Below are 57,453 nucleotides of genomic sequence, written 5' to 3' on the forward strand. Positions count from 1 at the left end.
GGGGTGGATGGTCTCACCATGGCGACCCCCCTCGATACCCTGAAAACCGGCCTGACTCAGGGGCTCACCACCGGCGAGATCCTGAGCGGCCCGCTGTTCGAGGGTTGGGGCGGCATCGGCTGGAGCTGGGTCAACCTCGGCTATCTGCTGGGCGGCCTGTTCCTGCTGCAACAGAAGGTGATCAACTGGCGCATTCCGACCGCCATTCTCGGTGCCCTGCTGGCGGCCTCCACCATCGGCTATCTGGTGAGCCCGGATGCGACTGCCACGCCCATGTTCCATCTCTTTAGCGGCGCGACTATGCTGGGGGCCTTCTTTATCGCCACCGATCCGGTCAGCGCCTGCACCACGCCGCGCGGCCGACTGGTCTATGGCGTGCTGATCGGGGTGCTGGTCTACATCATTCGCCGCTTTGGCGGCTATCCCGATGCGTTTGCCTTCGCCGTGCTGCTGGCCAACCTTTGTGTGCCGTTTATTGACAGCCTGACTCGCCCGAAAGTGTATGGAGCCCGTCGCCAATGATGTTTCTGCCCTTTTCCCCCATCACAGCTGACGGAGCCCGGACATGTTAAAGAGCATGCGCAAGAACGGCCTTATTCTAGCCATGTTCGCGCTCGGCTGTACCGCGCTGGTGGTACTGACCAACGAGCTGACCAAGGATAAAATCGCCCACCAGCAGCAGCTGGAGAAACAGCAGACCCTCTCGGTATTGCTGCCGGAGGGGAGCTATGACAACGATCTGGTGGCCAGCTGCAAGCAAGTCACCAGCAGGAAGTATCTGGGTAGCGATCAGCCGCAGGCCCTCTATACCGCCAGCAAGAATGGCGTGGTGACCGGCTATGCGCTGGAGGCGATCGCGCCGGATGGCTACAGCGGGGCAATCCGCATCGTGGCGGGCTTTGATGCCAAGGGCACCATCACCGCCGTGCGCGTGCTCGCTCACAACGAGACCCCGGGCCTCGGTGACAAGATCGAGCTGAAGAAATCGGACTGGATCAACAGCTTTGCCGGAAAATTCCTGACCCATGACAACGAGCCTCAATGGGCGGTGAAGAAGGATGGCGGCGAGTTCGATGCCTTTACCGGCGCCACCATCACCCCCCGTGCCGTGGTCAAGGCGGTGAAGAACCTGCTGAAACTGCAGCAGGAGCAACCCGAACTGCTCAGCAACGCCCCGGCTTGTCCGGCGGCGCACTAACGGAGTCGAGCCATCATGAACCAGATGGAACAGATTGAAACGGGCGCAGCCCCGATTGCCGAGCTGGAAAGCCGCAAGGGCGAGCTCAAGGAGCTGATGAGTCAGGGGCTGTGGAAGAACAACCCCTCGCTGGTGCAGGTGCTGGGCCTCTGCCCGACCCTCGCCGTCTCCTCCACCTTTACCAATGCGCTGGGGCTGGGCCTTGCCACCATGGCAGTGCTGGTCTGCTCCAACCTCGCCGTCTCGCTGGTGCGCAACTGGGTGCCGAAGGATATTCGCATCCCGGTCTATGTGATGATCATCGCCTCGCTGGTGACAAGCGTACAGCTGCTGATGAACGCCTACACCTATGGCCTCTATCAGGCGCTTGGCATCTTTATCGCCCTGATCGTCACCAACTGCGTCATCATCGGCCGCGCCGAGGCCTATGCATCCAAGAACCCGCCGCTGTTGGCGGCCCTCGACGGCCTGATGATGGGCCTTGGTTTTACCCTGGTGCTGCTGGTACTGGGCGGCATGCGCGAGATCATCGGCATGGGCACCCTGTTTGATGGCGCCGAGCTGCTGCTGGGCGAGTGGGCCAAATCCCTGCGCATCGAGCTGTTCCACGCCGATGCCAGCCTGCTGCTGGCGATTTTGCCGCCGGGCGGCTTTATCGGGCTGGGACTGCTGATCGCCGCCAAGAACGCCATCAACGACTGGCGTGATCGCAAACAGGCCGCTACCGTAGCCCACTGCAACGTTGCCCCGGCCCGCGTCCGGGCGACCGAGCTATGATCGGACGCAAGGCATGAACAATCAGAAACGCAGAGAGATCCTCGAGCGACTGCGGGAAAACAATCCCCACCCCACCACAGAGCTCAACTTCAACTCGCCGTTCGAGCTCTTGATCGCCGTGCTGCTCTCGGCGCAGGCGACCGATGTCAGCGTCAACAAGGCGACCGACAAGCTCTATCCGGTGGCCAACACCCCGCAGGCGATGCTGGATCTCGGGGTGGAGGGGCTCAAGAGCTACATCAAGACCATTGGCCTCTTCAACACCAAGGCCGAGAACGTCATCAAGACCTGCGCCATCCTGCTGGAGCGCCACGGCGGCGAGGTGCCGGAGAACCGCGAAGCGCTGGAAGCCCTCCCCGGCGTCGGCCGCAAGACCGCCAACGTGGTGCTCAACACCGCCTTTGGCTGGCCCACCATCGCCGTCGATACCCATATCTTCCGGGTATCGAACCGCACCGGCTTTGCGGTAGGCAAGAACGTGGATCAGGTGGAGGAGAAGCTGCTCAAAGTGGTACCCGCCGAGTTCAAGCTGGATGTCCACCACTGGCTCATCCTGCACGGGCGTTACACCTGTCTGGCTCGCAAGCCCCGTTGTGGTTCCTGTATCATCGAGGACTTGTGCGAGTACAAAGAGAAGGTCTATCCAGAGAGCTGATGGCCTCGCAACCGAGATTGAAAGCAGTACACATCACCAACCCGGAGAACTGAGCAATGAGAATTCTGCATACCATGCTGCGTGTCGGCGATCTGCAACGCTCCATCGACTTCTACACCCGCGTCCTTGGCATGAAGCTGCTGCGCAAGAGCGAGAACAGCGAGTACAAGTACACCCTGGCCTTCGTTGGCTACGGTGACGAGAAGGATGAAGCGGTGATCGAGCTGACCTACAACTGGGGGGTGAGCGAGTACGAACTGGGCTCCGCCTACGGTCACATCGCGCTGGAAGCGGACGACATCTATGCCACTTGCGATGCCTTGCGCGCCGCCGGTGCCAAGATCACCCGCGAGCCGGGCCCGGTCAAGGGCGGTACCACCGTCATCGCCTTCGTCGAAGATCCGGACGGTTACAAGATTGAACTGATCGCCAAGAAAGATGCCGGTACTGGCCTCGGTGACAGCTTCTAAGCTGCCCTAATCCCGCTGCCGAATGGCAGGATCAAAAAAGAGCGCAGATGCGCTCTTTTTTATGCTTCTCTGACCGGGGACGGCGCTAGATCTCGCCATTGCGCCCCATGCTGATCACCACCCGCCGGTTCTTGGCACGACCCTGTTCGGTTTCGTTGGAGGCGACGTGCTGCTTCTCGCCATGCCCCTCCACCGAGATCTTGCCAGGATCGATCCCCAGATCGACAAACACCTTCTTGATGGCATCGGCCCGCTTCTCGGAGAGTTTCAGGTTCGGCCAGCGGCCGCCATAGCTGTCGCTGTAGGCGTCGATCACCACCACGTCGATGCTCTTGTCCGCCTTGATAAACTCGCTGATCATCGCCAGCCGCCGCTTGGAGGGAATGGAGAGCTGATCACTGTTCTTGTCGTAGGTAAGCACGCTAAAGGCGATGTCATTGAAGCTGTAGGGCAAGAGCCCGCTCAGACAGTCTATAAAGGCCTGATATTTCACCCGAAAGTTGACCGACGAGAGGGACACCCGCACCGCGCGGTTCTGGCGATACCAGTCCCGATACTGGAAGGTCGGCATCCGCCCCCCCTCCAGCTCGTCGAGCATGGTCCAGGCGGTTTGCCCCTCCACCAGCCCATCGAACTGCTGATAGAAGCGCAGTTGACTCACTTCTCGCCCGGCTATCCCCGGGCGCCATACCGGCGGCATGATGCCAAGGCTCACCGTCTGGGTCTGGGCCTGTGGCCGCTTGCCCTTGAGTTCGAAGTCGAGGTTGATCTTGCGACCGGCACGACTGACAAAAGCCCCCGTTCCCCAGTTGGGAATAGGATGCTCGAGGCGACACTCAATCTGGGTATCGGAGGTCAAACGCCAGACGGATTGATCCAGACCGGCACCAAATTCGGTGACCCCAGCCTGTAACTGCATACTCACGGATATGCTGACCAACCCCAACACCCAAGCGTTCAATTGCTTGTCCTCCACACGATCTCACAAGAGATATCGGCGGCAAGAGGCCAAGCTTTAGCGACAAACTGCAAAGGCGTGCCGTTGGTGTGGCAAAGGCTTGCCCCTCAGCGACAACCGACCGCAAGCGGCGCTTATTCCCCCTCTTAGCTCCGTGCCAACCGGCAGGAAGCTCGCTACAGTAAAATCAGGGCAATCAGACGCCGCTTATCGGGAACCACACTCATGCACCGCTCTTGCTCCTCTTTATTGCAGATGTTGTTGCCAATGCTGCTGGCGCTATCCGGCAGCACCGTCAAAGCTGCAACACAGGATCAGGAGTGGGCACAGGAGCGCGCCAATGCGGTGCTCTCGCTGATGACCTTCACCGTGGTGCCCGACATCACCGCCAGCAACCTCGATATCGGCAGCGGCACCAATCAATCTGCCGCCCTCAACATGACCCAGATCGGCGGCGGCGCCACCATGAGTGAAGCCGTGCCCATCTATCTGGAAGGGGCGATCGGCTTTAGCCGCTACGATCCCCAGTTTGTGGTGAGCAACGGCACCGAGAGCCGCACCCTCCCGACCAAATGGAACAGCCTGACAGCTTCAGGCGGGATCGGCTGGGATATCGCCCTCCATGAAGACCCGCGCGGTGGCCACTGGGTGCTGCGCCCCATCGCCAACGTCTCGCTCGGTACCATGGCCAGCGATCTGCGGATCGGCAACTGGCTGCTGGAGCGTACCAAGGGCTATTCGCTGGATTTTCTCGATGGTGGACAGCTCAATATGTACGGACTGGGGGGCTCGCTGATGCTCGACTACGAGCTCTTTTCAAAGACGCAGGATATCGATATCGAAGTGCGCTACTCCTACCAGCACCTGCAGAGCTTTGGCGGTACCTCGACCAGCGTCAGTGGTCACGCCGAGGCGGAGAACCTCGGTCTCTATCTGCGCCGCCGGGCCCCACTGTTTGACTGGACACTGCTCGACAGACCGGTGCGCTATGTACTGGAGGGGGCCCATACCGCATATCTGGGGGAGCAGCGGGGGTTGCTTGGCTTTGACTCCCTCAACTCTATCGGCGCCGGTCTGGAGCTGGACAGCAGCAAATACGACATCATAGTCACCCGTACCCGGCTGGTTGCCCGCTATATGTTCAGCCACAACACCAGCGGTTATTCCATCGGGTTGGCCATGAGTTTCTAAGTCGTTATTTTTGCCTGCCAAGAGTGGGCAATCCTCAGGAAAAGTACATTAACACGCCATATAATCATGCCCTATTGAAGGAGGGTTTATTTATCCTGCCCCTTTCATATGCCTCACCACCCAGTCATATCAGGTAAAAATATCTTCCTGCTGGTAGGCTAATTTCCCCCTCGCACACCGAATATTGGAGTTTTTTGTCTGTGTATTTACGGCGCGCAATGGCTGATTGGTCCTGTGATGTCGCCAGCCTGTGCCCGCTTGCAACAGAGAAAATACTCAACTCCAGATATTGCAGCCCAATGGCCAACTTTATCGATGCCCATAAGGAACCAACTCGGAGGTCCCCCATCTTGTGTCCAGTGACACGAATCATACCTAACTCATTGTTTTAAATGATTTATAGTTTTTCATATTTTATGAATCCAATTAATCCTGTTTTATTTTACTTACATCACCCGACTGCTAAATTTGGCGTCATCCCGGCAGGACGAGGCGCACTGAAACGACTGACTGCGGGCTACTGATAACAGGTGTGCAATGAGCACAGAAATAACGTTCAGGCATAGCAACCGTTATTTTGACGACATCACACTTGCTGATCCTTGTTGATTTGAGGTTATCTGATGAAAAAAACGCTGCTTGCTCTCTCTGTATTGGTCATAACCGGAACCGCATATGCAGGGGTGCCTGATTTATCCGCCAGCTGTCCTGGACATATTAATCTTCGCGTCGAAGATGGCACGGCTTATATCAATAACCAGCAAGTTCCGCTTAAAAAAGTGAATTCAAATTTCTACGAGGCGAGCAAGGGGCGCACCACCCTCTCCATGGTGAAAAATGGCGACTGGGGCATCACCTATTTTGTCAAAAATGGCGACAGCGGCGCCTGCCAGCTCAATGACGATGAGAACGATGACGACGGCGATGATGATGAGAGCGCCAGCAGCAGTGCCTACAACGGCAGCACTGCGCAAACCAAGGTTGCCGAGAACGCCTGCATGAACGCCGTCGCCAGAAAAGCAGGCGTCAGCCGCAGCAAACTGACCCTCGACTATGTGGCCGACTCCCAAGCGGGGATGATGATTGATATCAAAGGGCCCCATGACCGGCTCTGGCACTGCCTCACCGACTCCCGCGGCCACATTTCGGGCATCAATCAGGACTGATTTAGAGCCACGGCTCAGCGGAGCCCACACCGCCCGTGGGGGCTCCCCCCCTTATCCATTGCAATTATTTGATACAGGTAAATGAAGATGAAATCCAAACAGACTCTGCTCAATGTCACCCTCGGTTGCCTGCTGGCGGTCGGTATCTCCGGCTGCGCCGTGGCCAAAACCCATCATGGCCACAAGACCCATGCCCAAGCGCACGCTCAGGAAGGAGCCGTGCAGTATGGCGACGAGAGCCCGTGGGCTGGCAACTATAAGGCGGTCACTGACGATGGCCGCACCGTGGCCGAAATTCACGTCGATACCACAGGGGAGACCTATATCGATGGCAATCAGGTCAAACCGAGCCACAGCGGCAGCGACTACCTGAAATTAAAGCAGGAGACCATCACTTACACCCTGCGCAAAAGCGGCGCCAGCTGGAAAGACAGCGATGCCGGCACCAGCGGCCGCATCCTGTTCGATTGATAACCCCGACACCGGCCTTGCCAGACACCAAGCCCCGCCAAGGGGCTTTTTTGCACCTGCGATTTACCATCAACCACAGCCCGCCCCGAAAAATCCAGCCTTGCCACAGAGTTAGTGCAATCTGTCACATATTCCTTCTGGTGAAATTGTTAGGATGGCTCAATTCGGCACCTCATCGCCCAATTCCAAAGCGAGTTGAAATGGACTTCACACCCGTTATTGCGGTTCTGCTGGGCCAGTTCTGGTATCTGCTGCCCCTGTTGTTGATTGCCACCCTGATCAAAACGCCTTGGTTCAAAGGGATGGTTGGAGAGGCATTTATCAACTTGGGCATCCGGCTTTTTCTCGACCAGCGGGAGTACCACCTGCTCAAGGATGTGACGCTGCCCACCCCGCAGGGCACTACCCAGATCGATCATGTGATCGTCTCGCGCTTCGGGCTGTTTGTCATCGAAACCAAGAACATCAAGGGGTGGATATTTGGCAATCCAGCCCACAAGAGCTGGACCCAGCAACTCTATCGCCGCAAACATACCTTTCAAAATCCCCTGCGCCAAAACTATCTGCACCTGATGACGCTCAAATCCTTGCTGGGTCTTGCTGATCATCAGCTCCATTCGATTATCTACTTTATTGGCGACTGCACCTTTAAAAACCCCATGCCGGATAACGTGATGAACCGTGGGCTTATTCGCTATATCAAGAGTAAAACCACGCAGGTGTTGACCCCTGCCGAAGTCACCAGAGTGATCGACACCATCCAGCAGGGACGACTGGCCGCCAATTGGCAGACCCATAAACAGCATGTGGCGCAGTTGAAAGCACGTCACAGCGAGGTTCCCCGCCCGCCTTTATCCGTAGCTGCAATGCCTGTGGTCAATCAGGTGGTGAACGCCGCGCCAACCATCACCGAATCGCTCACCCAAGCAAATCCACTATGTCCCAGATGCGGCAACCCGATGGTATTGCGTACCGCCAAACGGGGGGATAACCGAGGCAATCGGTTTTGGGGATGCAGTAGCTATCCAACATGTCGGGGAATTACACCACACCAATAAACATGCCGACCTAAAGTACGGCCCAAACCATAAAAGGTTCACCCATATTCACAAACCAAAACACATCTATTCAAAGGGAGTTGATTAATGAACATCAAGAAAATGTCGGTATTAGCAGTAGTGGCCAGCATCAGCATGCTAATGACAGCTTGTGCATCACCACCACAACCGACATGGAAAAAAGAAGGCGTTACAGATGACGATACCCTCACTGCATTATCTCAATGCAGATATGAGATACGTCTTAACGATATTTCTGCCGAAGAAAAAAACGAAGTAATCACGGATTGCATGCAAGCGAAAGGCTTCCGTTGGAGAGTCTATTAAGCATGCGTGCGGGTTGCCATTAACAATGGCAACCCGCTTTGCAACTAGTCTCGAAGCAAACCCAGTCCTACCGAATCGTCGCCATCTGCCGCACGCAGCGTTGCTCCCTGTCATCTACCCGCTTGGCAAACCAGGCGGTGGTGAGGTTGCGGGTGATTTTCGGGCTCTTTAGCTGAATGCCGGGCAGGATGGCGCGGGGCAGTCGCTTGCCCGCTTGCTTGTCGGCCAGGGTAAAGATGCGATGGTAGAGATCGGTCTCGGCAAATTCGGCGGTATCCCCTTTGCGCAGGCTCTGGTGGATTGCCTGTTTGCTCATATTGACCCGGTTGGCGAGGGTGTAAACGGCAAGCTCGGTGTTACCCGGCAGATCCGAGTCATAACGGATCAAATCCCCGTCCAGCGCCAGAGTTTTGCCACTCAAACGGCTGACGGCGGCCTGAAAGGCGGCATTGCGACTGGCGTACCAGCCGGCGTTGAAATCGGCAAAGCGGTAGAGGGTATCCGGGTAGTCGGCGGGATAACCGAAGATATGTTTGGTGCCAAACCAGATGCCGCCGCGACGGGTAAAGACTTCGTGGCGAATGGAGTCCTTGATTGGATAGGGGTAGCCACGGGCGTTGGCCTCGGCAAAGGCGATGCTCACCTGCATCGGGCCACCGGTATGCACCGGGTTGAGGTTGCCAAACAGCGTCTTGCCCATCGGCAGCATGCTGATCATGTCTTCGAAGATTTCACTCATCTCCCGCTCGGTACGCAACTTGTCGATGCGCTCGGCATAGCTCTTGCCGGTGGGCGAGTTGATGGAGAGCGCGGCCCGCACCATAAATTCGGGGATCAGCAGCTTGGCTGCCCGTGAGTTGATCTCTTTCCAGGCGATCTTGCCAAGGCCCGGCACCACGGGGTCGGCCTGATAGGTGGCTTCCTGCTCCGCCACCGCCAGCACGCTACAGACATTGTGATCATTCACCGTCACCCCCTGGGTGGTGAGCGCCGTCACCACGTCGTTGGCCCACCCTTGTTTGTCAGGCACCTGACGGGGCAAGAAGCGCACGATGCGGCTCTTCATATCCGCCGGTTTGCGCGGCTGCATGGCAGGGGGCGTTTTGGGGTTGCTCACGCTCGCCTCTTTGGCAGGCGCGGAGGCGGGATCACTGGCACAACCGGCCAGCAACAAGGCAGAGCAGAAGGCAAGAAGACGACAGGAAGGCAAAGCGGTCATAAGCATGTCCATTTTTTGTTGGCCCTACAGGCAGCGCCGCTGGCTCTGCACTGACAAGCAAAGTGGGGCCATTGTAGAGGATTGCCTGCTGCAGTTGAAACTTGTGCTCGCAGCATCCCCTCCCCTTGCCAGCTTTTGCCGCCCCACGCGCCATCCGTTGTCTGCGATGCGGAAGACATGACCTTCCTCCATGACTCACCCGAGCCGAACGGTGAGCGCCAGATAAAAAGAAACCCCCGCCATCGCTGGCGGGGGTTGGTCGTCTGGCAAGTCGGGCTGATACCCGCTGCAAACTCTTAGCGGTTTTTCACCTTCTGGTGCAGCTCCTGCACCGAGTTGACATTGGCGGTGGCATCCACGCTGATGGCCATGCAGGTGGCAAACGCCTCGTTCATGGTGGTGGTATACGCCACCTTGTTCTGCAAGGCGGCGCGACGCAGCTGCTTGGAGTCCTGGATCGCCACCCGTCCTTCGGCGGTGTTGACGATGTAGGTGTACTCGCCATTCTTGATGCGGTCGAGAATGTGCGGGCGACCTTCGTGCACCTTGTTGACCAGACGCGGGTTGATGCTCGCCTCACCCAGCGCGACGGCGGTGCCGTGAGTGGCATCCAGCTCGTAGCCCAGCTCCAGCAGCTTGGCGGCCAAGTCGACCACCTGCGCCTTGTCGCTGTGACGCACTGACAAGAGGGCACGACCCTCTTTCGGTACGGCGTGGTTGGCACCCAGCTGCGCCTTGGCATAGGCCTCGGCAAAGCTGCTGCCCACACCCATTACCTCACCGGTAGAGCGCATCTCTGGCCCCAGCAGCGGGTCAACCCCCGGGAACTTGGCGAACGGCAGTACCACCTCTTTCACCGAGTAGTAGGGTGGGATGATCTCTTTGGTGAAGCCCTGTTCTTGCAGCGACTGACCGGCCATAACACGGGCGGCAATCTTGGCCAGCGGAGCACCGGTCGCCTTGGAGACAAACGGCACGGTACGGGCGGCACGCGGGTTCACCTCGATGAGGTAGATGTCATCGCCCTTGACCGCGAACTGCACGTTCATCAGGCCGATAACGCCGAGCTCCAGCGCCAGCTTGCGCACCTGCTCGCGGATCTCGTCCTGAATTTTCTTGGACAAGGTATAAGGAGGCAGGGAGCAACCGGAGTCACCGGAGTGAATACCGGCCTGCTCGATGTGCTCCATGATGCCGCCGATGACTACATCGGTGCCGTCGCAGATGGCATCCACGTCCAGCTCGGTCGCATCGTCCAGGAAGCGGTCCAGCAGTACCGGCGATTCGTTGGAGACGCTCACCGCCTCGGCGAAGTAGCGACGCAGATCCTGCTCGTCATAGACGATTTCCATGGCGCGGCCACCCAGCACGTAGGAGGGGCGAACCACCAGCGGGTAGGTGATACGCTCGGCCAGCAGCACGGCCTGCTCCAGTGCGGTGACGGTGCCGTTTTCCGGCTGCTTGAGGCCGAGGCGCTCGACAGCAGACTGGAAGCGCTCGCGGTCTTCGGCGCGGTCGATGGCATCCGGGCTGGTACCGATGATCGGCACGCCGTTGGCTTCCAGTGCACGGGCCAGTTTCAGCGGGGTCTGGCCACCGTACTGAACGATGACGCCCTTGGGTTTTTCGATGCGCACGATTTCCAGCACATCTTCCAGGGTCACCGGCTCGAAGTAGAGACGATCCGAGGTGTCGTAATCGGTGGAGACGGTCTCCGGGTTGCAGTTGACCATGATGGTCTCGTAACCGTCTTCGCGCAGGGCCAGCGCCGCGTGCACACAGCAGTAGTCGAACTCGATACCCTGACCGATACGGTTCGGGCCGCCGCCGATGATCATGATCTTGTCGCGGTTGCTCGGGGCCGCTTCGCACTCCTCGTCATAGCTGGAGTACATGTAGGCGGTGTTGGTGGCGAACTCGGCGGCGCAGGTATCAACCCGCTTGTAAACCGGGAAGATGTTGTGGCGGGCGCGCAGTTTGCGCACTTCCCCTTCGGCCACACCGAGGATCTTGGCCAGACGGGCATCGGCAAAGCCTTTGCGCTTGAGGGCGCGCAGGAAGTCGGCATCGAGACCGGCCATGCCGCGCTCTTTCACCTCTTCCTCCAGCTTCACCAGGTCTTCAATCTGCACCAGGAACCAGGGGTCAATCTTGGTCAGCTTGAAGATGCCATCCATGGAGAGACCGGCGCGGAACGCATCGGCGATGTAGAAGATACGGTCGCTACCTGCATCCTGCAGCTCGTGACGGATGCGGGTCAGGGAGTCCGGGGCGTTCAGATCCACCATGGGGTCGAAGCCGGTCTTGCCGGTTTCGAGGCTGCGCAGCGCCTTGTGCAAGGACTCCTGGAAGTTGCGGCCGATGGCCATCACTTCGCCGACCGACTTCATCTGGGTCGTCAGACGGTCGTTGGCACCGGCGAATTTCTCGAAGTTGAAGCGCGGCACCTTGGTGACCACGTAGTCGATGGCTGGCTCGAAGGAGGCCGGAGTGCGACCGCCGGTGATGTCGTTCATCAGCTCGTCGAGGGTGTAACCGATGGCGAGCTTGGCAGCGATCTTGGCGATGGGGAAACCGGTCGCCTTGGAAGCCAGCGCAGAGGAGCGCGACACCCGCGGGTTCATCTCGATGATGACCATGCGGCCATCTTTCGGGTTGATACCGAACTGGACGTTGGAGCCGCCGGTCTCGACGCCGATCTCGCGCAGCACCGCCATGGAGGCGTTACGCATCAGCTGGTACTCCTTGTCGGTCAGCGTCTGGGCTGGCGCGACCGTGATGGAGTCACCGGTGTGGATACCCATGGGGTCGAAGTTTTCGATGGCGCAGACGATGATGCAGTTGTCGTTGCGATCCCGCACCACTTCCATCTCGTACTCTTTCCAGCCGATCAGCGACTCGTCGATGAGCAGCTCTTTGGTCGGCGACAAGTCCAGACCGCGCTCGCAGATCTCGACGAACTCTTCGGTGTTGTAGGCGATGCCGCCACCGGAGCCGCCCATGGTAAAGGAGGGACGGATGATGCAGGGGAAACCGACCATCTGCTGCACGCCCCACGCCTCTTCCATGTTGTGGGCGATGCCGGCACGCGGGCACTCGAGGCCAATGCTGCGCATCGCCTTGTCAAAGCGGGAGCGGTCTTCGGCCTTGTCGATGGCGTCGGCGGTGGCACCGATCATCTCGACACCGAACTCGGCCAGCACGCCATGCTTCTCCAGCGCCAGTGCGCAGTTAAGCGCAGTCTGGCCGCCCATGGTGGGCAGGATGGCGTCCGGGCGCTCTTTCTTGATGATTTCGCGCACCACTTCCCAGGTGATGGGCTCGATGTAGGTGGCGTCTGCCATCTCCGGGTCGGTCATGATGGTGGCCGGGTTGGAGTTGACCAGAATGACGCGGTAGCCCTCCTCGCGCAGGGCTTTGCACGCCTGAGCGCCGGAGTAGTCAAATTCGCAGGCTTGGCCGATGACGATGGGGCCGGCGCCGAGGATCAGGATGCTCTGAAGGTCATTACGTTTTGGCATGAAACTCTTTCCTCTATTTCTTAGGCGCGATACTGCTTAATCAATTCAATAAAGTGGTCAAAAAGACCGGCACAGTCGTGCGGGCCCGGGCTCGCTTCGGGGTGCCCCTGGAAGCTGAAGGCCGGACGGTCGGTGCGATGGATACCTTGCAGGGAACCATCGAACAGGGAGACGTGGGTGGCGCGCAGGCAATCCGGCAGGCTGTTCTCGTCTACCGCAAAGCCGTGGTTCTGAGCGGTGATCATGACGGTGTTGTCATCGAGGCTCTTCACCGGATGGTTGGCGCCGTGGTGGCCAAACTTCATCTTGACGGTCTTGGCGCCGGAGGCCAGACCCAGCAGCTGGTGACCCAGACAGATGCCGAATACCGGCGTGTTGGTATTGAGGAAAGCCTTGATGGCCTCGATGGCGTAGTCGCACGGCTCGGGGTCGCCGGGGCCGTTGGAGAGGAAGATGCCATCCGGGTTCATTGCCAGTACCTCGGCGGCCGGGGTCTTGGCAGGCACCACGGTCAGGCGGCAGCCACGGTCAACCAGCATCCGCAGGATGTTGCGCTTGACGCCAAAGTCATAGGCTACCACGTGGTATTTCAGCTGGTCGGCATCCGGGGTGACGTGCCCCTTGCCAAGCTGCCAGCTCCCTTCGGTCCAGTTGTACGCCTCACCAACCGTCACCTCTTTGGCCAGATCCATTCCCTTCAAACCGGGGAAGGCGCGGGCCTGTTCGAGGGCATAGGCTTCATCGACCTGTTTCCCGGCCAGAATGCAGCCAGCCTGAGCGCCTTTCTCGCGCAGGATGCGGGTCAGTTTACGGGTGTCGATGTCGGCGATGCCAACGATGTTGTGAGACTTGAGGTATTCGGAGAGGGATTGCTGATTGCGGAAATTGGAGGCAAGTATCGGAAGGTCCCGGATGATCAATCCCTGAGCATGGATCTGACTGGACTCTTCATCTTCGCTGTTGGTGCCGGTGTTGCCTATATGGGGGTAAGTGAGGGTGACGATCTGACGGGAATAAGAGGGATCGGTGAGGATTTCCTGATAGCCCGTCATCGACGTATTGAAAACCACTTCACCAACGGAACATCCCTCGGCGCCTATCGACACGCCTTTGAACACAGTTCCATCTTCCAGCACTAGCAATGCAGTGTGATTCAAGACAACCTCCAGTTATTTAGCTTTAAATTCAGCAATTTACCTGGGTGTTGCGGGCTCGGTTCCGGTCTTGGACAGGACTCGAACCCGGCAGATTTCTGGCAAATTGGGCGCATTCTACTTAAAAAAAGTGGCATTTCAACGTCTTTTCTCAGATGAAACGCATCTAAATTCAATAAAAAAGCAACATTACCCATTATCTATGCACTTGGTCGCTTTGCAACCCCCTCCCACGAAAGAAAAGTAAAAACCACCACCAAAAGATGCCACCAAGCCAGAGATAACGACAAAAACAAACAAAAAACCCAATTAAAACAATGGCGTTTATTTTTACAAAAAAAACATTAATGACAAATTTAACGTTTTTATGATGACAAGAGTGAGCATGAAAAATGGAAAACGTTTTTCCGCGTTTGAATTTTTAGTCTTTTCTTGTCGGTGTAAAAAAATGGCTTAATCAGCCATAAAGATGCTCAAATCTGTTACCTGGTGATGACATTCAGGAAGGGGAAATCTGGCGGATAACGCAATATTGTGATTTATAAGGCATTCAATTAAAAATTGCAGGCAGCGTGTCTTTTTACACAAACTCTGGCTGACTGACAGCAAAAACCCCGGCAAGCCGGGGTTTTTCACTGGGGTAGCAGTAGTACGAAAGTGCCGCTCAGAGGCATCACTTGAGATTGAGCACATCCTGCATGTCATAAAGACCGGCCCCCTGCTGACCAAGCCACTTGCCCGCCCTCACAGCACCGTTGGCGAAGGTCAGACGGCTGGAGGCCTTGTGGCTGATCTCCACCCGCTCGCCGATATCGGCAAACATGACGGTATGCTCCCCCACCAGATCGCCGGCGCGAATGGTGGCAAAGCCGATAGTGTTGCGATCCCGCTCGCCAGTGATCCCCTCGCGACCATAGACGGCGCACTCCTTGAGATCCCGGCCCAGCGTTTTGGCGACCACTTCCCCCATGGAGAGCGCAGTACCGGATGGCGCATCCACCTTGTGGCGATGGTGGCCCTCGATGATCTCGATGTCGGTGTAATCCCCCATCACCTTGGCGGCCTGCTCCAGCAGCTTGAACACCAGGTTGACCCCGACCGAGTAGTTGGAGGCGAACACGATACCGATCTGCTTGCCCGCCTCTTTCAGGGCGGCCTTGCCTGCATCGTCAAAACCGGTGGTGCCGATCACCATCTGCTTGTGGTGGGCCAGCGCAAAAGCCAGATTGGCCAGGGTCACCTCCGGACGAGTGAAGTCGATGATGAGATCAAACTCGTCACGCACCTTGTCCAGACTGTCGCTGATGGCCACGCCCAGATGGCCCAGCCCGCCCAGCTCACCGGCATCGAGGCCGATCACCGCCGAGCCCGGCCGCTCCAGTGCAGCCCCGACCACCACGCCATCGGTGTTGGTGATGGCCTCCAGCAGCACCTTGCCCATACGACCATTACAGCCCATCACGGCCACACGGATCGGATTGTCCATCTCCACCCTCTCATCTCTTTTAATTATGGAAAGAGACCGTTTTACCAGCCCGCGCCGGGTTTGAAAAGCCATGATGCCACCACTCCTTGCTGCACTCGCCAACGGCAGCGCCCACTGGCTGGCCAAGAACTTCCTTTTGGTCACAGGCCGTTTTTCATCGTCTCACTCCATCATTTGGCAGACCGGGTGCCATCTGATAGGTTCGAACGAGTGAAATGCCAGCATAAGCAAAATCAGGGCAACGCCCGTGTCGATATCAAATGAGGTGCAAGGATGAGCGCAGGATTGCTGTTTGCTGTGGGGTTGATATCACTGACCCTGGTCATGCTGGCCGCGGCTCTGCTGTTTGGCGGGCCGAGCCCGGCACCGGCGATGGCCAGCATCAACGACCCTTTCAAGGGGAGTGGCTGGAGCAACATGCCACCCCTCTCAAGATACCCAGCGCGTGACGGCACGCAGCTGGCCTATCGGCACTATGGCGCAGAGGGCAATACGAAGAACAACAAGGTCAAGGGCAGCGTGGTACTGGTTCACGGCTCTTCTGCCAGCAGTCAGAGCATGCACAAGATGGCGAGCGCCTTTTCGCAAGCGGGATACGACGCCTACGCCCTCGATATTCGCGGCCATGGCGCATCGGGCAACAAAGGCACCATTGCCTACATCGGCCAGCTTGAGGACGATCTGGAAGATTTCATCAAGTCGGTAGCCCCCGACAAGCCTGCAACACTCGTCGGCTTCTCGTCAGGGGGTGGCTTTGTCCTGCGTGTTGCTGGCAGTGCGCGACAAACTCTGTTCGAGAGCTATCTGCTGCTCTCCCCCTATCTCGGCCCCACCGCCGCCAACTACCGGCCCAACAGCGGTGGCTGGGTGCGTGTCGGCTTGCCTCGCCTCATCGCCCTGAGCATCCTCAACGGTTTCCATATTTCCGCACTCAACCATCTGACCGTGCTGAACTTTGCCCTTAATGATGAGGCGAAATCCCTGCTGACCCCCTCCTACTCCTTCAACCTTGCCTCGAACTTTCAGCCAGAGCGCGACTATCAGCAGAATTTACGCAATGTGCAACGCCCCTGCGCCGTGATCGCGGGTGCAAATGACGAAGCCTTCCAAACAGATCAACTTGAACCTGAGTTAAGACGTCTCGGCATCTCCTGGCCTGTCACCCTGCTGCCCGGAATTGGCCACATTCCCCTGACGCTGGAACAGGATGCTCTCGCGACAGCCGTTCAGGCGGTGGAGAAACTGACACAGTAACCACACAGCCTAGGTCTTGTGTCCACACGTTCTGGAAATATCCGCACCATGCTCACGTAGAGATAGAAAGAGGTGCGGCTGACGTTTGGCAGCGGGAGAAATCCCCAAGATGGCATGCAGAGATCTTATCGTTTCCCTCTTTCCTTATTAAAGGCACGCGATACCCCCAGATACCCGCTGACTGAGCCAGAACAGCAATGAACAATAAACAGCACCAACTTCTTTTTCCGAATATTCTTTGGATATCTCAATAACACCAGAATCATCAAACAAAAACACCTATCCATCTGGACGTCTATCTTGACCAGGCGAGGTTGACTCACTACTGTGGGCACCCCAATGCGGCAGGATGCCCGCCCTGTTTTCCCCCTATCCCTATCCGATACAGGTACAAAGCAGTTTATGACAGGAGGTCATTGTTCAATTTCAGAGGAACACATGATCCAGACTCAACCCAGTGCCAGGGCCTTGTTGCCACTTCTGGTTTTTCTCGCACTCTTTATCGGTACCGGTACCTGGCTGACCCTGCAGGGGGTCGAATTCGCCTTCTATCAGCTGCCCGCTCCGGTTGCAGCCCTGCCTGCGGTGATGCTCGCCCTGCTGCTTGGCAAAGAGAGCTTCAACAGCAATCTGGAGACCTTCTTCAAGGGGGTCGGCCACAGCAATATCATGGCGATGTGCCTTATCTATCTGCTGGCGGGCGCCTTTGCCAGCGTGGCCAAGGCCACCGGCGGGGTTGATGCTACTGTGGCGCTGGGCCTGTCGCTCATCCCCGGCTGGGCGCTGTTGCCCGGGCTGTTCCTCATCTCTGCCTTTATTGCTACCGCCATGGGCACCTCCATGGGCACCATAGGTGCCGTGGCCCCCGTGGCGCTGGGCGTGGCGCAGGCGGCCGGTATCGATCCGGTACTGATGGCAGGTACCATTCTCTCCGGCGCAATGTTTGGCGATAACCTCTCCATCATCTCCGACACCACCATAGCAGCAACCCGCAGTCAGGGGTGCGAGATGAAGGACAAGTTCCGCGAGAACTTCAAGATTGCGGCCCCTGCTGCCATCGCGGTGATCCTGCTCTATCTGACCCTGGGCTCAGTGGGTGAATCCCCTGCCAACGGCAGTGCCATCGAGCTGTTCAAGGTGATGCCTTATCTGCTGATCCTGGGGCTGGCGCTCGCCGGAGTGAATGTATTTGTGGTGCTGGGGATCGGTATTCTGGCCGCCGGTGCGGTGGGCATGATCAACGGCTACGCCATCGGTCAGTTCAGCAAGGATATCTATCAGGGCTTTACCGGCATGCAGGAGATCTTCCTGCTCTCCATGCTGATCGGCGGCCTCGGCGCCCTGATGGAACGTCAGGGTGGACTGGCATGGATCAGCGAGCGCATCAGCGCCCTGATTGCCCGTTTCACTCGCGAGCACAATGGTGAACAGAACGAGAAAGCCGCCGAGCTCGGCATCGCCGGGGTGGTGAGCCTCACCAACCTGTGCACCGCCAACAACACGGTGGCTATTATCGTCGCCAGCAAGGTAGCCCGGGATCTGGCCGAACACCACGGTGTCACCCCGCGCCGCGCCGCCTCCATGCTCGATATCTTCTCCTGCGTGGTACAGGGTCTGATCCCCTGGGGCGCACAGGCGCTGCTGCTGGGATCCATCTTCGCCCTGTCGCCGTTGGCGGTAGTAAGCATGAGTTTCTACCCGATGGCACTCGCGGTAGCGGCACTCATTGCCGTGCTCGTGAAGCACCAGATGCGCGGCAAGGCTGAGAAGTAACTGACCAGACGCTGGCGCGCCGACATGCCATCAACAGGGGCCACACCCTGGCCCTTGTTGACTCACTATCGGATCCGCCAGCATTTATCCCACCGTTCCGGGCATCAGCCGTCCTGCCCCCCTTAACGTCAAGAGTGAATGTGCTAAGGTAGAGCGCGTTCAAGCCATCGATGCGCAGCTATACCAGAGGTTCCCCATGCATGAGTCCCAACCCGAACGTCAATCCCTGCGCCAACTGGTTCGTCAACGCCGCAAAAATCTGAGTCCGGCCGAGCAGCAATTGGCGGCCCAACAGCTGCTGGCCCAGTTCAAGCAACACCCCGAGATCCTCGCCGCCAAACGCATTGCCCTCTATCTGGCCAATGACGGGGAGATCAATCCATTGCCCACCATCCATTGGCTGTGGGCCCAGCACAAAGAGGTCTACCTGCCGGTGCTCCACCCCTTTACCCCGGGTCACCTGCTCTTTTTGCGCTATACCGCCACCAGCCCCATGGTACGCAACCGCTACGGCATCGAAGAGCCGGAGCTGGATATCCTGCAGGTGGTGCCCCACAGCACGCTCGATCTTATCTGCACCCCGCTGGTCGCCTTCGATGCCCAGGGCAATCGTCTTGGCATGGGTGGCGGCTACTACGATCGCACTCTCGCCATCTGGCATGAGCACAAGCTGGGCCCCAAGCCGCTCGGCATTGCCCACGACTGCCAGCAGGTGGATGCGGTCCCGCAAGAGGAGTGGGATGTGCCGCTGCCCCAGATCATCACCCCAAGCCACTGCTGGCGCTTTGAATAAGCTGTTTTTGGCAGGCAGCCCCTGCTTTGTGCGCGCAAACGCAGAATAAACAGGCAAACGATTTACAAAGTCCCTCTTTTTGCCCAGGAACGTGAGCAACAAGGTCGCGACGGGGTACCGGGTTGGATATAATGCGCCCGCTTTTTTCTTAAGGAACGATCATGACTCAAGATGAAATGAAGAAGGCGGCCGGTTGGGCTGCGCTCAAGTATGTGGTTCCCGGCACCATCGTCGGGGTGGGCACCGGCTCTACCGTCAACCACTTTATCGACGCGCTGGCGACCATGAAGGACGAGATCAAGGGCGCGGTATCCAGCTCCGTGGCCTCTACCGAGCGCCTCAAGGGCTTCGGCATCACCGTATATGATCTCAACGAGATCGACGCCCTCTCCGTCTATGTGGATGGCGCCGACGAGATCAACGCAACCCGCGACATGATCAAGGGCGGTGGCGCAGCCCTGACCCGCGAGAAGATCGTTGCCGCCGTCGCTGACAAGTTCATCTGCATCATCGACAACACCAAAACCGTCGACGTGCTGGGCCAGTTCCCGCTGCCGGTGGAAGTGATCCCGATGGCCCGCGAATACGTGGCCCGTGAAATCCGCAAACTGGGTGGCAACCCGGTGTGGCGTGAAGGCGTGGTCACCGACAACGGCAACCACATTCTGGATGTAAAAGGCATGGCCATTACCGACGCCAAGGCGCTGGAAGTGCGACTGAACGCCATTGTTGGCGTGGTCACCAACGGCCTGTTCGCCGCCCGCGGCGCCGATGTTGTCCTGATCGGTACGCCGGACGGCGTGATTACCCAGTAATCCCGACACCGGCAGCACAGTGCAGCGGCATCCTCCCTCGCCCGCCAGCGCCACACTGCCAGCCCTGACGCAATAGCGGCGTTGATTGAGCCCCGGGATGGGATATGACCCAAACATTGCACTGTGAATAAATAACGGCGCCTGATGGCGCCGTTTTTATTTATCCCTCAACAAGTTGCATACGGATGTTTACAACATTCGTTGATAACTTCAAAGAATTTGACTTTCGTCACAAATATTCCCTCTCCCAAACGTTTTTGCTACTTTACGGTTTTCTTCGCACACCAAATCTGCACTTACGTTTGCACATACAGAGGGATCGTCATGACTGCCAAGTTTTCGTTGGACAAGGATAAAATCAAGGTTCTGCTGCTGGAGGGGGTTCACCCCAACACCGTAGAGACCTTTCGTGCCGCAGGTTACACCAGTGTGGAGTATCTCAAGACCTCGCTCTCCGAAGAGGAGCTGATCGAGCAGATCCGCGACGTCCATTTCATCGGGCTGCGCTCCCGCACCCAGATCACCGAGAAGGTACTCGACGCCGCCAACAAACTGGTCGCCATCGGCTGCTTCTGCATCGGTACCAACCAGGTCGAGCTGGAAGCGGCCCAGATCCGCGGTATTCCGGTCTTCAACGCCCCCTTCTCCAACACCCGCTCGGTTGCCGAACTGGTGCTGGGCGAGATCCTGCTGCTGCTGCGCGGCATTCCCGAGAAGAACGCCAAGTGCCATCGCGGGGTGTGGGAAAAGCTGGCCAACCGCTCGGTGGAAGCGCGCGGCAAGAAGCTCGGCATCATCGGCTACGGCCACATCGGTACCCAGCTTGGCATCATCGCCGAAAGCATCGGCATGAAGGTTTATTACTACGATATCGAGAACAAGCTCTCGCTGGGCAACGCCATCCAAGTGCCAAGCATGGTCGAGCTGCTGAATATGTCTGACGTCATCAGCCTGCACGTACCGGAGACCGCCTCCACCAAGAACATGATCGGTGCCGAGCAGTTGCGGATGATGAAACCGGGCGCCATCTTCATCAACGCCGCCCGCGGTACCGTGGTGGATATCGATGCGCTGGCTGACGTCATCAAGAGCGGCCATATTGCCGGCGCCGCCATCGACGTCTTCCCGGTCGAGCCCAAGTCCAATGACGAGGAGTTCCAAAGCCCGCTGCGTGGGCTGGAGAACGTCATCCTGACCCCGCACATCGGTGGCACCACCCATGAGGCGCAGGAGAACATCGGGCTGGAAGTGGCCAACAAGCTGGTCAAATACTCCGACAACGGCTCCACCCTCTCTGCCGTCAACTTCCCGGAAGTGTCGCTGCCGGGCCATAAGGGCTCCAGCCGCCTGCTGCACATTCACCGCAACCAGCCGGGCGTGATGAACCAGATCAACCAGATCTTCGCCGAAGAGGGGATCAACATCGCCGGTCAATACCTGCAGACCAGCAGCCATATCGGTTACGTGGTGATCGACGTGGAGACCGAGCACAGCGAGAAGGCGCTCGCCAAGCTCAAGGAGATCAACGGCACCATCCGCGCCCGCATCCTCCACTGATAGACCCTTATCTGCGCAGCAAAAAGCCCGTCATGATGACGGGCTTTTTTACGTTGTGGAGCCTGATAGCTGCGTGATGGCTTACCACCACCCCAACAGGTTGCGGCCCACCAGCGCGCCCCATACCAAGACGTTCAGGGCTAGCGCGATAAAGACGGCGGCAGAGCCCAAATCCTTGGCGCGACCGGAGAGCTCATGATGCTCGGAGCCAACCCTGTCTACCACAGCTTCAATGGCGGAGTTGAGGATCTCGACAATCACCACCAGCCAGCTGATGACGATAAGCAGCAGGATCTGGTTGAGGGAATCCCCCAGCCAGAAGGCCAGTGGCATCAGCAACAGGATCAGCATCAGCTCCTGCCGAAAAGCCGCCTCATTAATCCAGGCTGACTTGAGCCCCTTCATGCTGTAACCGGTTGCGTTGATGATGCGGGTGACCCCGGTTGCCCCTGGCTTTGCCACGCTATCTACCTCATTTGGAATCGATTTTGGCCTCACATCCTATCAGAGCCCCCCAAGGTTTCAATCAGGGGACTTTTGCTTTATTTTATCTCTTTGCTTTTTCGCCCCTTGCGGCTGACACCACCCACTCGAGACTTGAGTTGTATGTCCATTCACACAGATGAATTGCGCACCCGTCGCCTGGAGTCACTGATCACTCCGAGCGAGCTTGCACACGCGTTTCCGATCACCGATACCATTGCCCAGAATCTGCTGGATGCCCGTCGCGAAGTGGAAGCCATTCTGGCCGGAGACGATCAGCGCCTGCTGGTCATTGTCGGCCCCTGCTCTATCCATGATCCCGCTGCTGCTCGCGAGTATGCCCAGCGCCTCAACGCCCTGCGCGAGCAGTATAAAGAGAGCCTCTGCATCGTGATGCGCACCTACTTCGAGAAGCCGCGCACCATCGTCGGCTGGAAAGGGCTCATCAACGATCCGCGCCTCGATGGCAGCTTCGACGTCAACGAAGGGCTGAAACTGGCGCGCAAACTGCTGGTCGACATCAACGAGATCGGCATGCCCACCGCCACCGAGTTCCTCGATATGGTGACCGGCCAGTATATTGCCGACCTCATCACCTGGGGCGCCATCGGCGCACGCACCACCGAATCCCAGGTACACCGCGAGATGGCTTCGGCCCTCTCCTGCCCGGTTGGCTTCAAGAACGGCACCGACGGCAATACCCGCATCGCCATCGATGCGGTGCGCGCCGCCCGTCACAGCCACATCTTCTATTCGCCGGACAAGGACGGCAAGATGACCATCTACCGCACCGCCGGTAACCCCTTTGGTCATGTGATCCTGCGTGGTGGCCACCGGCCAAACTACGACACCGCCAGTGTCGATGAAGCGTGTGAAGCGCTGGCCGATGTGGGTCTGCCGGAGCGGCTGGTGGTCGATTTCAGCCACGGCAACAGCATGAAGGATCACCGTCGTCAGCTGCTGGTGGCGCAAGATATCTGCGATCAGCTGCGCCGCGGCCGTACCGGCATCGCCGGCATCATGGCCGAGAGCTTCCTGGTGGAAGGGCGTCAGGATGTGGAGAACGGCTGCGCCGCCACCTTTGGCCAGAGCATCACCGATGCCTGCCTGTCATGGAACGATACCGAAACCCTGCTGGCGATGCTGGCAGAGGCTGCACTGGTACGCCTTGCCAAGCGGCAAGCCTGAGCCCCGATGACGAATATCGGCTGGCAGATAGTCCCCCTCGATGAGACGCTGCTGGCGCAGTGGGCAACCCTTCGCCAGCAGCTGTGGCCGCACCACGCACTTTCGGCGCACCTGCAGGAAGGGGTTGAGATGTTGGCCAATGCACATCTCAACGCCTTTCTGGCGCTGGATGAGCAGAGTCAGGCGGTAGGCTTTGCCGATGCAGCCCTGCGCCACGATTACGTGAATGGCTGCAACAGCAGCCCTGTGATGTATCTGGAAGGGGTCTATGTGCAACCGGCCTCGCGCCAGCGTGGGGTGGCCCAAGCCTTGATCGCTCAGGTGGCGCAGTGGGGCCGCGAGCTGGGTTGCCGGGAACTGGCCTCCGATGCCGCCATCGACAATCTTGCCTCGCAGCAGATGCACCAACAACTCGGCTTTGCCGAAACGGAGCGAGTCGTATTCTTCAAAAAGGCCCTCGGCTGACGCCAAGGGCCTTTCTTGTTTCTCACAAACTGGGCATAAACCACACCCGGCCAGCCGCTTCGATGCGGTCGGTGCGGATCTGGAATACCTGCGCCAGCAGCGCCTCATCCACCAGCTCGATACCCCCTTCGCGCACTACCGCGCCCCCTTGCAGGCAGAGAATGCGGTCGGCCCAGTCGATGGCCAGATTGATATCGTGGATGGCGAGCACCACCAGCAATCCCTGCCCGGCCAGGGTTTTCAGCAACCGCAACAGCGCCAGCTGGTGATGCAGATCGAGCCCCGCCAGCGGCTCATCCAGCAGCAGCACCTTGCCGGTCGGATTGAGGCTCGGCCACAGCTGCAACAGGGTGCGGGCAATCAGCACCCGCTGCTGCTCGCCCCCCGACAACCGGCTGAAGTCACGAGCCAGCAAAGCTTCCAGCTCCAATGCCTCGCACAATGCATTTATCGCCTCATTCTGTCTGGCGGGCGCAACCGCCTCATCGAACCCCAGGCTCAACACCTGAAACACCGGAATATGAAACAGCTGGGGCTGACGCTGGGGTAGCATGGCACGCTGCTTGGCAAGCTCGGGCCAACTCAGGTCAGTAAGCACCTCCCCCCCCAGCAGCACTGTGCCATCGGCGGGTAAAATCCCCGCCAGCGCCCCGAGCAGGGTCGACTTGCCACTGCCATTGGGGCCAAGCAGCGCCACCAACTGGCCGCCATGCCAGCGGATATCGAGGGGAGAGAGCCGTCCAGCAATGGCGAGTGCGCTCGCCTCCAGCAGCGGCGCAGCAGCACGAGAAGAAACCGGCATGGGATCAGCGGGCGACATCGGCATCTTGCCTCAACAACGGGTAAATAGGGAGACTGCGCGCCCCGACCAAATCATGCGGATATTCATGCAGCACCATCGGCAGTTTGCCTCAATAGCAGGTAGATAAAGAGCGGCGCCCCCACCGAGGCGGTGATGACGCCGATAGGCAACTCCCCCGCGCTCAGGGTGGATCGAGCAACCAGATCGGCCGCCAGCAGCAGGGCCCCTCCGCCAAGCGCCGAGGCAGGCAGCAGAAAGCGCTGATCGCTGCCACCGCAGAGCCGCAGCAGATGGGGCACCACCAACCCGACAAAACCGATGACGCCACACAACGACACCGCCACACCGGTCAGCAGACAGACCGCCAGCACCAGCCGCACCCGCATCTTGTCGACATCCATCCCCATCAGGCGGGCCTGAGTCTCCCCCAACAACAACTGTTGCAGCGCCTTGCCCTGCCAGCAGAGCCAGCCCAGGGTGAGCGGCAGCACCAGCCACCACCAGCCGAACTGCTGGCTGCCGTAAGAGAGGCTGCCCATCATCCAGAACATGAATTCACGCAAGGAGCCGTCGTCGGCAAAGTACATCAACCAGGTCATGGCGGCATTGGTGAGAATACCGATGGCGACGCCAAACAACAGCAAGCGAGCATGACCGAGACGCGCCCGGCGAGCCAGCCGAATGAGCAACATGGTCACCAGCAAGGCGCCACCGAAGGCCGCCAGCGACAGCCCCCAGCCGGGCAGATAGAGGCCGAGGGACTTGGCCACTGCCATCGCCACCATGGCAGCCAGTCCTGCTCCGCTCGAGACACCAAGCAGCCCGGGCTCCGCCACCGGATTGTGCAGCATCACCTGCAACACGGCACCGCCACAAGCAAGGGCTGCGCCAGCCAAGAGGGCCAGCAAGGCGCGCGGCAGGCGCAGCTCCAGCAGGATGCGCTGTTCGAGCTCGCCAAGAGGCCGCCAGGGCAGCAGCACAAACTCGCCCCAGACGAGGGAGAAGAGAAACAGCAGCAGGGTCAGCAGCGTCAGGCCACAGAGCCAGCGCCGCTGCCAGCGCTGCTGGCGGGCGATAAGGGAGAGGTACAAGGAGGATCCCCGAATAACAAGGCTTCCCCCCGGCCCAGTCGCAGCGTCGGGGGGGAAGCAGGAAAAGGGCATAATAACAGTGGCTTGCCACCCAAGGTCAAGGCTGGTAACGCTTGGCCATCACGCTTATCTCGCCGCTGGCCACCAGATTTTGCAGCGCCACCAGCAAGGGCTGACGCAGCGACTGGTGAGGTGAGTGCTTGCTCATCCCCAGATAGAGGGTCACCGGCGTGGCGGGGCGGTAGTCCGCCTTGCCTATCCGGCTGGCATTTCCCTGACTCAGGGCATAGTCCACCTGACAGTCGGTGCCAATCATCAGCGGCAGGTGACCGCGCTGCACCATGCGCAGCAGCTGATCTTCGGTGGGTACTCCGTGCTTGTCGAGGCGGCTGTCACTGTTGAAGGGCTCAAAATAGGCGGAGTTGAGCACATAGCCCACCTTCACCCCCTGCAGATCGCGGTATTGGTGGATCCGGGCCACATTGACCGGCTGACCATAAAACGCGGGCCAGCACTGATAGTAGGCTGGCTGCAGATAGTCGATAAACTGCGCCCGCTCGGCGGTATAGGCGAGACCAATCATCAGATCGACCTGACCGGTCTGCATCTGCTTGAGCGCCCTGCCCCACGGCATCCGCCGTACCTGCAACTCAATGCCGCTCGCCTGTTGCAACCGGCGCAGGATGTCCATGTCGAGCCCCTGCAACCGGCCATCCGCTTGCAGGATGCGAAATGGCGGCCACAGATCGGTGGCCACCGTCAGCGTCGGGGTCGCTCGCACCGGCATGGCCAATAACAGTAACAACACTATCCCGCATAACTTGCCCATCCCGTCGCATACCTCGCACGGCTTATCCTGTTGGTTAAAAATACCCTCCCGCACCACGTATGAAAACCCGTGGTTCAGGGATAAAATGCGCCGGATTTTCAAGGAGAACCCTATGAACCCGATTTTCGCCAGTATCGGTCTGCTGCTCTGCAGCAACGTCTTTATGACCTTCGCCTGGTACGCTCACCTCAAGAGCATGAACCACAAACCCTGGATCATTGCCGCCCTGGTGAGCTGGGGTATCGCCCTGTTCGAATACCTGCTGCAAGTGCCCGCCAACCGCATCGGCCATACGGTGATGAGCGTGGGCCAACTTAAAATCCTGCAAGAAGTGATCACACTCACCGTATTCGTCCCCTTCTCTATCTTCTATCTCAAGGAAGATCTGAAATGGGACTATCTCTGGGCAGGGCTCTGCATTCTCGGTGCGGTCTTTTTTGTCTTTCGCGAGAAACTGACCGGCGCCTGAGGCTGTACACTCAATATCATCCCGCTCATGGCATCTCATTGATCGACGAGGCAAAAAATGGAATTGCGAGACATGTTACAGATCCTGGCCAAGCAGGATGGCTCAGACCTCTATCTGTCGACCGGCGCGCCCCCCTGCGCCAAATTTAACGGCGGCCTGCGCCCCCTCAACGAAACGCCGCTGGAACCGGGTGAAGTGGCGCGGATCGCCGCCGAGATCATGGATAGCGAGCAGAAGCAGCAGTTCGAGAAGGATCTGGAAATGAACCTCGCCATCTCCCTGCCCCAGATCGGCCGCTTTCGGGTCAACATCTTCAAGCAGCGCAACGAAGTCTCTCTGGTGGCCCGCAACATCAAGACCGAAATCCCCCGCTTTGAAGACCTCAAACTCCCGCCTGTGCTGCTCGACACCATCATGGAGAAACGCGGTCTGGTGCTGTTTGTCGGCGGTACCGGCTCGGGTAAATCCACTTCGCTGGCGGCGCTTATCGACCATCGCAACCGCAACAGCGGCGGCCACATCATCACCATCGAAGATCCGGTGGAGTTCGTTCATCGCCACCGCAAGAGCATCATCAACCAGCGGGAGGTTGGCGTGGATACCCGTAGCTTCCACGCCGCCCTGAAAAACACCCTGCGTCAGGCGCCGGATGTCATTCTTATCGGCGAGATCCGCGATCGCGAGACCATGGAACATGCGCTGGCCTTCTCCGAAACCGGCCACCTTGCCATCTCCACCCTGCACGCCAACAACGCCAACCAGGCGCTGGATCGCATCATCAACTTCTTCCCCGAGGAGCGCCGCCCCCAGCTGCTCAACGATCTGGGCAACAACCTCAAGGCTTTTGTCTCCCAACGGCTGGTGAAAACCACCGATGGCGGCCGCCGGGCCGCAGTGGAGATCATGCTCGGCACCCACACCATCCGCGACATGATCAAGCGCGGCGAATTTGGCGGCCTCAAAGAGGTGATGGAGAAATCCAAGGCCCTCGGCATGGTCACCTTCGACAGTGCCCTGTTTGATCTGGTGGTGGAAGGGGTAATTGAGGAAGAAGAGGCGGTGAAGAACGCCGACTCGGCCAACAACCTGCGCCTCAAGATCAAGCTGTGGAAGGAGAAGGGGCAGATTGCCAGCAGCAGCGATGCCACCGGCTGGAGCCTCGAACCCACCAAGGACGAGAAGGGCGATTTTTTCTAACCTATCCCTCGAGAACCCCGGGCCAGCCCGGGGTTCTCTTTATCCAGCATGGCTGGCCCGACTTATCCGCTCAGCCCACGCAGATCACAGCCAGTCAGCACCAACGGCGAACGCGCTGGCAATACGCCACATACTCGTCGCCAAAACGGGCGCGCAGCAACCGCTCCTCCGGCATGATCTGAAAGCGGGTCAGCCAGGCCACCAGCACGATTGGCCCAACCCAGACCCAACTTCCACCGAGATAGCAGCCCCAGGCGGCCAGCCAGCAGAGCAAGCCCAGATACATGGGATTGCGGCTGACACGATAGACGCCACAGGTCACCAGACGGCTGGTGTGCTGGGGTTTGGTGGGGCTGACCGTGGTCTGGTGGTGACGAAACCGTTGCAGGGCCCCAAAGCCCATGATGGCCCCCGCCACGACCAGCACAGTCATCAGCGTCATTGCCCAGATACCGGGCTGGCTCTCCCCTCTTAGCCACCACATGGCCCCGGCACAGAGCAGGAAGATCAGCGGTGGTGGCAAACGTAACTCAAGATTGACCATTTTCTTCCCCTGACGAGTGTCAGCCGACCCCGTGTTGCGGTAGACTCCCAACCAGTCAGCGCCTGTTGAGAGTGACAAAGATCATAATAATAACAACAAGTTGTGGTTAAACCACCACCAATGTGGCCGACCCCGTCCAAACTATCCAACGCGAACAACAAAAAGGAATCACCATGCACAAGAAAACTCTGCTGGCTACCCTGATCTTCGGCCTGCTCGCGGGCCAAGCCGTTGCGGCTCCCTATCTGCCCCTTGCGACGGATCATCGCAACGGCCAGGAGCAAACCGCCAGCAACGCCTGGTTGGAAGTGGATCTGGGCGCCTTTGAACACAATATCCAGACCCTCAAGGATCGCCTCGGCGACAAGGGCCCACAGATCTGCGCCATCATGAAGGCCGACGCTTATGGTCATGGCATCGATCTGCTGGTCCCCTCCGTGGTCAAGGCCAATATCCCCTGCATCGGCATCGCCAGCAACGAAGAGGCGCGCGTCGCCCGCGAGAAGGGCTTTACCGGCCGTCTGATGCGGGTGCGTGCCGCCACACCGGATGAAGTAGAGCAGGCCCTGCCCTACAAGATGGAGGAGCTGATCGGCAGTCTGGTGAGTGCACAGGGTATCGCCGATATCGCCCAGCGCCACCACACCACCATTCCGGTGCATATCGCGCTCAACTCCGCCGGCATGAGCCGCAACGGCATCGACCTGCGTCTGGCCGATGCCAAACAGGATGCGCTGGCCATGCTCAAGCTAAAGGGGATCACCCCGGTCGGCATCATGACCCACTTCCCGGTTGAGGAGAAAGAGGACGTCAAGATGGGGCTGGCCCAGTTCAAACTGGACTCCCAGTGGCTGCTGGAAGCGGGCAAGCTGGATCGCAGCAAAATCACCATCCACGCAGCCAACTCCTTCGCCACCCTGGCCGTGCCGGACGCCTACTTCGACATGGTGCGCCCGGGTGGCCTGCTCTACGGTGACTCCATCCCCTCCCACACCGAGTACAAGCGGGTGATGGCATTCAAGACCCAGGTCGCCTCGGTCAACCACTATGCAGCGGGTAACACCGTCGGTTATGACCGCACCTTTACTCTCAAGCGTGACTCCTGGCTCGCCAACCTGCCGCTGGGCTACTCCGATGGCTATCGCCGCGCCCTCAGCAACAAAGCCTATGTGCTGATCCAGGGTCAGAAGGTGCCGGTGGTCGGCAAGACTTCCATGAACACCATCATGGTGGATGTGACTGATCTGAAAGGGGTGAAACCCGGCGACGAGGTGGTGCTGTTTGGCCGTCAGGGTGACGCCGAAGTGAAACAGGCGGATCTGGAGGAGTACAACGGCGCCCTGCTGGCGGATATGTACACCATCTGGGGCTACACCAACCCCAAGAAGATCAAACGCTGATAACACGATATGAAAAAGGGCTCCCGCGGGAGCCCTTGTTGTTATTGCTTAATTGTCTGCCGCGCTCAAGCGGCCTTTTTACGGGTCACAAACAGACTCAGCCCCATGGATGCCAGCAGGATCAACGCGACTACGCCCAGTGCTATGCCGGTCGGGATCTTGAAGATATCCAGCAGCAGCATCTTGACCCCGATAAACATCAGGATCAACGCCAGACCGTACTTGAGCAGGGCGAAGCGATCAGCCACACCAGCCAGCAGGAAGTACATGGCACGCAGACCCATGATGGCAAAGATGTTGGAGGTCAGCACGATGAAGGGATCCGTGGTCACCGCGAAGATGGCCGGGATACTGTCCACCGCGAAGATGAGGTCGCTCACCTCCACCAGCACCAGAATGAGCAGCAGCGGAGTGGCATAGCGCACACCGTCACGCCAGACGAAGAACTTCTCCCCTTCCAGGGTCTCGGTCACCTTGAAGCGACGGCGCATCCAGCCCAGCAGCGGGTTGTTGGCGAGATCAGGCTCCTTGTCGGCCGCCCACAGCATCTTGGCACCGGTCAGCAGCAAGAAAGCGCCAAACAGATAGAGGATCCAGTGGAACTGCTCGATGAGCCAGCTGCCCGCGAACACCATACCGGCACGCATCACGATGGCACCCAATACTCCATAGAGCAGCACCCGGCGCTGCAGCTCGGCCGGAATGGCAAAGTAACCGAACAGCATCAGCCAGACGAAGACGTTGTCCACTGCCAGCGCTTTCTCGATGAGGTAGCCGGTGAGGAACTCCAACCCCTTCTGGTTGGCGATTTCACGGCCCGCGCTGTGATCCAGCCAGAGCCAGATAGCCAGGTTGAAGAGCAGGGCCACGCTGACCCAGATGAGGGACCAGACACCCGCCTCTTTGAGGGACACCTTGTGTGACTTGCCGCCACCGACAAAGCGTATGTCTATCCATAACAGGACCAGCACTATGCTGAAGAAACCGGTCCACATCCACCATTCACCCATGTTCACTTCTCCCAAAAACGACAAAACCCACGACCGAGAGGCGTGGGTTTGCGTTTGGAGCAGATACACCTTGCCTCTCGGCAAGGTCTCACTTACAGCTGATTTTCATCGACTGCCCGGCTGCCGGGTGCACTGCAGGATATGGGTGCACCGTAATGACGACAAACCGGCGAGAAGTTACTCCCCTTGTTGCGCGGATAGTAGCAGCGGTAAAAGATAACGCCAAGAGGCATCTTCACTGCCGTCAAAAATAAATCGGGGCCCCATCAAGGAGCCCCGCAAGCAGGTTCAACACATGCCCATCAGAGCGGATCGACCTTGAGGCAGGAGACTGCGTGATCGAAGTTCCCCTCCAGCACAGGGCGGGTCTTGGCACACTCGGGGCCAGCCACCGGGCAGCGGGTGCGGAACACGCAGCCTGACGGCGGATTCATCGGTGAGGGCAAGTCCCCTTCCAGGATCTGGATCACCTTGTTGCGCTCCAGCTCAGGATCCGGGATCGGCACCGCTGACATCAGCGCCTTGGTGTAGGGGTGCAGCGGATTGGCAAAGATCTCCTTGCGGGTCCCCAGCTCGACGGCGTTGCCCAGATACATCACCAGCACCCGATCGGAGATATGTTTGACCACAGACAGATCGTGGGCGATGAAGATGAGCGACAGCCCCATCTCCTTTTGCAGGGATTTGAGCAGGTTGACCACCTGCGCCTGAATGGAGACGTCAAGCGCCGAGACCGGCTCGTCGCAGATGATCATCTTGGGCTCGAGGATCAGCGCCCGGGCAATCCCGATCCGCTGGCACTGGCCGCCAGAAAACTCGTGCGGGTAGCGGTTGACCAGGTTGGGCAACAACCCCACCTTGCTCATCATGGCGCGCACCTTCTCCTTCACCTCTTCCCGTGGCAGGTTGGGATAGAAGGTGATGAGCGGCTCGGCAATGATGTCGCCGATGGTCATGCGCGGGTTCAGAGAGGCCAGCGGATCCTGGAAAATCATCTGGATCTCTTTGCGCTTCTCGCGCAGGGCATTCTGGTCGAGCTTGGTAAGATCATCCCCCAGCCACACCACCTTGCCCGCTGTCGCCGGCACCAGACCGATGATGGCGCGGGCAAAGGTAGATTTGCCGCAACCGGACTCACCCACCACGCCGAGGGTTTCCCCTTCGTAGAGGCGCAGAGTAACACCATCGACCGCCTTGAGATCGGACGGTTTGGCCCAAGGCCACGCCTTGCCACTCTTGATACTGAAGTGGACCTTGAGGTCAGACACTTCCAACAGCAATTTTTTGTCGGCACCCATTTAGTTGGCTCCCTTGTTCATGGCATCCGAAACCCAGTGACAAGCACGCTCCCGACCGTCGTTGAACGGGGTCAGGATCGGTGACTGCTGGCCGCAAATCTCGCTGACCCGGTGGCAACGCTCCTGGAAGGGGCAACCGGTGGGCAGACGCAGCAAGTTGGGCGGATTGCCCGGGATGGTTGGCAGCACCTCCCCTTCGGTATCGAGGCGGGGAATGGCGCGCAGCAAACCTTCGGTGTAGGGGTGGCTCGGGCGATAGAAGATATCGTCTACCTTGCCGTACTCCATGGTACGACCGGCATACATCACCAGCACCTTGTTGCAGATACCGGCGACCACGCCAAGGTCATGGGTGATCATGATGATGGCGGTGTTGAACTCGCGCTTGAGCTCGTTCATCAGAGTCATGATCTGGGCCTGTACGGTCACGTCGAGTGCGGTGGTCGGTTCGTCGGCGATCAGCAGTTGCGGCCGGCAGAGCAGTGCCATGGCGATCATCACCCGCTGACGCATGCCGCCGGAGAACTCGTGGGGATACATCCCCATCCGCTTGCGTGCTTCGGGGATCTTCACCGCATCGAGCATCCGTACCGACTCTTCGAACGCTTCCGCCTTGCTCACCCCTTTGTGCAGCATCAGCACTTCCATCAGCTGATCCTGCACCTTCATGTAGGGGTTGAGCGAGGTCATGGGGTCCTGGAAGATCATGGCGATCTTCTCGGAACGGATCTTGTTGAGCTTGGACTCCGGCAGGTTGAGGATCTCCTCACCCTGAAACTTGGCGGAACCGGTAATAATGCCGTTTTTGGCCAGCAGCCCCATGATGGCAAAGGCCGTCTGGGATTTGCCGGAGCCGGACTCGCCGACGATCCCCAGGGTTTCGCCCGCAGAGAGAGAAAAGTTGAGGTCGTTGACCGCCACCACATTGCCGTCCGGGGTCTTGAACTCGACCCGCAGATCTTTCACATCCAGTAACTTCATATAAAAACTCCTTATCGATCTTTCGTGATGCTTTCCTGTCGACCCGATGCTCGATTAACGATCTTTCGGATCGAGGGCGTCACGCAGACCATCCCCGAGGAAGTTGAAGCAAAACAGGGTCACCACCATAAAGCTGGCGGGGAACAGCAGTTGCCAGATGGCCACTTCCATCGACTTGGAGCCTTCATCCAGCAGGGCACCCCAGCTGGTCATCGGTTCCTGAACACCAAGGCCCAGGAAACTCAGGAAGGATTCAAACATGATCATCCCCGGCACCAGCAAGGTGGCGTAGACGGCCACGATACCGAGTACGTTCGGAACGATGTGACGGGTGATGATCTTCCACTTGGAGACGCCACAGACGTGGGCCGCCTCGATAAACTCCTTGCTCTTGAGGCTGAGAGTCTGGCCGCGCACGATCCGCGCCATGTCGAGCCAGCTCACCGCCCCGATGGCGATAAAGATGAGCGCCAGATTGCGGCCAAAGAAGGTGACCAGCATGATGACAAAGAACATGAAGGGGAAGGCGTTGAGGATCTCCAGTACCCGCATCATCAGACTGTCGACCCGCCCGCCGATAAAACCGGAGGCCGCGCCATACAAAGTACCGATGATGACCGCCACCATGGCGCCCATGATGCCGACCATCAGGGAGATACGGCCGCCCAGCAGGGTGCGCACGAACAGATCGCGCCCCAGGCTGTCGGTACCAAAGTAGTGACCCGCTTCCATATCGGGCGGCGACTGCATGGCGCCCCAGTCCGGATCGTCAAAGGTGTATTGGGACAAATGGGGGCCAAAGATGACCGCAAGACCGATGATGGTCAGAATGATCAGGCTGGTCAGGGCCGCCTTGTTGCGCAGGAAACGGCGACGGGCATCCTTCCACAGGGAGCGCCCCTCCACCACTTCCACTTTTTGCGCGAACGCCTCGACGGCATCGCGTTTTTCAGTTGAAACAACCATGATGAACTCCCGAATTAGTAACGGATCTTGGGATCGATAAAGGCGTAGAGAATATCGACCACAGCGTTAAAGGTGATGGTGAGGGCGCCGACCAGAATGGTCAGACCGAGCACCATGGAGTAATCACGGTTAAGGGCACCGTTGACGAACAGCTGACCGATCCCCGGCAGGCCGAAGATGGTCTCGATCACCACGGAACCTGTGATGATGCCGACAAAGGCCGGGCCCAGATAGGAGACCACTGGCAGCATGGCCGGACGCAGCGCGTGTTTCAGGATGATGTGGCGCAGCGGCAAGCCCTTGGCACGGGCGGTACGGATGAAGTTGGAGTTCATGGTCTCGATCATGCTGCCCCGCATGATCCGCGAGATGGCAGAGATGTAGTACATCATCATGCCGAACACCGGCAGCACCATAAACTGGATGCCACCACCCTGCCATCCACCGGCAGGGAACCAACCCAGATGAATACTGAAAAACAGCACCAGCAAGGGCGCCAGCACAAAGCCCGGGATCACCACCCCGGCCATGGCCGACGACATCAGTAGATAGTCGATGATGGTGTTCTGTTTCAGTGCCGCTATGGTGCCGAAGGTGACCCCCAGCAGCACGGCGAAGAAGAAGGCCGTGGTCCCGATCTTGGCGGAAACAGGCAGCGCCTGGCTCACCAGATCATTGACGGTGAAATCCTTGTATTTGAAAGAGGGGCCCAAATCACCCTGCACCAGGTTGCCCAGGTAAGTGAGATATTGCATGCCAATGGGTTTGTCGAGCCCGTATTTGGCCTCGATATTGGCGATGACTTCGGGGGGCAGTGAACGCTCGCTGGTAAAAGGGTTACCCGGGGCGAAACGCATCATGAAGAAAGAGACGGTGATCAAGACCAGCAGAGTCGGGATCGCTTCCAATAGCCGTTTAAAGATGAATTTCAACATAGACATTTCCTGTCCTGTACTGCTTCCAAATGGTCGCGGTTGTAATAAAGGCCCGCCGTCCGGCGGGCCCTGCTTGTTATGCGACTTGTTGCTTTAAATCAGTGAGCAATGATGTACATATCTTTGCTGTAGAGGTTATCCAGCGGGTTGGCCGGGTAGCCGCCTACATAGGGTTTGACCATACGGGCAGTCACGTACTGGTAGATGGGGGCGATCGGCATGTCTTTGGCCAGGATCTCTTCAGCCTGGACGTAGAGCTTGTTACGGGCAGCCACATCGACCTGATCACGGGATGAATCCATCAGCTTGTCGAACTCCGGATTGGAGTACTTGCCGTCGTTGTTACCGTGGGTGGTCTGCATCAGATCCAGCATGGAGGAGGCTTCGTTGTAGTCGGCGATCCAGCCGGCACGACCTACGTCAAACTGACCCTGTTTCTTGGTTTCCAGGTAAGTTTTCCACTCCTGGTTGACCAGGCTCACCTGCACGCCCAGCTTCTTCCACATGGAGGCCACGGCCACAGCCACTTTCTTGTGGTTGTCGTCGGTGTTGTAGAGCAGCTCGAACTTCAGCGGCTTGCTGGCATCGAAACCGGCCTCTTGCAGCAGCGCCTTGGCCTTGGCATCACGCTCGGCCTGGGTCATCTTCGACCACTCGGGCGCTACCGGCTTGAAGCCATCGACGAAGTCCGGCACCAGGGTGTAACCGGGCGTCTGACCCTGACCCATCACCTTGTCGGCGATCACGTCGCGATCGATGGCGTAGGAGAGCGCAGTACGGACACGCACATCGTCAAACGGCTTCTTCTTGACGTTGTACTGGTAGTAGTAAGTACCAACATAACCGGTCACTTTCAGCTCGTCCGGCTTCTCTTTCTTCATCTGCTTGAAGCGCTCGATGGGCATCTGATAGGTGATGTCCACTTCGCCCGCCAGATAGCGGCTCAAGTCGGCGTTGGTAGACTGGATGGGCAGATAGACCACCTTGTTGATGACGGTCTTGCCATCGTTCCAGTAGTGCTTGTTGCGCTCTACTTCGACGCGCTCGTTCACCACCCAGTTCTTCAGGGTATAGGCACCGTTGGATACCATATTTTCCGGCTGGGTCCACTTGTCACCAAACGTCTCGATCACCTTCTTCGGTACCGGATAGGTGGTGGTGTGGGAGAGCATGCTGACGAAGTAAGGGATCGCTTTCTCGAGCTGCACTTCGAAGGTGTAGTCGTCGGTCGCCTTCACGCCCAGCGTATCAGCCGGCTTTTTACCTGCGATGATCTCGGAGGCATTGGCAATGGTCGGGATCTCCAGATACCAGGAGTAAGGAGAGGCGGTTTTCGGATCAACGGCACGCTGGAAAGCAAAAACGAAATCGTGGGCAGTGACCGGGTCACCGTTGGACCACTTGGCATCTTTGCGCAGGTGGAAGACGTAGTGCTTGTTATCCTTGGTTTCCCAGGATTCAGCCACCGCCGGGAGAATTTCCCCTTTCGGGCCGGATGCAACGAGACCTTCGAACAGGTCGCGCAGGATATTGGATTCGACCGTTCCTTCGGTCTTGTGCGGGTCAAGGGTCGCAGGCTCGGAGCCGTTGCCTTTTACCAGTTGCTGGACTTCAGCCAACTTGGTTCCCGCCGGGACATCGGCAGCCTGAGCCACATTGACGCCACCAAACAGTGCAGCCACCAGCAATGTGTTAATCATTGTTTTTTTATGAGTCATTTCCCTACTCCAACAAGAACATTCCATGCGTTTTTTAAAGTGACGGGGTTAAAACCCGCTCCCAGCATAATTCCCTGCCAATTCCGATAATGCAACAGATATTGTCAGGGTAATCGTCATTTTCTGGTCAAAAAATCAGCTGGCATGCGCTTTTTCAGTATTAAAACACCAGCAAAGCGCTCATTTTTCACACAAACGACCGATTCTAGAAAAGACCGGGCAAAAAGCAACCAATAAAAAGCCGGTCACGAGGACCGGCTTTCATAAAGCGGAGCTGGCTCACATCAGGCTGGGGAAAACCCCCTTGATACCGGCCACCATGATCTCGATACCCAGCGACATCATGATAAGACCCATGATACGGGTCACCACGTTGATGCCGGTGTTGCCCATGATCTTGAACAGCAGCGGCGCGGCGCGGAAGATGAGCCAGGAGCAGAAAGAGAAGACCACGACAACCACTGACATGCCGAGCAGCTGCTGCCAGTGGCTCTGGCTGGCATAGACAATCACCGAGGAGATGGCACCGGGGCCCGCCATCAGCGGCAGCGCCAGCGGTACCACGGCGATAGACTCGCGCACCGCCAGTTCGCCCTTCTCCTGTTTGTTGTGCTTCACCTCGCCCAGCTTGCCCTGCAGCATCGACCAGGCAATCAGGGTAATCAGCGACCCACCGGCGATCCGGAACGATGCCAGCGAGATGCCAAACCCATCGAGGATCAGCTGCCCCATATACATGGAGACCAGCAGGATCACCATCACCGCGATATTGGCGGTGGTATTGGTCTTCATCCGCTCGGCCTGGGTATGGTGGCTGGTCAGGCTGACAAACACCGGCAACAAACCAAGCGGGTTGATAATTGCGAACAAACCGACAAAAAACTTCAGATACAACGAGACGTCAATTGCTGCCATAGGCGCCTTCCAATAGAGTTTCGGGCCCAGCGGGCCAGTCCATTAATTTCGTGCGTAAATTTACATCATAGCCAGAGCGGGCACCAATCAAATAATCTCACCATTTTGAGGGTTTTTTAGTTAGTTCATCTAATGCATCCGCGCTAACTGGCATAAACCGATGCCAAAAGCCCTTTCTACCGCCCGACACGCGCCAGAAAAGTGAGCGCAAGCCTGCTTAATCATGACCAGAGAGTCCGACGATGACTGACCGAATGACCAAGCGACTCGAGAGAATCCAAGCTTTGCCTTCCTACTATTTCAGGCCAGACATCACTTCATTGACTCGGTAATAGAGCCACAATGCAAAAACCGGGAAAGGGGGCAGAAATGGCCCCCTTGGGGAATAACGCGGATTAGTCATGGATTAAAACAACAATCATTTTTGCAACAAACGCTGGAATAAAGTGCATTTGTCGGTGATTTTGAAACCAATTCACTCATATTTGCTAACCTATACCGCCAAAATAGCTCTGTAACACTATGGCTGAGTGCAATTAACCACTTGATAAATGTGGTTTATTGCCCTGCATTAACAAGTCTCTCACCTTTCCCTTTGATGCACATTCCGATAACATCAGTCAAACAAGGATTGTGAAATAAAATTTCTTTTGTTCTTTTGTTACACATGATCCAGATCAAGTTTTTCTGAGTCAGCCCCGCTCTATAATCGACTCAGAAAGCGATTTAGTAAGGCATGTGAAAAAGCTGTTGCAACGATACCGTCTTGACAGGGCGACTATAATTGCCGGGCATTGCCAACGTCTTACTAAACAGTTTTCAAATAATCAGGAGATAAACATGGCAGTAACCAATTTGGCTGAACTGGATGCACTGGTCGCCCGCGTTAAGGAAGCCCAGCGTGAATTCGCCAGCTTCTCTCAAGAGCAGGTAGACAAGATCTTCCGTGCCGCCGCCCTGGCCGCCAACAACGCCCGTATCCCCCTGGCCCAGATGGCCGTGGAAGAATCCGGTATGGGTATCATCGAAGACAAGGTTATCAAGAACCACTTCGCCTCCGAATACATCTACAACAAGTACAAAGACGAGAAGACCTGCGGCATTCTGAGCGAAGATGATCAGATGGGTACCATCACCATCGCCGAGCCGGTAGGTATCATCTGTGGTATCGTTCCGACCACCAACCCGACCTCCACTGCGATCTTCAAATCCATGATCGCGCTCAAGACCCGCAACGCCATCATCTTCTCCCCGCACCCCCGTGCCAAGAACTCCACCAATACTGCTGCCAAGCTGGTACTGGATGCCGCTGTTGCCGCCGGTGCGCCAAAAGACATCATCGGCTGGATCGACCAACCGTCTGTTGAGCTCTCCAACGCCCTGATGAAGCACGAAGACATCAACCTGATCCTGGCCACCGGTGGCCCGGGCATGGTGAAAGCAGCCTACTCCTCCGGTAAGCCTGCTATCGGTGTGGGTGCCGGTAACGTACCTATCGTTATCGACGAAACCGCCGACGTGAAGCGTGCCGTTGCCTCCATTCTGATGTCCAAGACTTTCGATAACGGCGTGGTCTGTGCTTCCGAGCAGGCAGTCATCGTTGTTGATGCCATCTACAACCAGGTTAAAGAGCGCTTTGCATCCCACAAGGGCCACGTGCTCTCCAAAGAAGATGCTGACAAGGTACGTAAAGTCATCCTGATCAACGGTGCCCTGAACGCCAACATCGTTGGCCAGCCAGCCACCAAGATTGCCGAGATGGCAGGCGTGACTGTGCCGGCTGATACCAAGATCCTGATCGGTGAAGGCGTCAAGCTGTGTGCAGAAGATGAGTTTGCTCACGAGAAATTGTCCCCGCTGCTCGGTATGTTCCGTGCAAGCAGCTTCGAAAACGCCGTTGATATGGCCTGTGACATGGTCAACATCGGTGGTATCGGCCACACCTCCGGTCTGTACACCGACCAGGACCGCAACGCTGACCGCATCAAGTACTTCGGCGACAAGATGAAGACCGCGCGTATCCTGATCAACACTCCGTCTACCCAAGGCGGTATCGGTGACCTGTACAACTTCGCAATGGCACCGTCCCTGACCCTGGGTTGCGGCTCCTGGAGCGGTAACTCCATCTCCGAAAACGTGGGTCCGAAGCACCTGATCAACAAGAAGACAGTCGCAAAACGGGCAGAAAACATGCTGTGGCACAAACTTCCGAAATCCATCTACTTCCGTCGTGGTTCCCTGCCGATCGCTCTGAGCGACCTGGAAGGTAAAAAGCGTGCCATGGTCGTAACTGACCGCTTCCTGTTCAACAACGGCTACGCCGATGAACTGGTCAGCCTGCTGAAAGCACAGAATATGGAAGTGGAAGTGTTCTACGAAGTAGAAGCTGACCCGACCCTGGCTGTGGTTCGCAAGGGTGCCGAGATGGCCAACTCCTTCAAACCGGACGTTATCCTGGCGCTGGGCGGTGGTTCACCGATGGATGCCGCCAAGATCATGTGGGTGATGTACGAACACCCGAACACTGCGTTCGAAGATCTGGCCATGCGCTTCATGGATATCCGCAAGCGTATCTACAAGTTCCCGAAAATGGGCGTGAAGGCCGAACTGGTCTGTATCACCACCACTTCCGGTACCGGCTCTGAAGTCACTCCGTTTGCAGTAGTAACCGATGAAGTGTCTGGTCAGAAGTATCCGCTGGCTGACTACGAGCTGACCCCGAACATGGCCATCGTTGATGCCAACCTGGTTATGGGTATGCCGAAGTCCCTGTGTGCCTTCGGTGGTATCGATGCCGTGACTCACGCCATGGAAGCCTATGTTTCCGTACTGGCTAACGAGTACTCCGACGGCCAGGCGCTGCAAGCCCTGAAAATGCTGAAAGAGTACCTGCCGTCCAGCTACCAGAACGGTGCCAACGACCCGATCGCTCGTGAGAAGGTGCACAATGCTGCCACCATCGCCGGTATCGCGTTCGCCAACGCCTTCCTGGGTGTGTGCCACTCCATGGCTCACAAACTGGGTGCCGAGTTCCACATTCCGCACGGTCTGGCTAACGCCCTGCTGATCAGCAACGTCATCCGCTACAACGCGAACGACAACCCGACCAAGCAGACTGCGTTCTCCCAGTACGACCGTCCGCAGGCTCGTCGTCGTTACGCCGAAGTCGCTGACCACCTGGGTCTGACTGCTGCCGGTGACCGCACCGCTGCCAAGATCGAGAAGCTGCTGACCTGGCTGGATGAGCTGAAGGCTACCCTGGGTATCCCGGCCTCTATCCGCGAAGCTGGTGTGACTGAAGCTGACTTCCTGGCCAAGGTTGACCAGCTGGCTATCGAAGCTTTCGATGACCAGTGCACCGGCGCCAACCCGCGCTACCCGCTGATCAGCGAGCTGAAGCAGGTTCTGCTGGACTCCTACTACGGTCGTCCGTTCACCGAAGCCGCTCCGGTAACTGCTGCCCCGGTTGAAGCCAAGGTTGAAGGCAAGAAGAAATCCAAGGCCTGATAACCAGTCCTGAGATAACAAGCCCGCGCACTGCGCGGGCTTTTTTTATCTGCCACTTATCACAGAGCTCCTCTCTCCAGCCGATTGCGGTAGTGCAGCCCCTAACTTCCCAACCAACCAACCAACCAACCAACCAACCAACCAGCCAACCAACTCGCCCCAGCTAATCCGTTATCGACATCCCAACCTGTGACTCTGTATTGATGGGCACCTGTGATAACAAGAGCACGCCCCATCACCTCCTCTCCCCTACCCGCAACGAATTACCCTGACGGGCAGATGTGAGCAGTCAACGCCATCTCAAGAGCTAAAGGTGTGATAAACAGGATAAGCGGAGCCTCGCTAACGCAACGCAGCAGAACTGCCGACTGGCATACGAGCAGGGCCACCCGACTGACAGATACAGAGCAATGATAATGCGCAGAGAAAGCGGGAAAGATTGTCAGTGAATAGAGTTATTGCGCCGGTTGCTCAACCGACACATCAGCAGTTGCCACGATGCAAAGATAAAAAAATGGCAGCCATCAGGCTGCCATCGGGAGAGCACGATTCAGCGATCAGAGGGTCGCAGCGACTTCATCGGAGATGGAGCCGTTGTGGTAAACCTCTTGCACGTCGTCCAGATCTTCCAGCATGTCGATGAGGCGCATCAGTTTGGGTGCAGTTTCTGCATCCAGCTCAGCTTCGGTGGAGGGGATCATGGTCACTTCGGCGCTCTGGGCCTTGAAGCCGGCAGCTTCCAGACCATCCAGCACAGTACCGAAGTCGTTCGGGGTGGTGTACACCTCGATGGTGCCATCCTCTTCGGTGACCACGTCATCGGCGCCCGCTTCCAGCGCGGCATCCATCAGGGCATCTTCGTCCACGCCCACGAAGGTCAGCAGACCTTTCTTGCTGAACAGATAGGCGACGGAGCCGTCGGTCCCCAGGTTGCCACCGCACTTGCTGAAGGCGTGACGCACTTCGGCTACGGTACGGTTACGGTTGTCGGTCAGGCACTCTACCATCACGGCAGAGCCAGCCGGGCCGTAACCTTCGTACACGATGGTCTCGAGCTGTTCGCCATCGCCACCACCGGCGCCACGCTGAATGGCACGGTTGATGGTGTCGCGGGTCATGTTGTTGGTCAGGGCGGCAGTCACCGCAGCACGCAGACGCGGGTTGTTGGCCGGATCGGCATCACCCAGACGCGCGGAGGTAGTGATTTCGCGGATCAGCTTGGTGAAGATCTTGCCACGCTTGGCGTCCTGAGCGGCCTTGCGGTGTTTGATGTTGGCCCATTTACTGTGACCTGCCATAGAGACTCTCCGTTATTTTTTAAATGTCAGTAACACTGATCATGACTAACCCAAGGGAAACACAGAGGCCGCACGGCGGCGGTCTCCGGTGCCGGTATCGGCTTACTCGTCGCCCTTGACGGTGGTTGCAATCGCCAGCTCACCCAGTTGGGCGGCATTGGCAAGGCTGGGGGCGTCTGTCATCAGACAGGCGGCCGCGGTCGTTTTCGGGAAGGCGATGACGTCCCGAATGTTTTCGGTGCCGGTCAGCAGCATGCTGAGACGGTCCAGACCGAAGGCCAGACCGGCGTGCGGCGGGGTGCCGTACTTCAGGGCATCCAGCAGGAAGCCGAACTTCAGGCGCTGCTCGGCCGGGGTGATACCCAGGATATCGAACACGGTGGATTGCATCTCGCTGTTGTGGATACGGACAGAGCCGCCACCCACTTCGTAGCCGTTGATCACCATGTCGTAGGCGTTGGCGTAAGCACCCACCGGATTGGCTTTCAGCTCGGCCGGGCTCATGTTGCTCGGCGCGGTGAACGGGTGGTGCATGGCGGCCAGACCACCTTCACCATCTTCCTCGAACATCGGGAAGTCGATAACCCACAGCGGTTTCCAGCTGTTCTCCAGCAGGCCCAGATCGCGACCCACTTTCAGACGCAGGGCGCCCATGGCATCGCAGACCACTTTCTTGCTGTCAGCGCCAAAGAAGATGATGTCGCCGTCGGCTGCGCCGGTACGGGCCAGGATCTCGCGCACGATGGCGTCAGAGAGGAACTTGGCAACCGGAGACTGCACGCCTTCGATACCATTGGCGGCTTCGTTGACCTTCATCCAGGCCAGGCCCTTGGCACCGTAGATGCCGACAAACTTGGTGTATTCGTCGATCTGCTTGCGAGAGAGCTCGGCACCGCCCGGGACTTTCAGGGCAGCCACACGGCCTTTCGGATCGTTGGCGGGGCCCGCGAACACGGCGAACTCGACAGCAGTCAGCAGGTCAGCCACATCAACCAGCTCCATCGGCAGACGCAGGTCCGGCTTGTCGGAGCCGTATCGACGCATGGCTTCGTCGAAGGTCATGATCGGGAAGTCGCCCAGATCCACGTTCAGGATGTGCAGCCACAGTTTGCGGATCATCTCTTCCATCACTTTACGCACCTGCGGTGCGGTCATGAAGGAGGTCTCCACGTCGATCTGGGTGAATTCCGGCTGGCGGTCGGCACGCAGGTCTTCGTCACGGAAGCACTTGACGATCTGGTAGTAGCGATCGAAGCCGGACATCATCAGCAACTGCTTGAACAGCTGGGGAGATTGCGGCAGGGCGTAAAACTTGCCCTTGTGCACGCGGCTCGGCACCAGATAGTCACGGGCACCTTCCGGGGTGGCCTTGGTCAGCATCGGGGTCTCGATATCGAGGAAGCCGTGCTCGTCCATGAAGCGGCGTACGAAGGCGCTGGCCTTGGCACGGGTCTTCAGGTACTTGGCCATCTCGGGACGACGCAGATCCAGGTAACGATACTTGAGGCTGATCTCTTCGCTGTTGACCTGATTGAAGTCCAGCGGCAGCGGCTCGGCACGGTTGATGATGTTGAGTTCGTGGGCGAACACTTCGATGGCGCCAGTGGCCATGTCGCTGTTGCGCTGGGACTCGGGACGGGTACGCACCACGCCGGTCACCTGGATGCAGAACTCGCCGCGCAGCTCGGAGGCCAGGGCGAACGCGTCCGGCTTGTCCGGATCGAAGAACACCTGAACGATCCCTTCCCGGTCGCGCATATCGATAAAGATCAGACCGCCGAGATCACGACGACGATGAACCCAACCGCACAATGTAATGGTCTGCCCTGCATGGGCCTCATTGACCTGTCCGCAATAGATAGAGCGCATGGACTTCTTCCTTCGAAATTGTAGAGAGACGGTTAACCTTGGGCCGCCGGGCACGACTGGCAAGCACCGTCTGTCTCACAGCTGGCCAGATTCTTTTTCTTACCCGGTTTGAAATCAGTCTCGTACCATCCGGTTCCCTTGAGCCGGAAGCCTGCCGCCGATATCAGCTTGACCAGATTCGGCTTGCTACAGGCCGGACAGTCGGTCAGGGGGGCATCGGAAAGCTTTTGCAGTTTTGCCAATTCATGGCCACAGACGTCGCAACGATATTCGTAGATGGGCATGGGTCACAAGAAATTGAAAAACAAAAGGGCTGGCATTATAGAGGAAAACCCCCTTTTGGGTAAAATGGCCAGCAGCCTCCTTTCGCCAGTTTTTTGCACTCGATGGCAAAAAGCGGGCAAAAAATCGGCACGAATGCACCAAGAGCGAAGAGAATAGCCATCATGAGCCTCTATTTGGGCCTGCCACAGTGGTCCCACCCCAGCTGGCCCGGCCAGTTGCTGGGCCTTGGCGCCAAGCCTGCCGAACACCTCGCCCACTACGCGGCCGTCTTCAACTCGGTGGAGGGTAACACCACCTTCTACGCCCTGCCGACACCGGACACGGTACAGCGCTGGGCCGATGCGGTGCCCGATCACTTTCGTTTCAACTTCAAATTTCCGCAAACCATCAGCCACCAGAGCGATCTGGTGAGCGCAGACAAACAAGTCGCCGACTTTATTCGCCTGCTGGCCCCGCTGCACGACAAGCTGGGGCTGCTCACCCTGCAGTTGCCCGCCCGTTTCGGGCCACAGGGGCTGGCCAGACTGGCGGCCTTCATCGATCGGCTGCCGCGGGCGTTTCGCTACGCCCTCGAGGTGCGCCACCCCGACTTCTTCGCCAAGGGGGAGGCCGAGCGGGCATTGAACCGACTGCTGATGGAACAGGGTGTGAACCGGGTGATGCTCGACAGTCGGCCACTCTTCTCGGTGCAAGCAACCACGCCAGCCCTTGTCGATGCCCAGGGCAAGAAACCGCGCCTGCCGGTGCATCTGCTGGCCACCGCCAACGCCCCCATGGTGCGCTTTATCGGCCTGCCGGATCCGGCGGCCAATCACCCCTTCCTGCCCAGCTGGCTCCCCCATTGGCGCCAATGGCTTTCCGAGGGCAAGGATCTCTACCTCTATATACATACTGCCGACAACGCCCAGGCACCTGAGCTGGCCCGTCAGATCACCCGCTTGCTGGAGCAGGAGATGGCCCCCTGGCCGGGGAAAACGATCGCGCACGGCAGGGAGTGCTGCGCTTTTAGCCAACCCATTCTGCGGCCATCGTTTCGCTGCAAAAAAAGTGCTTTTTTGTGGCGTGGCAAGCCCTGGCGTCAAGACAAACGGCCATCAATCCTCTACACTACCGCCCCAAGTAAGGGTCCGGAACATGGCCCGTACGAACAGGAACGGTCCAAAGGATTTCATGACCAGCTACCCCGTTCGTAAACAGGTGATAAATCTACTCTGATGGGTGTCACCCAACGACTCAATTGAACAATACAGCCGGGTGATGTCCCGACTGTCAGGTTGCGCCAGCATGCATACCAAAGATCAAATTTTTGCCGCCCCGATCGCCCGATTGGGAGACTTCTGTTTTGACGAACAGGTCGTCGACGTATTTCCCGATATGATCCAGCGCTCGGTGCCGGGTTACAGCAACATCATCTCCGCCATCGGCATGATGGCCGCCCGCTACGCCCAACCCGAGAGCCGACTCTATGATCTCGGCTGCTCACTGGGCGCCGCGACCCAAGCGATGCGTCGCCATGTCAGCCAGCCCGGCTGCCGCATCACTGCGGTGGATCTCTCCCATCCGATGATCGAGCGCGCCCGCGCCCACCTCTCCGGTTTCAAATCCGAGGTGCCGGTGGAGCTGGTGGAGGCGGATATCTGCGACATCGAGATTGAGAATGCCTCCGTGGTGGTACTCAACTTCACTCTGCAATTTGTCGAGCCAGAGAAACGGGCCGCCCTGATCCAGCGCATTCACGATGGGCTGCGCCCGGGCGGGATCCTGATCCTGAGCGAAAAGTTCCGCTTCGAAGATGAACCGGTCAACGAGCTGCTGATCGATCTGCATCTCGACTTCAAGCGGGCCAATGGCTACAGCGAGCTGGAGATCAGCCAGAAACGCACCGCCCTTGAGAACGTGATGCGCACCGACAGCCTGCCGGTGCATCAGGCACGCCTACGGGACGCCGGTTTCGTCCATCAGGATCTCTGGTTCCAGTGCTTTAACTTCGGCTCCATGATTGCCATCAAATCCAGCGACGCCCAGCCATGATCGACTTTGCCAATTTCTATCAACTGATTGCCAAAAACCGGCTGAGCCACTGGCTGCATACCCTGCCCGCCCAGCTGCACGCCTGGCAACATGACAACCAGCATGGCGACCTGCCGCGCTGGAATCGTGCCCTCAACAAGCTGCCGGTGGTCTCCCCCGGCAACATCGAGCTGAAAAGCCGGGTCGAGATTGGCTCAGCCGAGAGCTTTGGCGAAGGGGAGCGCAAGAAGGTCGAGAGCCTGCTGCGCCACTTCATGCCCTGGCGCAAGGGGCCGTTCACCGTGCACGGCATCCACATCGATACCGAGTGGCGCTCTGACTGGAAGTGGGATCGGGTGCTGCCCCATATCAGCCCGCTCGAAGGCCGTTACGTGCTGGATGTGGGCTGCGGCAGCGGCTACCACCTCTGGCGCATGGTGGGTGAAGGGGCCAAGCTCGCGGTCGGCATCGATCCGAGCCCGCTGTTTCTCTGCCAGTTCGAGGCCATTCGCCACTTCGCGGGCAATGATCAGCGCGCCCACCTGTTGCCGCTCGGTATTCAGGAGCTGCCGGAGCTGCGTGCCTTTGACACCGTCTTCTCCATGGGGGTGCTCTATCACCGCAAATCCCCCATCGAGCACATCGAGCAGCTGCGCAATCAATTGAAAGATGATGGCGAGCTGGTGCTGGAGACGCTGGTGATTGATGGCGGGGTCAACGACGTGCTGATGCCCACTGACCGTTACGGCAAGATGCGCAACGTCTGGTTTATTCCCTCAAGCCGCGCCCTCAAGCTGTGGGTCGAGCGCTGCGGCTTCACCGACGTGCGGATAGTAGACGAGAATATGACCAGCACCGACGAACAGCGTCGTACCGACTGGATGATTAATGAATCCCTGAGTGACTATCTGGATCCAGACAATCCGGCACTCACGGTAGAAGGACACCCGGCGCCGAAACGTGCCGTACTGATTGCCCGCAAGGCCAAAGACTAGCCGGTGGCGCTTGTGGAAGTTACACTGACCCAATTCCAGGAAGCACAGTTAAATGAATGACATGAAAAGCAAATTAAAAGGAATGACCCTGCTCTCCCTGCTTAGTCTCGGCGGGTGTGTCAATATGGAAAAAGCGCCTCAGGTCCCTGCTCTGACGCTGGCCGAGCTTCGTAGCGAGCTGAGCCAGAGCGAGCAGCGCCTGCAAACATCCATGGAACAGCAACAGAAGCAGTATGTGCAGCAACAGCACCTGCTGGTTCAGCTCAACACAGATGTCACCAATATGAAAGAGTCCGTCAAGCAAGTAGACCACAAGCTCGCCACCCTCCCCTCCGAGCCGCCCAAGCCGATGGCCATCCCCACCGAGAAGTGCCCGGCCCCCAATCAGGGTCACACCATCGATGGCAAGCTGATGGTCGGTGAAGCCGAGTGGATCTGGGTTGATGCGGCCAACGACGCCTTCCAGGCGCGGGTCGATACCGGTGCGACCACCTCCTCCATCAGTGCGCAGGAGATCACCATTTTCGAGCGCAACGGCAAAAACTGGGTGCGCTTCTTCCTGAGTCATCAGGAAGTGGACGACAAGATCCAGATCGAAGCGCCGCTGGTGCGCCATGTACGGGTGCGTCAGGCCTCTGCCGACGATCTGGACCGCCGTCCGGTAGTGCGTCTGGCCGTGCGCATTGGCGACATGACCGAGAAAGCCGAATTTACCCTGAAAGACCGTAGCGACATGACCTTCCCTGTGCTGCTGGGTCGCGAATTTTTGAAAGACATCGCAGTGGTTGATGTGGCCCGCGAATATATCCAACCCAAACCCAAGCTCAAGGATGTGAAATAATCCATGGTTTCCCGTAAGCCGTTCTATTTGCTGGTAGCCCTGCTGTACATTGTCGGCCTGGGGATGACGATCTATCACCATATCGCGTTGGATGTGCCGCTGACGCCCGGTGAAAAGCGCCAGATCTGGTCCATCGAAGCCAAGCTGGAGTTTGAGGCGACCGGTGAGCCGGTGATCGCCTCCCTGGCCATTCCGGGCACCCAGCCCGGTTTCACCCTGATGAACGAGAACGCCGCCAGCCCCGGCTACGGCCTCTCCTTCGTCGAGAAAGATGGCGATGCCCGCGCCGAGTGGTCCATCCGCACCGCCTCTGGCCGTCAGGAGCTCTATTACCGCGTCGACATGATGGCGGATGCCCATGCCAAACCGGCCGCCAATCCGCAGCCGCCTGCCATCGAGAAGCAGATCGAGAGTGAGCCTTACGCCACCGCGATGAAGCAGATCCTCGAGCGGGCCCAGGAGCGCTCTGCCGACGGCTACACCCTGACTCGCGAGATCATCAAAGAGATCGAGAAGCAGGAGCAGAACGCCGAGCTGCTGAAAAAGCACAAGAGCCGCGCCAACCTGATCGCCGAGCTGCTCAACAATGCTGACGTCCCCACCCGCGTGGTGCATGCCCTGAATCTGGAAGATGGCCGCCGTCGTCAGGAGCTGGTGGATTACCTGCAGGTATTCAACAGCCCGACCGACTACAAGCTGTTCAACCCGCAAACCGGTGAACAGGGCCGTCCGGCCAACCTGCTGCTGTGGGAATATAACTCTGGCGCCCTGCTGGACGTGACCGGTGGTCACAACTCCCGTGTCAGCTTCTCGATGATCGAGCAGGAGCAGCCGGTCAGCGTTGCTCTGGCCCAGAAGTTCGAAAAATCAGAGATGATGAACTTCTCCATCCACAGCCTACCACTGGAAGAGCAGACCCTGTTCAAGGGCTTGCTGCTGATCCCGATCGGCGTGCTGATGGTGGTGTTCCTGCGGGTTCTGGTGGGGATCAAGACCTCCGGTACCTTTATGCCGGTGCTGATCGCGGTCGCCTTTATCCAGACCTCGCTGGTCACCGGTCTCATCGGCTTCCTGCTGATCGTCGGCACCGGTCTCATCATCCGCTCCTATCTGTCGCGGCTTAACCTGCTGCTGGTCGCCCGAATATCGGCCATCATCATCATGGTTATCTCGATGATCGGTATCTTCTCCGCGTTCGCCTTCAAGCTGGGGCTGACCGACGGTATGAAGATCACCTTCTTCCCGATGATCATCCTCTCCTGGACCATCGAACGGATGTCCATCCTGTGGGAAGAAGAGGGCCCGAAAGAGGTGTTCCGCCAGGGCGGTGGCTCTCTGCTGGTGGCTGTCATCGCCTATCTGGCCATGGATAACGAGCTTATTCGTCACCTCACCTTCAACTTCCTCGGCCTGCAGCTGGTGCTGATGGCGACCGTGCTGTTGATGGGTAACTACACCGGCTACAAGCTGAGCGAACTGAAGCGCTTCAAGCCGCTGGTGGACGAGATGAAATCTGGCGTCACCCCGGGTAAGGACAAGTAACCGATGTGGTTCTGGGAAAAATACACCACCCCGTGGAGCCTGTCCCAATCAGGCATCCTCGGCATGAACAAACGCAACCACTCCTACATCAGCCGCTACAATCCGCGCAGCCTCTATCCGCTGGTGGATGACAAGCTGCAGACCAAGCAAATTGCGCTGGATGCAGGGGTTACCGTGCCTGAGCTGATCGGTACCATCCGTGCCCAGCACGATGTGGGTCGCATCACCGAGCTGGTAAAAGATTGGCCGGGCTTCTGCATCAAGCCGGCTCGTGGCTCGGGCGGCAAGGGGATCCTGGTGATCCTGCGTCAGGAAGATGGCCTCTTCTATAAACCTAACGGCAGCGCCTCCAACGGTCAGGATCTGGAGCGCCATGTCTCCAACATTCTGGCGGGGCTCTATTCGCTTGGCGGCAAGCCCGACGTGGCACTGGTGGAAGGCCTCATCAACTTTGATGATGTGTTCGACGGCTACTCCTTCGAAGGGGTACCCGATGCCCGGGTCATCATCTTCAAGGGGTTCCCGGTTATGGCGATGATGCGCCTCTCCACCGCCGCCTCCGACGGCAAGGCGAATCTGCACCAGGGCGCCGTGGGGGTGGGTCTGTGCCTGCGTACCGGTCGTGCCCTGCGGGCGGTGCAGTTTGGCAATCCGCTGCGCCACCATCCGGATACCGGCCTCGATCTCTATGAGCTCAAGGTCCCACACTGGGATACCCTGCTCACCCTCGCCGCCTCCTGCTACGAGATGTCGGGTCTGGGCTATATCGGCACCGACATGGTGCTGGACAAGTTCCGCGGCCCCATGCTGCTGGAGCTCAACGCCCGTCCGGGTCTTGCCATCCAGATCGCCAACGGTCGCGGCCTGGTGCCCAACCTCAAGACCATCGAGAAGCTGGGGCAGGTGAAGATGAACGTGGAGCAGCGAGTCAATTTTGCCAAGGATCACTTCGGGATCTTTGAGGAATAACTTCTTCGCTTGTGAACTGAGCGCGCCTATGGCGCGCTTTTTTTATGGCGATTATCTGTCGGCATATCCCCCCACCCAGCCATTCGGATCAGCACCTCATTTCGTAACGACGAGTACTCCAGCGAACGGCAGCTTGGAATAGCGAGGAGAGCGATGGAACGACGGAACGACGGAACGACGGAACGACGGAACGAGAAGAGTGTGACCGCAATGTCAGGGGATGGATAAATCTCAGGTATAAAAAAACCGGCGCCAAAACGCCGGTTCTTCAAGGAGAGTGCAGCTCGATTACAGAGAGTCAGCATTCTCGGACAGGTACTTGGCAACGCCGTCCGGAGAGGCTTGCATACCTTTTTTGCCTTTTTCCCACTGAGCGGGGCACACTTCGCCGTGCTCTTCGTGGAATTGCAGGGCATCGACCATGCGCAGCATCTCGTCGATGTTGCGGCCCAGCGGCAGATCGTTGACAACCTGGTGACGAACGACACCGTTCTTGTCGATCAGGAAGGAGCCACGGAACGCCACGCCGGCTTCCGGATGCTCAACGTCATAGGCTTTGCAGATTTCGTGTTTCACGTCGGCGATCAGTGGGTACTTGACCTGACCGATACCGCCATCTTCCACTTTGGTGTTGCGCCATGCGTTGTGGGAGAACTGGGAATCGATGGAAACACCGATCACTTCCACGCCACGCTTCTGGAACTCTTCATAACGGTGATCGAAGGCAATCAGCTCGGACGGGCAGACGAAGGTGAAATCGAGCGGATAAAAGAAGACAACGGCAGCTTTGCCTTTGATGTGGGATGACAGGTTGAATGAATCAACGATCTCGCCATTACCCAGAACAGCTGCGGCGGTAAAATCGGGTGCGGGACGGCCTACCAATACCATATTCAATTCCTCTTTATGTGAAGTGAACAATCCGGTGAGGATTGGGCTACCTAGAGCCAAGTCCATCTAATTCAAGCGACAAACTATAGACCCGGTGGTAGATTAGTTAAATCAAATTAAATAGATAGCATTAATCGGGTTTTTCTATGCAACGTTGGCCCAGCCTCAAACAGCTGCAATATCTGGTCGCTCTCGATGAGCACAAGAACTTCAACCGCGCCGCCAAGGCCTGTCATGTCAGCCAGTCGACCCTGAGTACCGGGATCCAGACGCTGGAGGACATGATGAACCTGCAACTGGTGGAGCGGGACCACAAGAGCTTCATTATGACCCCGGTCGGCATGGAAATCGTCGAGCGCGCTCGCAATTTGCTCTCCGATGCACGGGATCTGATGGAGCTCGGGCAACATCAGGGCGGCGTGATGCAGGGGACGGTACGTCTGGGCTGCATTCCCACCATCGCCCCCTTCCTGCTGAGCAAGCTGCTGAAAGAGTGCAGCAAAACCTATCCTGACCTCGAATTGTTGCTGCGTGAAGACACCACCAGCAATCTGCTCAAGCAGCTGGAACAGGGTCAGCTCGATTTGCTGATCCTCGCCCTGCCCATCGAGATAGGTGGATTTCACTGCAAGACCGTCGGTCAGGATCCGTTCCACATGGTGATGCCAGCCAGCATGGCGGCCGGTCTGCATACCCCGTTCGACTACAAGGAGCTGCCCAACCAGAGCATCTTCCTGCTGGAGCGGGAGCACTGCCTCACCGAGCACGCAGTGAGCGCTTGCCGCCTGCGGGACAAGAGCAAGATCAACCCGTTTGCTGCAACCAGCCTGCACACCCTGGTACAGATGGTGGAAGCGGGTCTTGGAACCACCTTCCTGCCGCAGATGGCCATCGATGCCGGCATTCTTGCCAACTCCGATCTGGTGGCCATCCCGCTGCCGGGAGAGACCTCCTATCGCGAGATCGGGCTGGTCTGGCGCCCCAGCACCACCCGGGTGCAGACCTTCTACAAGCTGGCCGAGCTGCTTAAACCGCTGATCAGCCACAACGAGTGACAACAAACGCCAGCCCTCGGGTTGGCGTTTTTCAGTTCCCCGCCACATTTTTCCTCTCGGAGACTAGGTCTGGAGCCAGATCCCTGTTTATGATGGAAAAGTTGTCGCGTGCCCTCCTGCCGCCAGAACGATTTGGCAGGATATGGCGTTCGATAAATGTCTCGTTTGGTAGACCCGTCCGTGGAGAGAGCCCGATGTATCGCAAGCTGCTGCTATCCCTGCTGACTCTGCTGCTGGCCGCCTGTTCCAGCACGCCGGAGCCTCCTCCGGCCCCCCGGCAGAGCAGTGCCTTCGATGGCTTCTACCAACAATGGCGTGGTGTTCCCTACCGCATGGGCGGCGCCAGCCGCGCCGGGCTAGACTGCTCCGCCTTCACCCAGCTCGCCTACAGTCAGGTGCTGGGCTTCAACCTGCCAAGAACCACCGAATCTCAGGCCAGCATTGGCAAACCGGTGGATCGCTACCGGCTGCAACACGGGGATCTGGTCTTCTTCAAAACCGGCTGGCAACAGTACCATGTGGGGGTCTACACAGGTGCCGGCGAGTTTATTCACGCCTCCACCAGCAAGGGAGTGATCCGCTCCCGCCTCGACAACGTCTACTGGAACAGTCGCTACTGGCAGGCACGTCGGGTGACCCAGTAACCGCTCAAACGCCTGCTTGCGGCACAAGTTGCGTGCCGATACTCTCCGTCAATCCCTGTCGCGATGTCGGGACACGCAACCCACGCTTATAACTCAATTGGCCCCAAAGCCTGCATATCACACCATTTTGTGATAAGGTGGTGGCCAATTTTTAACACTTTCGCCTTTTTCTCATACTCTTTCTGTCCTGATTGACAACAAGCGAGGCAATAACAAGCTGCGCGCGGCGAAAGTGGAGTGTGGCGCAACACTGCCGGACGGGTGGCCCACAGCTGCAGTATCAAGGGTTAAATAGATAAGGAGATCGTGCAATGAAACAGTATCAAAGCTGGCTGGGGCAATACCTGATGAGTCGCCGTGACGGTGACCACGCCATGGCATGCGAGATGGCGAGTTCCATCTGCGAGTTCTGGCAGCAGCAGGGTGATGAAAACGAACTGGACAAGTGGCAGCAGATTTACCAGAACCATCTGGAAAAGACCACCTGATCCCGACCGTTGCCTTGCTGCCAGCTACCCGGTGTTGGCAGCAAGGCCACTCGCGACCAACCACCATCAGCCAACCCCTCTCCCCCAATTTTCCCGCTACGTTAAACCGCTACCTTCGTTCACTAGCGCTGTACCATCTTCATTTTGCTCTTGCGCACCGGCCTCTGTTCATTCCATCTCGGCAGCCATTTCCTGCGCCCAGTCGATAAAGGCCTGGATCTTGGGACACGCCCGATTGGGCAGGGTCGCCATGTAATAACGCTGCTCGCACTTGATCTCCAGCCCGGCAAAAGGGGCCACCAGCTCGTTGCGTGCCAGTCGCTTGCTCACCAGATTCTTGCGCCCCATGGCGATCCCGGCGTGATTCATGGCGGCGATGATGGCGAGATCCGAGCGATCAAAACCCATGCTCAGCTGGCATGCCTCGAGGCTGACCCCGGCGTGGCGAGCCCAACTGCTCCATTCATCGGTATCCGAGTCAAATCCCCATGCCTGCCGATCATGAAGTAGACGGCACAAGGACAAGTTGGCGGGATTGCCGACAAGCCCGTGCTGCTCGGCATATTCCGGGCTGCAGACCGGCAGCATGAACTCATCCATCAGCGGGTGGATGGCAAGCCGCTCTGGGCTCTTCTCATCGAAATAGAGGGTCAAATCGATGCCATAACCATGCAGGTTGATGTTCTCGTTGCCGGTGATGATATTGAGCTCGATCTGCGGATGCAGGCGGGAGAAATCCGCCAACCTGGGCACCAGCCAGCACTGGGCGATGGAGGGACGCGAATAGATGGTCAGGGTACCGGAGAGCTCCTGATTCTTGATCTCCAGGATCTCCTGATTGATGAACTCCAGTGAGGATTTGAGCGCCCAAAACACCCGCTGCCCATCCGCCGTCAGTACCACCTTGCGGTGAAAACGCTCAAAGAGCTTGAACCCCAGCTCCTCTTCCAACGCGCTGATCCGGTGACTCACGGCACTGGGACTCAGCGACAATTCATCAGCCGCCATGGCAAAGGATCCGTGGCGGGCGGCCGCCTCGAAGGTGTGCAACTTGGCCAACTGGTAGCCGCTCAACAGCTTGTTGCGCGATATGTAATTATCCCCGTTATACATTCATCCCCCTCTTCGCAATGGCTGCCGATGATACACCCGCAGGCCATCTTCAGGATGAAACCAAAAGACCCAAAGAATGTGATTTCGATAAATTGTGACCAATGCAGCGCTCTTGCATCACCTCAGCTCACCCAAGTGGTCGATTTCATCATTTGTCAGCCCCGCCTCATTTTCATTCAATAAGCGCATAAACAATCACACACAACAGATGTCGAGGCGCAGTATGAGTTCAGAGGTATGGGTCATCGCTACCTTGCTAAGTAGCATCGTTCTTATCGTGGTCACCATAGTGAAGAGCAAGATCCACCCCTTTCTTGCCCTGCTGTTGGCCAGCTTCTATGTGGGCACCCTGATGGGGATGGAGCCCCTCAAGATGGTCAGCGCCATGGAAGAGGGCATTGGCGGCACGCTAGGCTTTCTCGCCGCCGTCATCGGCCTTGGCACCATACTTGGCAAGATGATGGAGGTGTCTGGCGCGGCTGAGCGCATCGGCCTCGCCCTGCAGAGATGCCGCTGGCTCTCGCCGGATGTCATCATGGTACTGGTGGGTCTGGTATGTGGCATCACCCTGTTTGTCGAAGTCGGCGTGGTGCTGCTGATCCCGCTCGCCTTCTCCATCGCCCGCAAGACCAACACCTCGCTGCTCAAGCTGGCCATTCCGCTCTGCACCGCCCTGATGGCCGTGCACTGCATAGTGCCGCCGCACCCTGCTGCCCTCTATGTCACCAATCAGCCTATGTCACCAATCAGCTGGGCGCCGATGTGGGATCCGTCATCGTCTATGGTCTGGCAGTCGGCCTCTTTGCCTCGCTGGTGGGCGGCCCCCTGTTCCTCAAGCTGCTGGGTAACCGGCTCCCGTTCAAGGAGGTGCCCGCTGCCTTTGCCGATATCAAGGCCCGCGATGAGGCAACTCTCCCGACCTTAAGCGCCTCGCTCTTTACCGTGCTGCTGCCCATCCTGCTGATGCTTGCCAAGACGGTCGCCGAGCTCAATATGGAGCACGCCAGCCACCTCTACACCGTGCTGGAGTTTATCGGCAACCCCATCACCGCCATGTTTATCGCAGCCTTCACCGCCTACTACGTGCTGGGGATCCGCCAGCAAATGAAGATGGAGGGACTGCTTAACAAGACCGAGGAGTGCTTCTCCTCCATCGCCAACATTCTGCTCATCATCGGTGCGGGTGGCGCCTTCAATGGGGTGCTCAAGGCAAGCGGCCTGGGCGATAGCCTGGCCACCATCCTCTCCCAGCTGGATATGCACCCCATTCTGCTCGCCTGGCTGGTTGCCATCGTGCTGCACGCCGCTGTGGGCTCCGCCACCGTCGCCATGATGGGCGCCACCGCCATCGTCTCCCCCATCATGGTGCACTACCCGAACATCAGCCCGGAGATCATGACCCTGGCCATCGGCTCCGGTGCCATTGGCTGCACCATGGTGACTGACTCTCTGTTCTGGCTGGTCAAGCAGTATTGCGGCGCCACCCTGAACGAAACGCTCAAGTACTACACCACCGCCACCTTGGTCGCCTCCCTGATGGCGCTAGCCGGTACCTTCCTGCTCTCCTTTATCGTGTAACAAGACCGAGAACACTATGAAAAACATCGACGTACAACAGCTCACAGAGCAATTTCCACTGGTGCAATCCCTGATCGCGCTTGAGCCAGTCACCTGGCTCAACCCCAACACCACCACTCTGGCTGCCGGTCTGCCCTATGTGGGGCTCGATAACAACAATGTGGCGGACGCTTCCGCTCGGCTGGCCCGCTTCGCCCCCTACATGTGCGAAGCCTTCCCCGAGACCCGCGCCAG

52 protein-coding genes and 2 pseudogenes (2 of these 54 cut by a window edge) are annotated in these 57,453 nt (G+C 58.2%); 32 read left to right on the forward strand and 22 right to left on the reverse strand.

Features of this window, described 5'->3' with window-relative positions; translation table 11 throughout:
* The 5 genes in view from rsxD to gloA are tightly spaced (at most 56 nt apart) and all read left to right on the forward strand, a layout consistent with a single transcriptional unit that may run on beyond the window.
* Nucleotides 1-522, forward strand: the 3' portion of a protein-coding gene (gene rsxD / locus I6L47_RS05795; protein ID WP_216948881.1) for an electron transport complex subunit RsxD. It extends 531 nt beyond the left edge of the window; 522 of the gene's 1,053 nt are visible here — the last part of the coding sequence; its start codon lies off the left edge, out of view; its stop codon occupies nt 520-522.
* Nucleotides 523-565: 43 nt separating this feature from the next.
* The gene (rsxG, locus tag I6L47_RS05800) at nt 566-1,198 is read left to right on the forward strand and encodes an electron transport complex subunit RsxG (protein ID WP_150997409.1); all 633 of its coding nucleotides are present in this window, start codon (nt 566-568) and stop codon (nt 1,196-1,198) included.
* A gap of 24 nt (nt 1,199-1,222) precedes the next feature.
* Nucleotides 1,223-1,975, forward strand: a complete 753-nt coding sequence (locus I6L47_RS05805) for an electron transport complex subunit E (RefSeq protein ID WP_041202329.1) — start codon at nt 1,223-1,225, stop codon at nt 1,973-1,975.
* Between the two features lie 13 nt (nt 1,976-1,988).
* Nucleotides 1,989-2,630, forward strand: a complete 642-nt coding sequence (gene nth, locus I6L47_RS05810) for an endonuclease III (RefSeq protein ID WP_076493712.1) — start codon at nt 1,989-1,991, stop codon at nt 2,628-2,630.
* Between the two features lie 56 nt (nt 2,631-2,686).
* A complete protein-coding gene (gene gloA, locus I6L47_RS05815) occupies nt 2,687-3,100 on the forward strand; it encodes a lactoylglutathione lyase (RefSeq protein ID WP_005347113.1) in 414 nt (137 codons plus the stop codon).
* Between the two features lie 85 nt (nt 3,101-3,185).
* On the opposite strand, the gene I6L47_RS05820 is transcribed toward gloA, so the two are convergent.
* Nucleotides 3,186-4,061: an OmpA family protein gene (locus I6L47_RS05820; RefSeq protein ID WP_005337611.1), complete on the reverse strand. Its 876-nt coding sequence runs from the start codon at nt 4,059-4,061 to the stop codon at nt 3,186-3,188.
* 222 nt (nt 4,062-4,283) lie between these two features.
* On the opposite strand from I6L47_RS05820, the gene I6L47_RS05825 reads away from it, so the two are divergent.
* The 5 genes from I6L47_RS05825 (at nt 4,284) to I6L47_RS05845 (ending at nt 8,271) form a co-directional block, all read left to right on the forward strand.
* Nucleotides 4,284-5,249 carry an autotransporter domain-containing protein gene (locus tag I6L47_RS05825; RefSeq protein WP_216948882.1) on the forward strand — a complete coding sequence of 322 codons (966 nt, stop codon included), beginning with the start codon at nt 4,284-4,286 and terminating at the stop codon, nt 5,247-5,249.
* A 623-nt stretch (nt 5,250-5,872) separates the two neighbouring features.
* Complete coding sequence (locus I6L47_RS05830) at nt 5,873-6,415, forward strand: hypothetical protein (RefSeq protein ID WP_204483141.1); 543 nt, start codon at nt 5,873-5,875, stop codon at nt 6,413-6,415.
* A gap of 87 nt (nt 6,416-6,502) precedes the next feature.
* On the forward strand, nt 6,503-6,886 hold the full coding sequence (locus I6L47_RS05835) for a hypothetical protein (protein ID WP_216948883.1): 384 nt from the start codon (nt 6,503-6,505) through the stop codon (nt 6,884-6,886).
* A gap of 200 nt (nt 6,887-7,086) precedes the next feature.
* Nucleotides 7,087-7,944, forward strand: coding sequence for a nuclease-related domain-containing protein (locus I6L47_RS05840; protein WP_216948884.1), 858 nt, complete (start codon nt 7,087-7,089; stop codon nt 7,942-7,944).
* 87 nt (nt 7,945-8,031) lie between these two features.
* Nucleotides 8,032-8,271, forward strand: a complete 240-nt coding sequence (locus I6L47_RS05845; protein WP_005337622.1) for a hypothetical protein — start codon at nt 8,032-8,034, stop codon at nt 8,269-8,271.
* Nucleotides 8,272-8,338: 67 nt separating this feature from the next.
* On the opposite strand, the gene I6L47_RS05850 is transcribed toward I6L47_RS05845, so the two are convergent.
* From I6L47_RS05850 to dapB, 4 genes are all read right to left on the reverse strand, one after another.
* Nucleotides 8,339-9,490, reverse strand: a complete 1,152-nt coding sequence (locus I6L47_RS05850) for a DUF1615 domain-containing protein (protein ID WP_047437512.1) — start codon at nt 9,488-9,490, stop codon at nt 8,339-8,341.
* Between the two features lie 296 nt (nt 9,491-9,786).
* Nucleotides 9,787-13,011 carry a carbamoyl-phosphate synthase large subunit gene (carB, locus tag I6L47_RS05855; RefSeq protein WP_005337626.1) on the reverse strand — a complete coding sequence of 1,075 codons (3,225 nt, stop codon included), beginning with the start codon at nt 13,009-13,011 and terminating at the stop codon, nt 9,787-9,789.
* A 20-nt stretch (nt 13,012-13,031) separates the two neighbouring features.
* Nucleotides 13,032-14,168 (reverse strand): glutamine-hydrolyzing carbamoyl-phosphate synthase small subunit, encoded by a 1,137-nt coding sequence (gene carA / locus I6L47_RS05860; RefSeq protein WP_005337628.1) that lies wholly within the window; start codon nt 14,166-14,168, stop codon nt 13,032-13,034.
* A gap of 670 nt (nt 14,169-14,838) precedes the next feature.
* Nucleotides 14,839-15,651 carry a 4-hydroxy-tetrahydrodipicolinate reductase gene (gene dapB, locus I6L47_RS05865; protein WP_216948885.1) on the reverse strand — a complete coding sequence of 271 codons (813 nt, stop codon included), beginning with the start codon at nt 15,649-15,651 and terminating at the stop codon, nt 14,839-14,841.
* 273 nt (nt 15,652-15,924) lie between these two features.
* On the opposite strand from dapB, the gene I6L47_RS05870 reads away from it, so the two are divergent.
* From I6L47_RS05870 to serA, 5 genes are all read left to right on the forward strand, one after another.
* A complete protein-coding gene (locus I6L47_RS05870; RefSeq protein ID WP_216948886.1) occupies nt 15,925-16,905 on the forward strand; it encodes an alpha/beta hydrolase in 981 nt (326 codons plus the stop codon).
* Nucleotides 16,906-17,343: 438 nt separating this feature from the next.
* On the forward strand, nt 17,344-18,678 hold the full coding sequence (locus I6L47_RS05875) for a Na+/H+ antiporter NhaC family protein (protein ID WP_216948887.1): 1,335 nt from the start codon (nt 17,344-17,346) through the stop codon (nt 18,676-18,678).
* Nucleotides 18,679-18,874: 196 nt separating this feature from the next.
* Complete coding sequence (locus tag I6L47_RS05880; protein ID WP_058059524.1) at nt 18,875-19,471, forward strand: 5-formyltetrahydrofolate cyclo-ligase; 597 nt, start codon at nt 18,875-18,877, stop codon at nt 19,469-19,471.
* 161 nt (nt 19,472-19,632) lie between these two features.
* Nucleotides 19,633-20,286 (forward strand): ribose-5-phosphate isomerase RpiA, encoded by a 654-nt coding sequence (gene rpiA, locus I6L47_RS05885; RefSeq protein WP_005353106.1) that lies wholly within the window; start codon nt 19,633-19,635, stop codon nt 20,284-20,286.
* Nucleotides 20,287-20,610: 324 nt separating this feature from the next.
* Entirely contained in the window at nt 20,611-21,843 is a 1,233-nt protein-coding gene (gene serA, locus I6L47_RS05890) for a phosphoglycerate dehydrogenase (protein ID WP_005337639.1), read from the forward strand.
* 81 nt (nt 21,844-21,924) lie between these two features.
* Here the strand turns inward: serA and I6L47_RS05895 are convergent, their stop codons facing one another.
* Nucleotides 21,925-22,305: a diacylglycerol kinase gene (locus I6L47_RS05895; protein ID WP_216948888.1), complete on the reverse strand. Its 381-nt coding sequence runs from the start codon at nt 22,303-22,305 to the stop codon at nt 21,925-21,927.
* A 144-nt stretch (nt 22,306-22,449) separates the two neighbouring features.
* Here I6L47_RS05895 and I6L47_RS05900 point away from each other — a divergent pair, with 144 nt between their 5' ends.
* Together I6L47_RS05900 and aac(6') are read left to right on the forward strand one after the other, a co-directional pair.
* Entirely contained in the window at nt 22,450-23,514 is a 1,065-nt protein-coding gene (locus tag I6L47_RS05900; RefSeq protein WP_139464052.1) for a 3-deoxy-7-phosphoheptulonate synthase, read from the forward strand.
* A gap of 6 nt (nt 23,515-23,520) precedes the next feature.
* Nucleotides 23,521-23,979 (forward strand): aminoglycoside 6'-N-acetyltransferase, encoded by a 459-nt coding sequence (gene aac(6'), locus I6L47_RS05905; RefSeq protein WP_139428413.1) that lies wholly within the window; start codon nt 23,521-23,523, stop codon nt 23,977-23,979.
* A gap of 22 nt (nt 23,980-24,001) precedes the next feature.
* Here the strand turns inward: aac(6') and I6L47_RS05910 are convergent, their stop codons facing one another.
* From I6L47_RS05910 to I6L47_RS05920, 3 genes are all read right to left on the reverse strand, one after another.
* On the reverse strand, nt 24,002-24,799 hold the full coding sequence (locus tag I6L47_RS05910) for an ATP-binding cassette domain-containing protein (RefSeq protein WP_216949322.1): 798 nt from the start codon (nt 24,797-24,799) through the stop codon (nt 24,002-24,004).
* Nucleotides 24,800-24,864: 65 nt separating this feature from the next.
* Complete coding sequence (gene btuC, locus I6L47_RS05915; protein ID WP_216948889.1) at nt 24,865-25,872, reverse strand: vitamin B12 ABC transporter permease BtuC; 1,008 nt, start codon at nt 25,870-25,872, stop codon at nt 24,865-24,867.
* A 97-nt stretch (nt 25,873-25,969) separates the two neighbouring features.
* Entirely contained in the window at nt 25,970-26,701 is a 732-nt protein-coding gene (locus tag I6L47_RS05920) for an ABC transporter substrate-binding protein (RefSeq protein WP_216948890.1), read from the reverse strand.
* A 112-nt stretch (nt 26,702-26,813) separates the two neighbouring features.
* On the opposite strand from I6L47_RS05920, the gene I6L47_RS05925 reads away from it, so the two are divergent.
* Both I6L47_RS05925 and tapW read left to right on the forward strand, forming a co-directional pair.
* Nucleotides 26,814-27,170: a DMT family protein gene (locus I6L47_RS05925; protein ID WP_005353120.1), complete on the forward strand. Its 357-nt coding sequence runs from the start codon at nt 26,814-26,816 to the stop codon at nt 27,168-27,170.
* Nucleotides 27,171-27,227: 57 nt separating this feature from the next.
* Nucleotides 27,228-28,367: a type IVa pilus ATPase TapW gene (gene tapW / locus I6L47_RS05930; RefSeq protein ID WP_075115215.1), complete on the forward strand. Its 1,140-nt coding sequence runs from the start codon at nt 27,228-27,230 to the stop codon at nt 28,365-28,367.
* A 94-nt stretch (nt 28,368-28,461) separates the two neighbouring features.
* On the opposite strand, the gene I6L47_RS05935 is transcribed toward tapW, so the two are convergent.
* Nucleotides 28,462-28,911, reverse strand: coding sequence for an isoprenylcysteine carboxylmethyltransferase family protein (locus I6L47_RS05935; RefSeq protein ID WP_179902077.1), 450 nt, complete (start codon nt 28,909-28,911; stop codon nt 28,462-28,464).
* Between the two features lie 173 nt (nt 28,912-29,084).
* Here I6L47_RS05935 and alr point away from each other — a divergent pair, with 173 nt between their 5' ends.
* A complete protein-coding gene (gene alr / locus I6L47_RS05940) occupies nt 29,085-30,311 on the forward strand; it encodes an alanine racemase (RefSeq protein WP_103422279.1) in 1,227 nt (408 codons plus the stop codon).
* 65 nt (nt 30,312-30,376) lie between these two features.
* On the opposite strand, the gene I6L47_RS05945 is transcribed toward alr, so the two are convergent.
* From I6L47_RS05945 to I6L47_RS05975, 7 genes are all read right to left on the reverse strand, one after another.
* Nucleotides 30,377-31,321, reverse strand: a complete 945-nt coding sequence (locus tag I6L47_RS05945) for a TerC family protein (RefSeq protein WP_005337664.1) — start codon at nt 31,319-31,321, stop codon at nt 30,377-30,379.
* Nucleotides 31,322-31,623: 302 nt separating this feature from the next.
* Nucleotides 31,624-32,619, reverse strand: a complete 996-nt coding sequence (gene oppF / locus I6L47_RS05950; protein ID WP_069529809.1) for a murein tripeptide/oligopeptide ABC transporter ATP binding protein OppF — start codon at nt 32,617-32,619, stop codon at nt 31,624-31,626.
* Nucleotides 32,620-33,600, reverse strand: a complete 981-nt coding sequence (locus tag I6L47_RS05955) for an ABC transporter ATP-binding protein (RefSeq protein ID WP_005337668.1) — start codon at nt 33,598-33,600, stop codon at nt 32,620-32,622.
* A 54-nt stretch (nt 33,601-33,654) separates the two neighbouring features.
* Nucleotides 33,655-34,566, reverse strand: a complete 912-nt coding sequence (gene oppC, locus I6L47_RS05960; RefSeq protein WP_005347162.1) for an oligopeptide ABC transporter permease OppC — start codon at nt 34,564-34,566, stop codon at nt 33,655-33,657.
* Nucleotides 34,567-34,580: 14 nt separating this feature from the next.
* Complete coding sequence (gene oppB, locus I6L47_RS05965) at nt 34,581-35,501, reverse strand: oligopeptide ABC transporter permease OppB (RefSeq protein ID WP_005337672.1); 921 nt, start codon at nt 35,499-35,501, stop codon at nt 34,581-34,583.
* 98 nt (nt 35,502-35,599) lie between these two features.
* The gene (locus tag I6L47_RS05970) at nt 35,600-37,219 is read right to left on the reverse strand and encodes an ABC transporter substrate-binding protein (protein WP_216948891.1); all 1,620 of its coding nucleotides are present in this window, start codon (nt 37,217-37,219) and stop codon (nt 35,600-35,602) included.
* 279 nt (nt 37,220-37,498) lie between these two features.
* Nucleotides 37,499-38,134, reverse strand: a complete 636-nt coding sequence (locus I6L47_RS05975; RefSeq protein ID WP_005337678.1) for a YchE family NAAT transporter — start codon at nt 38,132-38,134, stop codon at nt 37,499-37,501.
* Between the two features lie 840 nt (nt 38,135-38,974).
* Between I6L47_RS05975 and adhE the strand changes: the two genes are divergently transcribed.
* Nucleotides 38,975-41,641, forward strand: coding sequence for a bifunctional acetaldehyde-CoA/alcohol dehydrogenase (adhE, locus tag I6L47_RS05980; protein ID WP_216948892.1), 2,667 nt, complete (start codon nt 38,975-38,977; stop codon nt 41,639-41,641).
* A gap of 557 nt (nt 41,642-42,198) precedes the next feature.
* Here adhE and I6L47_RS05985 read toward each other — a convergent pair.
* The 3 genes from I6L47_RS05985 to I6L47_RS05995 all read right to left on the reverse strand — a co-directional run bounded on the left by I6L47_RS05985 (nt 42,199) and on the right by I6L47_RS05995 (nt 45,092).
* Nucleotides 42,199-42,939, reverse strand: a complete 741-nt coding sequence (locus tag I6L47_RS05985) for a YebC/PmpR family DNA-binding transcriptional regulator (protein ID WP_005337681.1) — start codon at nt 42,937-42,939, stop codon at nt 42,199-42,201.
* A gap of 102 nt (nt 42,940-43,041) precedes the next feature.
* Entirely contained in the window at nt 43,042-44,808 is a 1,767-nt protein-coding gene (gene aspS, locus I6L47_RS05990) for an aspartate--tRNA ligase (protein WP_216948893.1), read from the reverse strand.
* A gap of 32 nt (nt 44,809-44,840) precedes the next feature.
* Nucleotides 44,841-45,092: an FmdB family zinc ribbon protein gene (locus I6L47_RS05995; protein ID WP_005337686.1), complete on the reverse strand. Its 252-nt coding sequence runs from the start codon at nt 45,090-45,092 to the stop codon at nt 44,841-44,843.
* Between the two features lie 162 nt (nt 45,093-45,254).
* On the opposite strand from I6L47_RS05995, the pseudogene I6L47_RS06000 reads away from it, so the two are divergent.
* The 6 genes and pseudogenes from I6L47_RS06000 to I6L47_RS06025 all read left to right on the forward strand — a co-directional run bounded on the left by I6L47_RS06000 (nt 45,255) and on the right by I6L47_RS06025 (nt 51,450).
* A pseudogene (locus tag I6L47_RS06000) lies at nt 45,255-46,102 on the forward strand (DUF72 domain-containing protein).
* Between the two features lie 275 nt (nt 46,103-46,377).
* A complete protein-coding gene (cmoA, locus tag I6L47_RS06005; RefSeq protein WP_005353159.1) occupies nt 46,378-47,124 on the forward strand; it encodes a carboxy-S-adenosyl-L-methionine synthase CmoA in 747 nt (248 codons plus the stop codon).
* Complete coding sequence (cmoB, locus tag I6L47_RS06010; RefSeq protein WP_194495759.1) at nt 47,121-48,098, forward strand: tRNA 5-methoxyuridine(34)/uridine 5-oxyacetic acid(34) synthase CmoB; 978 nt, start codon at nt 47,121-47,123, stop codon at nt 48,096-48,098. Before cmoA ends, cmoB begins: the two co-directional genes overlap by 4 nt.
* Before the next feature lie 52 nt (nt 48,099-48,150).
* On the forward strand, nt 48,151-48,939 hold the full coding sequence (locus I6L47_RS06015; RefSeq protein ID WP_005337698.1) for an ATP-dependent zinc protease: 789 nt from the start codon (nt 48,151-48,153) through the stop codon (nt 48,937-48,939).
* A 3-nt stretch (nt 48,940-48,942) separates the two neighbouring features.
* Nucleotides 48,943-50,481, forward strand: a complete 1,539-nt coding sequence (locus I6L47_RS06020; RefSeq protein WP_005337699.1) for an inactive transglutaminase family protein — start codon at nt 48,943-48,945, stop codon at nt 50,479-50,481.
* Between the two features lie 3 nt (nt 50,482-50,484).
* On the forward strand, nt 50,485-51,450 hold the full coding sequence (locus I6L47_RS06025; protein WP_005337700.1) for an alpha-L-glutamate ligase-like protein: 966 nt from the start codon (nt 50,485-50,487) through the stop codon (nt 51,448-51,450).
* 288 nt (nt 51,451-51,738) lie between these two features.
* Here the strand turns inward: I6L47_RS06025 and I6L47_RS06030 are convergent, their stop codons facing one another.
* The gene (locus I6L47_RS06030; RefSeq protein ID WP_005337701.1) at nt 51,739-52,341 is read right to left on the reverse strand and encodes a peroxiredoxin C; all 603 of its coding nucleotides are present in this window, start codon (nt 52,339-52,341) and stop codon (nt 51,739-51,741) included.
* Between the two features lie 146 nt (nt 52,342-52,487).
* On the opposite strand from I6L47_RS06030, the gene I6L47_RS06035 reads away from it, so the two are divergent.
* The 3 genes from I6L47_RS06035 (at nt 52,488) to I6L47_RS06045 (ending at nt 54,528) form a co-directional block, all read left to right on the forward strand.
* Complete coding sequence (locus I6L47_RS06035) at nt 52,488-53,396, forward strand: hydrogen peroxide-inducible genes activator (protein ID WP_005337702.1); 909 nt, start codon at nt 52,488-52,490, stop codon at nt 53,394-53,396.
* Between the two features lie 194 nt (nt 53,397-53,590).
* The gene (locus I6L47_RS06040; RefSeq protein WP_005337703.1) at nt 53,591-54,040 is read left to right on the forward strand and encodes a C40 family peptidase; all 450 of its coding nucleotides are present in this window, start codon (nt 53,591-53,593) and stop codon (nt 54,038-54,040) included.
* Nucleotides 54,041-54,351: 311 nt separating this feature from the next.
* Nucleotides 54,352-54,528 (forward strand): hypothetical protein, encoded by a 177-nt coding sequence (locus tag I6L47_RS06045; protein ID WP_005337704.1) that lies wholly within the window; start codon nt 54,352-54,354, stop codon nt 54,526-54,528.
* A gap of 168 nt (nt 54,529-54,696) precedes the next feature.
* Here I6L47_RS06045 and dsdC read toward each other — a convergent pair whose 3' ends face one another.
* Nucleotides 54,697-55,641 (reverse strand): DNA-binding transcriptional regulator DsdC, encoded by a 945-nt coding sequence (gene dsdC, locus I6L47_RS06050; RefSeq protein WP_216948894.1) that lies wholly within the window; start codon nt 55,639-55,641, stop codon nt 54,697-54,699.
* Nucleotides 55,642-55,864: 223 nt separating this feature from the next.
* On the opposite strand from dsdC, the pseudogene dsdX reads away from it, so the two are divergent.
* Together dsdX and I6L47_RS06060 are read left to right on the forward strand one after the other, a co-directional pair.
* A pseudogene (gene dsdX, locus I6L47_RS22640) lies at nt 55,865-57,219 on the forward strand (D-serine transporter DsdX).
* Nucleotides 57,220-57,235: 16 nt separating this feature from the next.
* Nucleotides 57,236-57,453 carry the beginning of a D-serine ammonia-lyase gene (locus tag I6L47_RS06060; RefSeq protein WP_216948895.1) on the forward strand. It continues 1,114 nt past the right edge of the window, so 218 of the gene's 1,332 nt are visible here — the first part of the coding sequence; it begins with the start codon at nt 57,236-57,238; its stop codon lies off the right edge, out of view.

The organism is Aeromonas sp. FDAARGOS 1417 (assembly GCF_019046985.1).
In the GTDB taxonomy this organism is placed as follows: domain Bacteria; phylum Pseudomonadota; class Gammaproteobacteria; order Enterobacterales; family Aeromonadaceae; genus Aeromonas; species Aeromonas veronii.

Excerpts from the sequence above, each read along its gene's own strand:
- oppF (WP_069529809.1), bottom strand. The coding sequence starts at position 32,619 with ATGGGTGCCGACAAAAAATTGCTGTTGGAAGTGTCTGACCTCAAGGTC.
- I6L47_RS05835 (WP_216948883.1), top strand. The coding sequence starts at position 6,503 with ATGAAATCCAAACAGACTCTGCTCAATGTCACCCTCGGTTGCCTGCTG.
- I6L47_RS05875 (WP_216948887.1), top strand. The coding sequence starts at position 17,344 with ATGATCCAGACTCAACCCAGTGCCAGGGCCTTGTTGCCACTTCTGGTT.
- I6L47_RS06025 (WP_005337700.1), top strand. The coding sequence starts at position 50,485 with ATGTGGTTCTGGGAAAAATACACCACCCCGTGGAGCCTGTCCCAATCA.
- I6L47_RS05995 (WP_005337686.1), bottom strand. The coding sequence starts at position 45,092 with ATGCCCATCTACGAATATCGTTGCGACGTCTGTGGCCATGAATTGGCA.
- I6L47_RS05945 (WP_005337664.1), bottom strand. The coding sequence starts at position 31,321 with ATGGGTGAATGGTGGATGTGGACCGGTTTCTTCAGCATAGTGCTGGTC.
- I6L47_RS05925 (WP_005353120.1), top strand. The coding sequence starts at position 26,814 with ATGAACCCGATTTTCGCCAGTATCGGTCTGCTGCTCTGCAGCAACGTC.
- I6L47_RS05880 (WP_058059524.1), top strand. The coding sequence starts at position 18,875 with ATGCATGAGTCCCAACCCGAACGTCAATCCCTGCGCCAACTGGTTCGT.
- gloA (WP_005347113.1), top strand. The coding sequence starts at position 2,687 with ATGAGAATTCTGCATACCATGCTGCGTGTCGGCGATCTGCAACGCTCC.
- I6L47_RS05825 (WP_216948882.1), top strand. The coding sequence starts at position 4,284 with ATGCACCGCTCTTGCTCCTCTTTATTGCAGATGTTGTTGCCAATGCTG.
- I6L47_RS06045 (WP_005337704.1), top strand. The coding sequence starts at position 54,352 with ATGAAACAGTATCAAAGCTGGCTGGGGCAATACCTGATGAGTCGCCGT.
- cmoB (WP_194495759.1), top strand. The coding sequence starts at position 47,121 with ATGATCGACTTTGCCAATTTCTATCAACTGATTGCCAAAAACCGGCTG.
- I6L47_RS05935 (WP_179902077.1), bottom strand. The coding sequence starts at position 28,911 with ATGGTCAATCTTGAGTTACGTTTGCCACCACCGCTGATCTTCCTGCTC.
- I6L47_RS05845 (WP_005337622.1), top strand. The coding sequence starts at position 8,032 with ATGAACATCAAGAAAATGTCGGTATTAGCAGTAGTGGCCAGCATCAGC.
- rsxG (WP_150997409.1), top strand. The coding sequence starts at position 566 with ATGTTAAAGAGCATGCGCAAGAACGGCCTTATTCTAGCCATGTTCGCG.
- I6L47_RS05920 (WP_216948890.1), bottom strand. The coding sequence starts at position 26,701 with ATGGGCAAGTTATGCGGGATAGTGTTGTTACTGTTATTGGCCATGCCG.
- dapB (WP_216948885.1), bottom strand. The coding sequence starts at position 15,651 with ATGGACAATCCGATCCGTGTGGCCGTGATGGGCTGTAATGGTCGTATG.
- I6L47_RS06040 (WP_005337703.1), top strand. The coding sequence starts at position 53,591 with ATGTATCGCAAGCTGCTGCTATCCCTGCTGACTCTGCTGCTGGCCGCC.
- I6L47_RS05850 (WP_047437512.1), bottom strand. The coding sequence starts at position 9,490 with ATGACCGCTTTGCCTTCCTGTCGTCTTCTTGCCTTCTGCTCTGCCTTG.
- nth (WP_076493712.1), top strand. The coding sequence starts at position 1,989 with ATGAACAATCAGAAACGCAGAGAGATCCTCGAGCGACTGCGGGAAAAC.
- I6L47_RS06035 (WP_005337702.1), top strand. The coding sequence starts at position 52,488 with ATGCAACGTTGGCCCAGCCTCAAACAGCTGCAATATCTGGTCGCTCTC.
- I6L47_RS06015 (WP_005337698.1), top strand. The coding sequence starts at position 48,151 with ATGAATGACATGAAAAGCAAATTAAAAGGAATGACCCTGCTCTCCCTG.
- aspS (WP_216948893.1), bottom strand. The coding sequence starts at position 44,808 with ATGCGCTCTATCTATTGCGGACAGGTCAATGAGGCCCATGCAGGGCAG.
- I6L47_RS05970 (WP_216948891.1), bottom strand. The coding sequence starts at position 37,219 with ATGACTCATAAAAAAACAATGATTAACACATTGCTGGTGGCTGCACTG.
- I6L47_RS05975 (WP_005337678.1), bottom strand. The coding sequence starts at position 38,134 with ATGGCAGCAATTGACGTCTCGTTGTATCTGAAGTTTTTTGTCGGTTTG.
- tapW (WP_075115215.1), top strand. The coding sequence starts at position 27,228 with ATGGAATTGCGAGACATGTTACAGATCCTGGCCAAGCAGGATGGCTCA.
- I6L47_RS05870 (WP_216948886.1), top strand. The coding sequence starts at position 15,925 with ATGAGCGCAGGATTGCTGTTTGCTGTGGGGTTGATATCACTGACCCTG.
- alr (WP_103422279.1), top strand. The coding sequence starts at position 29,085 with ATGCACAAGAAAACTCTGCTGGCTACCCTGATCTTCGGCCTGCTCGCG.
- oppC (WP_005347162.1), bottom strand. The coding sequence starts at position 34,566 with ATGGTTGTTTCAACTGAAAAACGCGATGCCGTCGAGGCGTTCGCGCAA.
- I6L47_RS05830 (WP_204483141.1), top strand. The coding sequence starts at position 5,873 with ATGAAAAAAACGCTGCTTGCTCTCTCTGTATTGGTCATAACCGGAACC.
- I6L47_RS06020 (WP_005337699.1), top strand. The coding sequence starts at position 48,943 with ATGGTTTCCCGTAAGCCGTTCTATTTGCTGGTAGCCCTGCTGTACATT.
- I6L47_RS05900 (WP_139464052.1), top strand. The coding sequence starts at position 22,450 with ATGTCCATTCACACAGATGAATTGCGCACCCGTCGCCTGGAGTCACTG.
- I6L47_RS05805 (WP_041202329.1), top strand. The coding sequence starts at position 1,223 with ATGGAACAGATTGAAACGGGCGCAGCCCCGATTGCCGAGCTGGAAAGC.
- I6L47_RS05955 (WP_005337668.1), bottom strand. The coding sequence starts at position 33,600 with ATGAAGTTACTGGATGTGAAAGATCTGCGGGTCGAGTTCAAGACCCCG.
- dsdC (WP_216948894.1), bottom strand. The coding sequence starts at position 55,641 with ATGTATAACGGGGATAATTACATATCGCGCAACAAGCTGTTGAGCGGC.
- rpiA (WP_005353106.1), top strand. The coding sequence starts at position 19,633 with ATGACTCAAGATGAAATGAAGAAGGCGGCCGGTTGGGCTGCGCTCAAG.
- I6L47_RS05985 (WP_005337681.1), bottom strand. The coding sequence starts at position 42,939 with ATGGCAGGTCACAGTAAATGGGCCAACATCAAACACCGCAAGGCCGCT.
- oppB (WP_005337672.1), bottom strand. The coding sequence starts at position 35,501 with ATGTTGAAATTCATCTTTAAACGGCTATTGGAAGCGATCCCGACTCTG.
- I6L47_RS05840 (WP_216948884.1), top strand. The coding sequence starts at position 7,087 with ATGGACTTCACACCCGTTATTGCGGTTCTGCTGGGCCAGTTCTGGTAT.
- carB (WP_005337626.1), bottom strand. The coding sequence starts at position 13,011 with ATGCCAAAACGTAATGACCTTCAGAGCATCCTGATCCTCGGCGCCGGC.
- I6L47_RS05910 (WP_216949322.1), bottom strand. The coding sequence starts at position 24,799 with ATGTCGCCCGCTGATCCCATGCCGGTTTCTTCTCGTGCTGCTGCGCCG.
- adhE (WP_216948892.1), top strand. The coding sequence starts at position 38,975 with ATGGCAGTAACCAATTTGGCTGAACTGGATGCACTGGTCGCCCGCGTT.
- cmoA (WP_005353159.1), top strand. The coding sequence starts at position 46,378 with ATGCATACCAAAGATCAAATTTTTGCCGCCCCGATCGCCCGATTGGGA.
- I6L47_RS06030 (WP_005337701.1), bottom strand. The coding sequence starts at position 52,341 with ATGGTATTGGTAGGCCGTCCCGCACCCGATTTTACCGCCGCAGCTGTT.
- serA (WP_005337639.1), top strand. The coding sequence starts at position 20,611 with ATGACTGCCAAGTTTTCGTTGGACAAGGATAAAATCAAGGTTCTGCTG.